General features: G+C 34.0%; 46 protein-coding genes. 27 read left to right on the top strand and 19 right to left on the bottom strand.

The annotated features are described in order from the left end of the window. Positions 1 to 311: 311 nt before the first annotated feature. Complete coding sequence (locus KC460_03500; protein ID MCA9770410.1) at positions 312 to 2060, top strand: hypothetical protein; 1749 nt, start codon at positions 312 to 314, stop codon at positions 2058 to 2060. A gap of 95 nt (positions 2061 to 2155) precedes the next feature. On the opposite strand, the gene KC460_03495 is transcribed toward KC460_03500, so the two are convergent. After that, a complete protein-coding gene (locus KC460_03495; protein ID MCA9770409.1) occupies positions 2156 to 2650 on the bottom strand; it encodes a prepilin-type N-terminal cleavage/methylation domain-containing protein in 495 nt (164 codons plus the stop codon). Continuing rightward, a complete protein-coding gene (gspE, locus tag KC460_03490; GenBank protein ID MCA9770408.1) occupies positions 2643 to 4373 on the bottom strand; it encodes a type II secretion system ATPase GspE in 1731 nt (576 codons plus the stop codon). The genes KC460_03495 and gspE overlap by 8 nt, the downstream gene beginning before the upstream one ends. A 146-nt stretch (positions 4374 to 4519) precedes the next feature. Here gspE and bamD point away from each other — a divergent pair, with 146 nt between their 5' ends. Genes bamD through KC460_03475 form a run of 3 tightly spaced genes read left to right on the top strand, consistent with a single transcriptional unit; the run spans position 4520 to position 6436 of the window. After that, positions 4520 to 5296 (top strand): outer membrane protein assembly factor BamD, encoded by a 777-nt coding sequence (bamD, locus tag KC460_03485; GenBank protein ID MCA9770407.1) that lies wholly within the window; start codon positions 4520 to 4522, stop codon positions 5294 to 5296. Between the two features lie 3 nt (positions 5297 to 5299). Continuing rightward, a complete protein-coding gene (locus KC460_03480) occupies positions 5300 to 5701 on the top strand; it encodes a YraN family protein (GenBank protein MCA9770406.1) in 402 nt (133 codons plus the stop codon). 54 nt (positions 5702 to 5755) lie between these two features. Then, entirely contained in the window at positions 5756 to 6436 is a 681-nt protein-coding gene (locus tag KC460_03475) for a phosphatidate cytidylyltransferase (protein MCA9770405.1), read from the top strand. A 69-nt stretch (positions 6437 to 6505) separates the two neighbouring features. Here the strand turns inward: KC460_03475 and KC460_03470 are convergent, their stop codons facing one another. The 3 genes from KC460_03470 to KC460_03460 are packed head-to-tail and all read right to left on the bottom strand — an operon-like array spanning position 6506 to position 8445. Continuing rightward, a complete protein-coding gene (locus KC460_03470; GenBank protein MCA9770404.1) occupies positions 6506 to 6844 on the bottom strand; it encodes a hypothetical protein in 339 nt (112 codons plus the stop codon). Further along, on the bottom strand, positions 6841 to 7143 hold the full coding sequence (locus KC460_03465; protein ID MCA9770403.1) for a hypothetical protein: 303 nt from the start codon (positions 7141 to 7143) through the stop codon (positions 6841 to 6843). Before KC460_03465 ends, KC460_03470 begins: the two co-directional genes overlap by 4 nt. A gap of 57 nt (positions 7144 to 7200) precedes the next feature. Further along, a complete protein-coding gene (locus tag KC460_03460; GenBank protein MCA9770402.1) occupies positions 7201 to 8445 on the bottom strand; it encodes a histidine--tRNA ligase in 1245 nt (414 codons plus the stop codon). 199 nt (positions 8446 to 8644) lie between these two features. Here KC460_03460 and KC460_03455 point away from each other — a divergent pair, with 199 nt between their 5' ends. The 4 genes from KC460_03455 (at position 8645) to KC460_03440 (ending at position 14200) form a co-directional block, all read left to right on the top strand. Further along, complete coding sequence (locus tag KC460_03455; protein MCA9770401.1) at positions 8645 to 10222, top strand: hypothetical protein; 1578 nt, start codon at positions 8645 to 8647, stop codon at positions 10220 to 10222. A gap of 84 nt (positions 10223 to 10306) precedes the next feature. Then, a complete protein-coding gene (locus KC460_03450; protein ID MCA9770400.1) occupies positions 10307 to 11695 on the top strand; it encodes a hypothetical protein in 1389 nt (462 codons plus the stop codon). Between the two features lie 195 nt (positions 11696 to 11890). Continuing rightward, the gene (locus KC460_03445) at positions 11891 to 13342 is read left to right on the top strand and encodes a hypothetical protein (GenBank protein ID MCA9770399.1); all 1452 of its coding nucleotides are present in this window, start codon (positions 11891 to 11893) and stop codon (positions 13340 to 13342) included. A 288-nt stretch (positions 13343 to 13630) separates the two neighbouring features. Next, complete coding sequence (locus KC460_03440) at positions 13631 to 14200, top strand: hypothetical protein (protein ID MCA9770398.1); 570 nt, start codon at positions 13631 to 13633, stop codon at positions 14198 to 14200. 95 nt (positions 14201 to 14295) lie between these two features. Here KC460_03440 and secA read toward each other — a convergent pair whose 3' ends face one another. The 4 genes from secA to KC460_03420 all read right to left on the bottom strand — a co-directional run bounded on the left by secA (position 14296) and on the right by KC460_03420 (position 20520). Then, a complete protein-coding gene (gene secA, locus KC460_03435; protein MCA9770397.1) occupies positions 14296 to 16833 on the bottom strand; it encodes a preprotein translocase subunit SecA in 2538 nt (845 codons plus the stop codon). A gap of 187 nt (positions 16834 to 17020) precedes the next feature. Further along, positions 17021 to 18397 (bottom strand): hypothetical protein, encoded by a 1377-nt coding sequence (locus KC460_03430; protein MCA9770396.1) that lies wholly within the window; start codon positions 18395 to 18397, stop codon positions 17021 to 17023. Between the two features lie 156 nt (positions 18398 to 18553). Beyond that, the gene (gene pgeF, locus KC460_03425; GenBank protein MCA9770395.1) at positions 18554 to 19282 is read right to left on the bottom strand and encodes a peptidoglycan editing factor PgeF; all 729 of its coding nucleotides are present in this window, start codon (positions 19280 to 19282) and stop codon (positions 18554 to 18556) included. A gap of 134 nt (positions 19283 to 19416) precedes the next feature. Next, positions 19417 to 20520: a hypothetical protein gene (locus KC460_03420; protein ID MCA9770394.1), complete on the bottom strand. Its 1104-nt coding sequence runs from the start codon at positions 20518 to 20520 to the stop codon at positions 19417 to 19419. A 377-nt stretch (positions 20521 to 20897) separates the two neighbouring features. Between KC460_03420 and KC460_03415 the strand changes: the two genes are divergently transcribed. Then, on the top strand, positions 20898 to 21317 hold the full coding sequence (locus tag KC460_03415; protein MCA9770393.1) for a hypothetical protein: 420 nt from the start codon (positions 20898 to 20900) through the stop codon (positions 21315 to 21317). A gap of 73 nt (positions 21318 to 21390) precedes the next feature. Here KC460_03415 and ftsZ read toward each other — a convergent pair whose 3' ends face one another. Continuing rightward, positions 21391 to 22797, bottom strand: a complete 1407-nt coding sequence (gene ftsZ / locus KC460_03410; protein MCA9770392.1) for a cell division protein FtsZ — start codon at positions 22795 to 22797, stop codon at positions 21391 to 21393. A 215-nt stretch (positions 22798 to 23012) separates the two neighbouring features. On the opposite strand from ftsZ, the gene KC460_03405 reads away from it, so the two are divergent. Continuing rightward, the gene (locus KC460_03405) at positions 23013 to 23627 is read left to right on the top strand and encodes a hypothetical protein (GenBank protein ID MCA9770391.1); all 615 of its coding nucleotides are present in this window, start codon (positions 23013 to 23015) and stop codon (positions 23625 to 23627) included. Here the strand turns inward: KC460_03405 and ftsA are convergent. The 4 genes from ftsA to KC460_03385 form a co-directional block, all read right to left on the bottom strand. Continuing rightward, a complete protein-coding gene (ftsA, locus tag KC460_03400) occupies positions 23624 to 24880 on the bottom strand; it encodes a cell division protein FtsA (protein ID MCA9770390.1) in 1257 nt (418 codons plus the stop codon). The two genes, KC460_03405 and ftsA, sit on opposite strands and share 4 nt — an antisense overlap. Beyond that, complete coding sequence (locus tag KC460_03395; protein ID MCA9770389.1) at positions 24861 to 25634, bottom strand: hypothetical protein; 774 nt, start codon at positions 25632 to 25634, stop codon at positions 24861 to 24863. Before KC460_03395 ends, ftsA begins: the two co-directional genes overlap by 20 nt. Before the next feature lie 176 nt (positions 25635 to 25810). Continuing rightward, positions 25811 to 26320 (bottom strand): hypothetical protein, encoded by a 510-nt coding sequence (locus KC460_03390; GenBank protein MCA9770388.1) that lies wholly within the window; start codon positions 26318 to 26320, stop codon positions 25811 to 25813. Between the two features lie 95 nt (positions 26321 to 26415). Then, positions 26416 to 27141 carry an RNA methyltransferase gene (locus tag KC460_03385; protein ID MCA9770387.1) on the bottom strand — a complete coding sequence of 242 codons (726 nt, stop codon included), beginning with the start codon at positions 27139 to 27141 and terminating at the stop codon, positions 26416 to 26418. Positions 27142 to 27338: 197 nt separating this feature from the next. Here KC460_03385 and KC460_03380 point away from each other — a divergent pair, with 197 nt between their 5' ends. Continuing rightward, positions 27339 to 27929: a hypothetical protein gene (locus KC460_03380; GenBank protein MCA9770386.1), complete on the top strand. Its 591-nt coding sequence runs from the start codon at positions 27339 to 27341 to the stop codon at positions 27927 to 27929. A gap of 286 nt (positions 27930 to 28215) precedes the next feature. Next, positions 28216 to 28926 (top strand): deoxynucleoside kinase, encoded by a 711-nt coding sequence (locus KC460_03375; protein MCA9770385.1) that lies wholly within the window; start codon positions 28216 to 28218, stop codon positions 28924 to 28926. Here the strand turns inward: KC460_03375 and KC460_03370 are convergent. Continuing rightward, a complete protein-coding gene (locus tag KC460_03370; protein MCA9770384.1) occupies positions 28923 to 29324 on the bottom strand; it encodes an Hsp20/alpha crystallin family protein in 402 nt (133 codons plus the stop codon). The two genes, KC460_03375 and KC460_03370, sit on opposite strands and share 4 nt — an antisense overlap. A gap of 352 nt (positions 29325 to 29676) precedes the next feature. Between KC460_03370 and KC460_03365 the strand changes: the two genes are divergently transcribed. The 5 genes from KC460_03365 to KC460_03345 all read left to right on the top strand — a co-directional run bounded on the left by KC460_03365 (position 29677) and on the right by KC460_03345 (position 32726). After that, positions 29677 to 29832, top strand: coding sequence for a hypothetical protein (locus KC460_03365; GenBank protein MCA9770383.1), 156 nt, complete (start codon positions 29677 to 29679; stop codon positions 29830 to 29832). Between the two features lie 32 nt (positions 29833 to 29864). Further along, positions 29865 to 30647, top strand: a complete 783-nt coding sequence (locus KC460_03360) for a hypothetical protein (protein MCA9770382.1) — start codon at positions 29865 to 29867, stop codon at positions 30645 to 30647. A 17-nt stretch (positions 30648 to 30664) separates the two neighbouring features. After that, entirely contained in the window at positions 30665 to 31021 is a 357-nt protein-coding gene (locus KC460_03355; GenBank protein MCA9770381.1) for a hypothetical protein, read from the top strand. 84 nt (positions 31022 to 31105) lie between these two features. Further along, a complete protein-coding gene (locus KC460_03350) occupies positions 31106 to 31756 on the top strand; it encodes a hypothetical protein (protein MCA9770380.1) in 651 nt (216 codons plus the stop codon). Between the two features lie 547 nt (positions 31757 to 32303). Further along, positions 32304 to 32726 carry a hypothetical protein gene (locus tag KC460_03345; GenBank protein MCA9770379.1) on the top strand — a complete coding sequence of 141 codons (423 nt, stop codon included), beginning with the start codon at positions 32304 to 32306 and terminating at the stop codon, positions 32724 to 32726. A 126-nt stretch (positions 32727 to 32852) separates the two neighbouring features. Here the strand turns inward: KC460_03345 and amrB are convergent, their stop codons facing one another. Beyond that, complete coding sequence (gene amrB / locus KC460_03340) at positions 32853 to 34331, bottom strand: AmmeMemoRadiSam system protein B (protein ID MCA9770378.1); 1479 nt, start codon at positions 34329 to 34331, stop codon at positions 32853 to 32855. A gap of 204 nt (positions 34332 to 34535) precedes the next feature. Between amrB and KC460_03335 the strand changes: the two genes are divergently transcribed. The 6 genes from KC460_03335 to KC460_03310 all read left to right on the top strand — a co-directional run bounded on the left by KC460_03335 (position 34536) and on the right by KC460_03310 (position 41861). Then, entirely contained in the window at positions 34536 to 35381 is an 846-nt protein-coding gene (locus KC460_03335) for a glycosyltransferase (protein MCA9770377.1), read from the top strand. Positions 35382 to 35473: 92 nt separating this feature from the next. After that, positions 35474 to 37030, top strand: coding sequence for a glycosyltransferase family 2 protein (locus tag KC460_03330; protein ID MCA9770376.1), 1557 nt, complete (start codon positions 35474 to 35476; stop codon positions 37028 to 37030). 177 nt (positions 37031 to 37207) lie between these two features. Then, positions 37208 to 38029: a glycosyltransferase family 2 protein gene (locus KC460_03325; GenBank protein MCA9770375.1), complete on the top strand. Its 822-nt coding sequence runs from the start codon at positions 37208 to 37210 to the stop codon at positions 38027 to 38029. Further along, positions 38029 to 38826, top strand: coding sequence for a glycosyltransferase family 2 protein (locus tag KC460_03320; GenBank protein MCA9770374.1), 798 nt, complete (start codon positions 38029 to 38031; stop codon positions 38824 to 38826). The genes KC460_03325 and KC460_03320 overlap by 1 nt, the downstream gene beginning before the upstream one ends. A 48-nt stretch (positions 38827 to 38874) precedes the next feature. Next, positions 38875 to 40305: a hypothetical protein gene (locus tag KC460_03315; protein MCA9770373.1), complete on the top strand. Its 1431-nt coding sequence runs from the start codon at positions 38875 to 38877 to the stop codon at positions 40303 to 40305. Between the two features lie 38 nt (positions 40306 to 40343). Further along, complete coding sequence (locus KC460_03310) at positions 40344 to 41861, top strand: methyltransferase domain-containing protein (GenBank protein MCA9770372.1); 1518 nt, start codon at positions 40344 to 40346, stop codon at positions 41859 to 41861. On the opposite strand, the gene KC460_03305 is transcribed toward KC460_03310, so the two are convergent. Then, positions 41858 to 42538 (bottom strand): class I SAM-dependent methyltransferase, encoded by a 681-nt coding sequence (locus KC460_03305; protein ID MCA9770371.1) that lies wholly within the window; start codon positions 42536 to 42538, stop codon positions 41858 to 41860. The two genes, KC460_03310 and KC460_03305, sit on opposite strands and share 4 nt — an antisense overlap. A 260-nt stretch (positions 42539 to 42798) precedes the next feature. Between KC460_03305 and KC460_03300 the strand changes: the two genes are divergently transcribed. The 4 genes from KC460_03300 to KC460_03285 are packed head-to-tail and all read left to right on the top strand — an operon-like array spanning position 42799 to position 47330. After that, positions 42799 to 43764 (top strand): hypothetical protein, encoded by a 966-nt coding sequence (locus KC460_03300; protein MCA9770370.1) that lies wholly within the window; start codon positions 42799 to 42801, stop codon positions 43762 to 43764. Positions 43765 to 43800: 36 nt separating this feature from the next. Then, positions 43801 to 45699: a sulfotransferase domain-containing protein gene (locus tag KC460_03295; protein ID MCA9770369.1), complete on the top strand. Its 1899-nt coding sequence runs from the start codon at positions 43801 to 43803 to the stop codon at positions 45697 to 45699. Then, positions 45692 to 46603, top strand: a complete 912-nt coding sequence (locus tag KC460_03290; protein MCA9770368.1) for a hypothetical protein — start codon at positions 45692 to 45694, stop codon at positions 46601 to 46603. The genes KC460_03295 and KC460_03290 overlap by 8 nt, the downstream gene beginning before the upstream one ends. A 40-nt stretch (positions 46604 to 46643) precedes the next feature. Next, the gene (locus tag KC460_03285) at positions 46644 to 47330 is read left to right on the top strand and encodes a class I SAM-dependent methyltransferase (GenBank protein ID MCA9770367.1); all 687 of its coding nucleotides are present in this window, start codon (positions 46644 to 46646) and stop codon (positions 47328 to 47330) included. Here the strand turns inward: KC460_03285 and KC460_03280 are convergent, their stop codons facing one another. Then, entirely contained in the window at positions 47331 to 48038 is a 708-nt protein-coding gene (locus tag KC460_03280) for a hypothetical protein (protein ID MCA9770366.1), read from the bottom strand. It abuts the gene before it with no gap. Positions 48039 to 48063: 25 nt separating this feature from the next. Next, complete coding sequence (locus tag KC460_03275) at positions 48064 to 48807, bottom strand: hypothetical protein (protein MCA9770365.1); 744 nt, start codon at positions 48805 to 48807, stop codon at positions 48064 to 48066. Positions 48808 to 48987: the final 180 nt, after the last annotated feature.

The following is a 48987-nucleotide window of genomic DNA, read 5'->3' as shown; positions in this document are numbered from 1 at the left end:
ACATTTGGACATCTGAATAGCTGGCGAGGTATTTTTATTCGATGGAATAAGAAAGTTGAAAACTATATAGCAGCAATACAAATTGCCGCTATATTCTATACTTTGAGGCATTTATGAATTTTGGGATAGATTCTAACTTTTATTATCTTAAACGTATCCAGAAAAATTACTAAAATAGTGGAACAGATAACACGCAAAAAAGATGACTCTGCTTAAATAACTCTTGTAAAAAAAAGAAAAAAACCTATACTAAACTCTAAAAATAGAATAATGAAAATTTTATTAATTATTTTTGTAGTGGTTTTTTACTTATGCAAAATATGTCATCGCTGTTTAAAAAATTGCTATTTGCACTATTAGCACTTTCTATTTCTCACAGCCTTGTAGCCATGAAAGATGGACCTACGGCTGTAGAAAAAGCTTTTCGAGAAGAATTTCCTGTAGCACCATCAAAGCCTTTTACTCAAGTCGCTAAAGCCGTATTGGGATCAGGTCTTGTAGCAGTCGGCGGATATCTTCTTAAAAATAACTTAGCAGGCATACAAGCTATTCCAACAGAATTGAGTGTGCAAGCTATAAAGCACAGTGCTCGTGCGCTTAAAGATCAATTTTTACATCTTGATCCTACAGCACAAGGTTTGATATGTGGTGCAACAGCGATGACGCTTTGTGGTCTTGGTTTATTAGCATGGGTCAGGCCGAACCACTTTTGCAAGATCGAAGAAGAAAAAGAATTTAATAGTTTAGTAACAAGTAGTGTGGGTTCTAGTGCTAAACCACTTATACACAGTACTGTTATAGATATAGATAGCTACTTAGCAATAATTGATGATTTTGATTCCTATTTCCATAAAAAAAGTATAAAAAATAATGAGAAATTTCAGGCATTAAAAAGCAAAATTTTAGGCATTAGAAAAAAAATTACAGAGTCTGTAGCGGATATTAATGATAAAAAAAATAAATCTTTTCTATCTTTGTTTTTTTCAAAAATAATAAAAAAGAATAATAAAACTCGTACCCTTTTAAGTGGGAATAAAATTGATAAAAGGATGATTGAAAAAGTTGCTATCTATAACTTCTATGAAGACCAATACAAAGATAATCCTTTATATAATCCTTTCTTTTATATAAAAAATTTGAAAAAGATTCTTTCTAATAACAATAACAATGAACAAACAGATAAAAAAACAGAGGACATGGATATTATAATAGACCATAAGATGAATGGTACTTTTGGTGCTTGTTTTGTATTAAGCGATGATGCAAATGAGAATATTAATGGTTTTTTGAGTAAGATGGAAAATCAGGATTACTTAAACTTGATCGATTTTCATAACGCATTTATAGAAAACATAGGGAACTATGGCTCTTATATTAAAAATAAGTATAATCTTGGATTGGTTACTGTGGATAATTGTACGCTCACTGATAATTGTGAAATAACAATTCCTTTTGTAGGGATAGATTTAGAAGAAGAACCCATATACCAAAATTATATATGGGAAAAATTCACGAACGATAAGTTAAAGAATTACCAAATACTTGCATTTCGTTCAATGCAAATATTGAACGTTCCCCTTAATAATATAAATATCTATTTTACCTATAGAAACACAATAAAAAATATTATTAATACTATGACTATTAGTAATATTGTGAACAACAAAGAAAATCAATTATTATATTCCTTACGGCTTCTTATTAATAAAAAACATGACTTTGAGAATACGAAACTTAAAAAGCCATGTGTTGTTATAAACAATAATGATACATCGTATATAATTTCTAGGATAAGCGAAAAAAAATATACAGTTAGATACCTTTCTGAACTAGAATGGAAGGAAGGCAAGGAAGAGGAGGAGTTTGAATTCCTCCTTGCTGATGATGAAAAAACACTTGCAAAAAGCGTTATGGATAGTATTTTAATTTTAAAAAAAATATCTATATCAGCTGCAGGAAAAGATGATCTCTCAGATTTTTCAGATGATTCGGATTTTTCAGATGATTCAGATTTTTCAGATGATGATGAAGAGAATGATTCAAATACTAAAGATGACTAATAGACTGATGAACATACAAAAGAACAGATAGAATATACAACAGGATTTATGAGTCTTATACAAAAATATAATATTATTTTATTTTCCTTTATAAGCTATACAACCAGTCTCCACGTCTTATTGTATATATATAATCGAATAAATGAAACATGTGCAATGCCATTTGTAAGGGCATGTAAACTGTTATTATACGCATCCCTTATATATATAGAACCAGAAGATATAATACCATCAGGATAGAACTCAACAGTATCATTTTTAAATGTGACTGGCTTACTCAAAATTTTTTTAGGCGCTGTAGGTGGTCCTTTTACACCTGATAAATATCCAAAACTAACTGATTGAGGCAGTTGATACGTTGTGTTATCGTACGTATATGTATTATGAGAAATATCAATATATAACTTTTGTTCTTGCCTGGTTGCCATTGCCTTATGTTGTAGATAGTAACACAGACTATACAAATGATAAAGTTCTGCCCGAGTTATACTACGATGTAAAAAGCCAAAATTTGTAATACTAAGTGTAGTTATTAAAACAAAAAGAACTAATACGATTAATAGTTCAATTAAAGTATAACCCTTATTCAATAACCTCGTGTTCAATAGTTGCAACTGAAAGGACTTCTTCAATAGTCGTTTCCCCCGCTTTAATATGACGTAATCCATCTTCAATTAAAAGCGTCATGCCATTGGCAATTGCCTGTTTACGTAGTTGCGAGGTATCAGCACGTGCCATAGTCAAACGAGCTATATCAGGAGTCATTGCCATTAACTCAAAAATTGCAATACGCCCTTTATACCCCGTACCACCGCATTCTTCACATCCATGTGCTTCATAAAATGAAATCATATCCGCTTCTTGTTGTGAAAGTCCCATGTTACGCAATAAATCTGCTGATGGCTTGTGTGCCTTTTTGCATATATTGCATAATCTACGCACAAGCCGTTGCGCCATTGCAAGCACAATTGATGATGCAATTAAAAAAGGCTCAACGCCCATATCAAGCAAGCGGGTAATAGTTGCTGGTGCACTGTTGGTATGTAGCGTACTGAGCACCAGGTGACCTGTAAGCGCTGCTTGAATCGCAATTTGTGCTGTCTCTTGGTCTCGCGTTTCACCAATCATTACAATATCTGGATCTTGCCGCAGAATTGAACGCAACGCGGCGGCAAATGTTAATCCAACTTTTTCTTGCACATGTACTTGCCCAATACCGGGTGTTTGATACTCAACCGGATCTTCTACAGTAATAATATTAACATCAGGTTTGTTCAATTCGCCAAGTACACAATATAACGTACTTGTTTTACCAGAACCAGTAGGCCCGGTAACATAAATAATACCATTTGGTTTACCAATCGAATCAGCAATAAGTTGAAGATCGCGATCGGAAAAACCAAGATCCTTTAATTTTCCAAAGGTACGTGATTTATCCAAAATACGCATCACAATACGTTCACCAAATGCAACAGGTAATACTGAAACACGAATATCGTATGGTTTACCGGCAACCTTAATATCAATTCTACCATCTTGTGGAATACGTTTTTCTGCAATATTAAGATTTGCCATAATTTTTATACGAGAAGCAAGCGCACCCTGAATTCGTTTAGGCGGCGTCATAATATCGTACATTACTCCATCAATGCGGTAACGCACACGTACTTCTTTTTCAAACGGTTCAATATGAATATCAGAAGCACCACGCTTAGTCGCCTGCAATAGAATGTTGTTAACTAATTTAATAATCGGTGCCTGGTCGGCTATTGCAGAAATATCTTTTTCATCAATTGAGCGCAAATCCACTTCACCAAGCTCTTCTTCTTCTTTGCCAAGCTCCTCAATTGCTTTTTTTGCACCCTCAAGCGGATAAAAACGATTGAGTGCATCAATAATGATATGTTTTGTAGAAACAACATAACGAGCACCGCCACCAAGTAGCATATTCAATTCGTCTAATGGCTGAAAATTAACTGGATTATCAGTTACAATAGTCAACTGGCCATCAATAAGTAACGGCATAACCACATTATCTCGCAAAAAAGTAAGTGGTACTTTGGCAAGTATATCAAGATCTGTCATTGCTTCAGAAATCAATTCAATATAATCAGTATGAGCATATTGGGCAAATGCATGTGCAAGTTGCACCTGAGTAATCATATTTTTTTCTAAAAGATATGTATGCAACGCTTGGCCTGTTTGTGCAACGGCTTCCATGCTCTCTTCGAGTTGCTCTTTAGTAATTACACCAGCAACAACAAGTAAATCACCTATATTTTGGGGCTCAGGACGCGGATTATTTTGCGCCATAACAATACCTTTCCTATATTATAGGTTTCACCATAACACACTCTCAGGTAATACGGTAGTATTTTGGTTGTATTTTTTGTTATTTGGGGTAGTCTTTTTATAAAGGTATTTTCTACAGATTTTGTAACAAAAAGTATAAAGTTTATATGAAAAAAGCACTTCTCGCTATTATACTTCTTATTTTTCTTCCATCATGCTTTGGCAAACTTATTAAAAAACGCAAAACAATCAGTGCCATGGATTATAATGAGCTCAAAAAACGCAAAATACAACTAACAAAAAATAAAGATACTGAAGGAACAATCAAGTATCTGCAAAAAATGATTCCGCTATGCCAAGACTTAAAAGAGCTGCGCGATATTATGCTTGAGCTTGCTGACTTATTATTTGATACAGGAAAATTGCAAGAGGCAGAAAAACTGTATCGCGAGTTTAGCAAACTATATCCAAGTGATGTAAATACTGAATATACATTATATAAAGCAATTCTATGTTGTTTTTATAAAACACTAGATACATCACGAGATCAAACCAAAACGCAAGAAACTCTTGAACTTGTTGACCAATTTCTTGAAAGGGAGAGGGTATTCACACACTATACAGCTGAAGTAAAAAAAATTGGCTCTACCTGTAATCAAAAGCTTGCTGAAGCGCAGCTAAGCGTTATTGATTTTTATATAAAGCGCGGTAATTATCAAAGTGCACATCACCGTATTGCCAATGTAAAAAAAGAATTTTTGTCAGCAGTTCCAGAAATAGAAGTGCAGTTGCTTCATTTTGAATATAAATTAGCTCATGCACAACATAATGCTGAGCAACTCAAGAAAATACAAACAGAGTTAACAGAAAAATTCCCCGAGCATCCATTCACGCTCGCTGCAAGTGACACGATAAAAAAAACATCGTTGTTTAAAAGATTTTAGAAAATGACTGATACATCAACCACTGTACACTTTTTTAAACGAGTAACAAAAGATATAAAGCAGTTTGGTCAGCAAGCGGAACAAGCTGTTGCTCATGCATTGTGCAAAAATGGCTTTACTATTCTTGCGCAAAATTATTCAGTACGCGGCGGAGAAATTGATATAATTGCCGCAGATAAGGACACAGTTGTATTCATTGAAGTAAAAGCGCGTCGCACTAATTATTTTGATATTGGGCATGTCATTACACGGCAAAAACAGCGTAAAATTATACAGACAGCACAATTATTTTTAGCAAAACATCCCCAATTATATAACAAAGTCTGCCGCTTTGATGTTGCACTAATTGAACAAACTGAACCACATACACACGTTACCTATATTGCGGATGCCTTTAATCTATAATAAATTCATCTCAGTAATCGGTATTTCTGATATCTTAGAATACACAGGAGTATAATGAAGGCAGAATTTATACAAACATTCATAAAGCGAGCTATTACTGCAAGTCTATTACTTTCTTTTTTTCTTACTGTCTTCTTTTTCCTTCCGACCTACGTACTTTCAGTGATTTTTGTTGCATGTGCAACATATATTATTGTAGTTGAATGGCGCAATTTTTTTGATCACCAATCATGGATTTTTTGGGTATTGCTACCAGTATATCCACTTTTTTCTTTTTTGCTGTTGATACTACTCAATCAAGATGAACACGCTCGGTATTTATTATTACTGATGCTTGCGTTAGTCAATAGCTTTGACAGCGGTGCATATTTGATTGGTTCGCTTTTTGGTACATACAAAATCGCACCACGTATTAGCCCAGGTAAAACATGGGAAGGCACTATTGGCGGCTTTATTATCTGCCTTTTTACATTATTTTTTATTGTTTATTTTGTTTCTACACAAAATAGTGGCTTTCTCACTATTGCTATACGTATAGGAATAATCGGTATTAGTGTTGGTCTACTATGCTTCTTTGGCGATTTGTTTGAATCATTTCTAAAAAGACGTGCTGGCATCAAGGACTCTGGCACTATATTTCCTGGCCACGGCGGTCTGTTAGACAGGTTTGATAGTATTCTGTTTGTAATCGTATTTTTCTATTTTTTTAGAAACTGGCTCATTTCTATCTTTTAGGAAGGCTTTTAATATTATTTGTGCAAAACGTATAATAAAACTGCATATTTTTTCTAAGCAATTGATTAACTACTTACCTTTTGCCAACGCTGCTGCATAATTAAAATCAAAAAAGTATGTGTGCCATTGCTCATCAGTAGTATTATATTCATTATCACACAAAAAATGATCAATAAGTGCTTCTCTAACTCGTAAAAGTTCTCTTAACCGAGGCCCCTTGTTTTTTGGATCTGCAATAGTAAAATCAAGCAACTCAAGTGCTCGATAAAATGCATCGTTACTCATTTCAAGATCACCTTTATTTTTTAATCGTATACATCTTGAAATATCAGTGCCAACATTTGCTAATTGCTCAAGAAAGGAAAATTTAAACCAGCGACCGCTAGCAAGATTCTTATGTATAATCATTCTGTTACCAAACTGTAAACAATATTTTTTATTTGTTTTTGAATATTATGATTTTCAATTCCGCGCGTTATATTGCCTTGCTTAGGTCGAATGTTAATCATAGAATCAAACTCTATAAAATTTTCATCTTCAATCTTTTTATCAGGATAAAAATTAATCCCCCATAAGTGTTCTTGATTTGAACCACTCTCAAGTAGCATCTGTTCTTCGTCCGAATGCATCTCTGCATCAACAATTATAACCCCTTTTTCGATATCTACCACTGCTTTAACAATATGATTAAACATATTTTTTGACATTTCTTTCAGTTCATTTCGTGAAATTTTTTCTGATATCTGTACTAATTTCATATATTGTTATCCCTTTAAGAATTCTGCAACATTAACGCATGAAATACGTTTTTGATCGCCCGTTATCATATTTTTGACAGTAACTTCTTTTGCCTGTTGCTCATCTGCACCAATAATCAGCGCATATGCCGCACCCATTTTATTTGCTTTTTTCATCATATTTTTTATTGAACCACCATCAAGTATAACCTCGATACACAATCCTTGCGCTCGTAATTGGTCTGCCAACAATAAACCAATCATATGTTGCTCATCATCAAGCGGCATAATTACATATAATGATGGTAATTGTGGCATTGGTAATGTAGATTGAAAAGGTTCAAGCAGTAGTATTAATCGTTCAATACCAATTGCTGCACCAAGTGATGGATAATCCTGTTTTGCACCAATCTGGCCAACTAGTTGATCATATCGTCCACCGCCACAAAAAGCATTTTGTGCACCTAAATTGCTACTGTTAAATTCAAAAACTGTTTTATTGTAATAATCAAGACCGCGTACTAATGTTGGTTGATGAGAATACGAAACAGACAGTAATTCCAAATTATATTGTATATGTCGCCACTCATTTGAACAACTGCTACATAAATGGTCAGTTATATATGGTGTTTGTTGGTATAGAATTTGGCATTGCGTATTTTTACAATCAAATACACGCATTATATTGGTATCTTTACGGTACATACATGTTTTACACAAACTCGTTTGCCCATCAAGAAAATCCTTTAACACGAGTTTATATGCTGTACGATCGTCAAAACATCCCAAAAAATTTACCAGTAATGCATAATTATTAAGCATTAATTTTTCATGAAAAAAGCGATCAAGCATAGTAATAAGTTGGACATCATGTATAACAGTTTCTGCACCAATACTTTCTATATTAATCTGATGAAATTGGCGATATCGTCCTTTTTGTGGCCGTTCATATCTAAAAATTGGCCCCCATGAAAATACGTTCCACGGTGTTTGTTGTATACCATTGTTCACAAATGCACGTACAGTTGCCGCTGTTGCTTCCGGCCTGAGGCATATTGTTTCATCATCTTTGGTTTCAATTAAAAACATTTGTTTACTTACTACATCCGTCTGCATACCAAGCGAACGGACAAAAAGCTGTGTATGCTCTAAAATTGGCGTCGCAATTTCAGTAAAATGGTAAGTCATTAAATGATTTTTTGCTTGATCAACAATAAAATTAAATAATCTCAGGTCTAAAAAATCTTGTGTGCCTTTAACTCGAGTAAACATGCAACATTTCCAATAACATAATATATATGGGGAACATATCAACAATAATAATTCTCATTGTTGCATAAAGATAAAAAAAATGATAGGCCTGAAATATGAAAATGATTGACGAGCGTAAAACAAAAATGTTACAAGAAAACAGTAGTTGAGTAGTGTTGGTTGTATCACCTCATAAGCCCTGAAAAAAGGGAGGAGCGTAATGAAGAAGCATCTCATATTATCCCTACTTTTGAGTATCACCTTACCGGCGATGGCAGTTCGAAGAATCAAAAAATGTGATTCTAGTTGTAAAGCAACTAGTAAAACGTTCTTTTCTATACGTCCACCACATCAAATTGGCTCACCAGAACGTCTTGTACATTTTCGTGACAAACTAGAACAACGCGAAGATGGTTGGGCTGGCACAATTCAAGCAACTGTATTTGGCGGTAAATCAACTCGCACACAACGCCTTGCACAATATTTTATGCCTGAGTGTAGAGATAAACTGATTGTCAGAGAGCAGTTACAAACATTTGATCAAGAAAAAAATGATCCTCAACTTGATATTCTTGCAAATCACCTAAATATTTACACTGCAAATGGAAACTTTGAATCAGAAATTCGCTTTGAGCCAGAGCATAGTTTTATTGGCGTTGGTTTTAATTGGAAACAACGTTTGTATGAGCGTGATAACGGTAAACACTTTTTTGGCTTCGCTTCGTTACCTATTGTACGCGTAAAAAACAAAATAAATTTATGTGAGCGTATTATAGAAGATGGTGGGGGAATTAATGAAACACTTTCTGCAGCATCAGAAACAATCAACAATTTCCCTGTTGTTGCAAATGTAAAACAGGCATTCCGTCAAAAAGCATGGAAGTGTGGCAAAATCGACGATTGCGGATGCGATAATACAGAAACACGTGTTGCTGACATAGAAGTTGGACTTGGCTACCAATTGATTAATGAAGAAATGTGCACACTCGAATCATTTGTCGGTGGCATCATTGCAACTGGCAACCGCCCAGAAGGCACATATGTATTTGAACCAATCGTTGGCCATAATAAACATCATGGTGTATTCTGGGGAAGCAGCATCGGCCTTGAATTATGGCATCATGACAATATGGACAGAAAATTGATGATGTATGTTGATTATAACGGCAGATATATGTTCGAACGTTCTGAGTGCCGCTTGGTTGATGTAAAATGCAAACCATGGTCTCGTTATATGCAACTCTATTGTAACCTTGAGCAAGCAACAGCCGCTTCTACTGCCAATGAAAATGAAGCATTGGTTTCTCACACACCTGGTGTAAATAAATTCTGTCTATGCCTAGATGTAAGTCCGCGTTTTATTCATACATTCAACACGGGTTTTTCATATTATGGCGAGCGCTTTGAAGCAGAGCTTGGATATAATTTTTTCTGCAGATCATCTGAGTGTATAGAACTTGGCTGTACATTCGCTGAAACTGCAGCATTTAAATCTGTAGCCACAGGAGGTGCTGGTCAAACAGACAACGTACAAACTATATGCCGTATTTTTAATAACGTAAACGTTGAACTAATTGAAAACTTTAACGACAATATCATTAAAACTGCTGATCTTGATTTAGAATCTGCGGCACATCCAGGAACAACATTACACACAATATACGGTTCATTTGGTTATCGTTGGGATGATAGAGAATATCCAATTTTTGCCGGCCTTGGTGGTTCATACCAATATTCTCAAGATAATACTGGCATGAGTAAGTGGATGCTTTGGGGTAAAGCTGGTATTTCATTCTAATGCCAATAAATATTGCAATAGTAAATGCAAAAATATCGAGCTTTTGCATAATCAAAAGCTCGTATTATTTAAAAGGGGTATGTTATGAAAAAATATATTGTACCATCACTAATTGTTAGTTTTTTATTATGTTGCATACAATTAACACTTTTTGCCATGTCACCGGCTGTAATTGCTTCAAAACAGCGTGAATTTAGAAAGCACATAGAATCATTGAAAAAGCTAAATGAAGAAGGAGAAGGTAAGAGTACAAAAGCAAATAAAATTAAAAATAGCGCGCAGCAATTAATTAATGAAATGCGGCCATACACAAATGTTAAGTGGATGGAAACGTTACTTGAAGCAGAAAAAAAACAAATAGAAACAATGTTCTATGAAGCCGCTAATAATACACTTAAAGATATAAGCGCACTTTTAGGAAATACTGAAGATAAAGCATCGCCATATTTTTGGGATTTTCATCCTAAAAAAGAAATTCAACTGAAATTTTTTAAAAAATTATCAGATTACTTTGATGATATGATAGTAGGCATTATTAATTTATATGGTATTGATCGTAAAAAAGAAACAGAATGGGCAACTAGAGATGGAAAGAGTGGCTCTGGCGGACTATTTTATTTATTAAATGAACACCATAAAGATTTTATAAATTTTGCAAATATCTTTGGAAAGACAGACAAAACATTTTATAAAAATAATGATACACAAATAAATGTTTTGAATTCTATAAAAGAAAATCTTGCTGATCTGATTTACACCGTTTATTACGGTATTAGAAATCAAGAAAAATTTAGTCTTTTTCAGAACAATATTCTTAAAAAACCCTTTACGAAGTCTAATATAGTAAAAAAATTGGATCAACTTAAAGATAATAATCTAGGTGGTATTTTTTATAATCTGCAGAAGGATTTAAACCATTACAAAAATCTTATGGCGTTTGCTGGCGAAGAAACCGGCGTATTCAATACTACTTTGGCAATTGAAAAAATTAATAACGACGTGAAAACACTAAATAATGCTTACGGACTAAATATCACCGAACCATTCAATGATGACAGATCAAATAGGAAGCATAAAAAAACCATATCTGGGAAACAAGAAGATATGCCATTTGATTTCAATGATATCATTACAGAAGTTTACAACAAATCACTTACTAAAGTAAGCGATACAATAAAAACAGTAGCAACTATTGGTGATATTGACCAGGGCAATAATCCTGAAGAATTTGGGAAAAATATTGTCAAAGCAGTTTTACAGCCAATAAAAGATATTATTATTAATCTGGTTAATTATCAAGATACATTAAAAAATAAATTTAATACATGGGTAAAAGATAATAGCAATGAAAATTCACTAAAAGAAGCCGTATATGAACATCCTCAAACTAAGGATAAAATCCAAAAAGCTCTTGTTAGTATCACTAAATACATAAATAAAATAGACGATCTTAAATTTGAGGAATTAAAATAAAATAAAGATTATATTGTTATCCCAAAGCCAGGGGCATACATGCCCCTGGCTTTTTTTATATACATATATTCCTATACAAAATAATAACCCAGATACAATCTTTTTATGCAAATTATTGTATTCTGTTATAACAATTAATTATCTTGATAAAAACTTTTTGTACCATCAATATTTTCATTAAAAAGGGCATATCTCATGATATATGTAAAAAAATATGTTGCACTATGGATTGTTGCGGGTTTTTTATCATGTTGTGCACAATTAACACTTTTTGCCATGTCACCAGCCGTAATTGCCGCAAAACAGCGTGAATTTAGAAAGCACATAGCTACATTTAAAAAACTTAATGCCAGTGGCAAGGGTATGGATCCACAAGCAGCTGAAGCGAGCGAGAAGGCCAAGAAGGTAATCAATGAAGTACGGCCATACACAGATGTTAAATGGATGGAAATATTACTTGAAACAGAAATAAAAGAAAAAGAAGAAAAATTTCACGAGGATGCTGATTCAGCACTGTGGCATATAGGTGGAATACTAGGACAATTAGAAAATAAACATAATCCATATTTTACTGTCGGAAAACGTGAAACACTTGGCACAAAATTTTTTAAAGAACTCCATACCAAAATTACTAATGATGCAAGGGAATTGCTAACAAAAAAATATGGTATTTCTGAGGTAAAAAAAGAGAATTATTTGACTGGCACAGGTAAGTCGTACCCCGGGGGATTATTTTATCTACTAGATGAACAACATAATAAATTTATAGATTTTGCAAATATTTTTGGACATACAAACAAAAGTTTTTATAAACAAACTGATACACAAATAAGTGTTTTTGATTCCATTAAAAGGGATTTAAGCTATATTATATTTAATATATATTATAGCCCCACAGAAAATAATACGAATCACTTTACAATAGATAAAAACAGTGGTCTATTGTTAACACCAAAACAAGTAAAAGATGTTATAAGTGACTATAATAACCTTCAAAAGTCTGGATTCGGAGGCATTTTTTATCATCTGTATAAAGATTTAGCACATTATAAAAACCTTATGGAATTTGTTGGCCAAAAAAACAAATTATTAAACATTTCTACGGCAATTGAACAAATTAATAATGATGTAAAAACACTAAATAATAATAATGCATTAAATATCTCTATGCCATTCGATGATGACAAATTGAATAGAAAGTATACAACAACTGAGGGAAAACAGATACCATATACTTTCAATGATATCATTACAGAAGTTTACAACAAATCACTTACTAAAGTAGGCGATACAATAAAAGCAGCAGCAACTACTGGTGAAATTGACCGAGGCAATAATCCTGAAAAATTTGGAGAAAATATTGTCAAAGCAGTTTTACAGCCGATAAAAGATATAATAGTTACCTTACTTAAAAATAATGACGAATCCTACTTTAGCAAAGAAACTGGTGGTAATCAAACAAAGAGATTTACCGATAGTTGGATAAAAAAAGATGAAAAAGACAGAACTGACGAAGAATTAAAAAAGATTCTGTATTCATCACGTAGTCAGACTGCTCTCGAAACTGCTTTAGCAAATTTTACCAAGACTATAGATAAAATAGATATGCTCAAATTTACAGAAAAAGATTTTGAAGATAAAAAATAAAACACAAATAGTTGGTTAATCAACTGTTTATATAGATAATCTTTAAATCACATTAATGGGCCTGCTGAATAGCAGGCCCAAAATATATCAGTAGCGCCCATCCAACCCACAAGAATTCTTCTCTCCTTTAAAGTAGCTTAAAAAAGAACAAATCAAGTAAAAAAACTTTGAAATTATATATTTTTATTTTTTATAAATTATTGCAATTTGAGTATCATGTTATATATAATAATAGTAAATAATTCCTAAATTTTAGGATACATTGAAAAATAAAAAAGGGAGCAATAAATGAACAAAAAGCAGTGTATAATCACAATAATGCTAGCAAGTGTAGGCTTAGCGGCACACGCATGTCCAATAAAAGTAAAAAATGACACAAATGTGCCAGTGTATGTGGTAGGCACAGTGCTTGCCGATAAACTTACCGATGTAGCAACTGGCCAGCAAATAAAAAAAATGGCAGAAGAAATGGGTATTAAAAAAAGAGATTATGAAAAAATTCGAGTTGGTGAAACTGATATGATAGGTAATGGAAAAAGTAAAACCTACTTTTTTTATGTACGTGCTGGCAGTAGTAAACAATATATCAGGTTGCATCAATTACAATTTTCTTCATGCATACCACTAAAACAGAAAAAACGCTTTTGGAAAAAAAATGCTGTCAAGATATCGCAACTGAAAGAAGGCCGATTAACTAAGCAACAAGAAAAATATTTCAGATTAACCGATCTTCGTAAACTATTTGGCTATAAATTCACAAAAGCATATTTAGAACTGCAAGAGCAGCTATCCCGTTTTTGGAATGAGCAAATTTCTGAAACAGATAAAACAGAGCCAACAATTGAAGAACTTAATTAATCTTTTTTAGATTAATGACCATCCCCTGACTCTTTGTTAATTTGATAAATGCTCTAAAGCTACTTGGCTCAGATCTTGCAATTATTTATTTTGTTCTACCCGCAACATTTTTTATATTTTTTTCCAGAACCGCATGGGCATGGATCATTACGTCCAGTTTTTGGTTCTTCGCGTTTTTCTTGTGTAGTAGATCCAGAATCACTATTAGTACCATTACTAACAATTAAATTAATCTGCTCCAACTCTTGCTCACGCTTTTGTTCTAATTCATATTGATTAAAACGTTCGATATTGAGATGAAAAATATGATGAATAATATCACGACGTGTATAAAGCATCATATCCTGAAACATAGCAAACGCTTCTCTCTTATACTCAATAAGGGGATTTTTTTGCCCCCAACCACGTAAGCCAATGCCCTCTTTTAAATGATCAAGGTTAAGCATATGCTGCTTCCACGCTTGATCTATTGTTTCAAGCATCAACCATTTTTCTGCATTTTGTATTATCTCGCCTTCTTGTTGAGTACGATATAATGTATATTTTTCTAATAAAAAGTCGGTTACATCTTTTGTTAACTGTTCTATATTTTTATACGAAAAACCAACGCGCTCAAATAACGAACGCTCAAGCCCGGTAATCATATGTAATTCATCATATAATGCATTCATATTATCTTCAGTAACCAAACGTTTTGGACATGTACGCGCAATAATATCTTGTATACCACGTGTAATAAGTTCAGAAACTAATTCGTAAATAAGTTCAGAACCTTCTAAGATCTCACGGCGATATTTATATACAACCGTACGCTGTTGATTGAGCACATCATCATATTCAAGCAAATGTTTACGAATTTCAAAATTATTTTTTTCAACTTTTTCTTGCGCATGTTCAATTGTTTTGGAAACAAAACCAGATTCAATAGTTTCATCTTCTTGCATGCCAAAACGTTCCATATTTTTTTTAAGTGTATCACCTGCAAAAATACGAATTAAATCATCTTCAAGCGAAATATAAAAGCGTGACTCACCGGGATCACCTTGACGACCAGAACGTCCCCGCAACTGATTATCAATTCTCCTACTCTCATGCCGCTCAGTACCCAAAATATATAATCCACCAGCATCTATTGATTCTGGTGCTAATTTAATATCAGTACCACGGCCTGCCATGTTAGTCGCAATGGTGATATGCCCCGACTTTCCTGCATGCTCAACAATATCCGCTTCTCTTTCATGATTTTTTGCGTTCAAAACCTCATGTTTCAAACCACTTGCTGTTAATACATGACTCAACAATTCTGAAGTTTCAACTGCAACTGTACCTACTAAGACTGGTTGACCTTTTTTGTGGCGTTCGGCCACATCCTGTGCAATGGCTTTGTATTTTGCATTTTTAGTTAAAAAAATTAAATCAGGACGGTCATGACGAACTAATGGTCTATTGGTTGGAACAGAAATAACATCAAGTTTATAAATTTTATGAAATTCTTCTGCTTCTGTAGCAGCAGTTCCTGTCATACCTGCTAATTTTGTGTATAGTCTAAAATAGTTCTGTAAAGTAATAGAGGCAAGTGTTTGTGTTTCTTTTTCTATCTGTACGCCTTCTTTTGCTTCAAGCGCTTGGTGCAAACCATCGCTATAACGACGACCTGCTAATACACGACCAGTAAATTCATCAACAATCAATACACGCCCATCAACCACCATATAATCAACATCACGCCTGAAAAGTACATGTGCTTTGAGCGCTTGTACTACGTGATGTAAAATACTCAGATGCTCAATTGCATATAAATTTTTGAGTCGAAATGAACGTTCCACTTTATCGTTGCCAGAATCAGTCAATTGCACCGAACGTGCTTTTTCATCAACCTCGTAATCTACGTCTTTTTGTAAATTACACACTGCTTTATTTGCTGCTAAATATAATTGTGATTCATGCCCAATACCGCCAGAAATAATAAGCGGGGTACGTGCTTCATCAATTAAAATGGAATCAACCTCATCAACAATCGCATAGTTCAAATCACATTGCACATAATCTTCTAAGCGAAACTTCATGTTATCGCGTAAATAATCAAACCCAAGCTCATTGTTAGTTGCGTATACAATATCTGCGTTATATGTTTTTTTTCGTTCAGCATCACCCATTTTATTTTGTAGACAGCCAACTTCTAGCCCTAAAAAATTATACACTGGTGCCATCCAACTCGCATCACGACGTGCTAAATAATCATTAACAGTAACTAAATGTGCACCCTTACCACTCAATGCATTTAAGTAAAGTGGCAATGTTGCTGTTAATGTTTTTCCCTCACCTGTTTTCATTTCTGCAATTTTACCTTGATGCAGCACAATACCACCAATTAATTGTACATCATAATGGCGCTGGCCAAGTTGCCGTTTTGCAACCTCACGTACTACTGCATACGCTTCGGGCAAAATATCATCTAGTTTCTTACCCTGCTGTATGTGCTCTCTAAACTTATTTGTTTTTGCCGAAAGTGCACTATCTTCTAAAGGGCTTAATGTTACTTCTAGCTCATTAATTTTTTGTACCAGTGGCCGCAATTGCCGCAACTGCCGAGCATTGTTAGTTCCTAAAATTTTTGCCAGTAATCCTGCAATCATAGTTACAACCTTTTGTAAAATCTTTGGTAGTAATGAGGATAGCTTTTAATAACCCACCTTGTACACTACTTTACGTGATTATGCAAAAATAATCAAAGCATGTGCATATAAATATAAAAAAAAGCCGGCAGATTAAACATGCCGGCCACACAATGCATGCAAATACAATATATATTATGCATCTTTATTTTTTTGTAACTGTCAGCTTTTCAAAAGGCTTAAGGCCATATGCAATTTTAGCTATTTCAAATAGAGCATTCTTGATATGATCGAATTGATTTATGCCTTTATGGGCATCATAAAGTGCCATTTTAATACTGTCATTAGCTTTTTTTAAATCATTATTTTCCATATTATATATAAATGCATTCCACTGTGCTCGCGAAACGTCATTTAAATCGGCAATTTTTTTTAATAATGCTTCTATCTTTTCACCAATTTTTTTACCATCAACACATCCAGCTTTACCTTTTGCTTCACCCTCTTTCTCACCCATTGCGATGGCATCATTTAAATAGCTCTCAAAAGTTTTATTTGTAGCATAAGTAAGTTTTTTATCTGTAACTGTTTTTTGTATACTACTAAGAGTACTTCTAATATTCGGATCATAATCATCTTTATCAATGCCAATACCAGTTACAAACGAAATCAATGTATTATATTGATTTAAATCTTTATGCAATTGGCCAAAGATAGTGGTATCAACTTTATCATAAAAATAAGAATACTGTTCATAACTATCTTTTGGTAATAAGATTGTTTTGCTCGTTTTACCAAATTCATCTTTAGTGTTTTTTGGATATATCATATGTAATACGTTATGAGTTTCTGAATAAAATGCATCACGCGCAGTGATAAAATTCAGATACGTACCACCTGTTATACTATCTCCATAAATTTGTTGTCCATTAACATCTCCATATACATTCATAAAATCAAAAACATCATTAACAAACCTATCCATCCAATACAGTGCACCGCCTTTTTTGCTAATAGTTAATTCTGAAAATGTATCTACATCTCGATTAGTTATTTTTCCCTTATCTTTCTTTCCACCAAGTATTAGACTATTATTTTCTGATAATCTCGTTTTCTTCTCATCAAAGCTATAAATACGAGCGAGTATATCAAACATATCACGTTGCATCTCATCCTTTAAATGCATGTAATAACTCATATCTATACCACGCAATACATCAGTTTTTGTAGGAATTCCTCTAGTTTTATCCTTAAAGCCAAAAAAATTAGCCAGATGATTGAACTGTGCTGTAGCCTCTTGTTCATATAATTCTTCAGCTATCGTTGATGCTGCTCTGAGACTACTTTCAAATACTGCTATACTTGTATATGGTTTAATCTGATTTAAAATAGCTTGTGCGCTTGTTTTTAGCTTTTTAGCTTCAGATGTTAGGCCCTCACCCTCATTGATTTTTTCTTTATATTTACTCAGCACATTATTAAATTCTTTTACTTTTTTTTGCACCTGGATTGGTGACATAGCAAATACTGACTGTGCAAAAAATGTTGCAAATAAAACTATAAAAAAAAATTTCCCATTCATACTTTTATCCTTTTTTTATATATTTCACTTTTTTTTTAATTCTCTATGCTATTGCACATCAACTAATACTTAAAAGAAAAACAACTTCATACCAACATAGATTTACAAAATTGATGATACTATTACAATAAATCAAAAAAAATTATTGAATTAAATTTACTTGAGACTGACAATCGTCATTTGTCTACCGGCCTTGTTAGCATCACGACGATAAGAAAAAAAATTATTATCACAAGAAGTACATATATTGTACTCAAAGCAAAATGCTTCTTTAGGTACGCCTAAATCTTCCAATTGCAACCTATTAAAACTAGGTAAATCAAATGTATAATTATCATCTTTTTGCTGCAAAACATGATGAGCAAATTCAAAATGTTCTAACTGCTGTATAAAATCTTTTTGCACTTTATAGCAACATTTTTTTATTGATGGACCAAAAAAAATTCGCAACTGCTCAACCTCAGTATTAAACCGCTGTTGCATGTGTTGTATTGTTTTGACTCCAATTTCTGCAATAGAACTTCGCCAACCAGCATGCGCGATAGCTGCAACCGTATTAAGGCGATCATAGAAAATAATAGGTAAACAATCAGCAGTCATAATACCAATACCTGCAAGCGACACATTAGTAATCATATAATCGCCATCAAGAGTAAATGGCACAATTTCTTTAAAATCAGATTCTTTAATTATATAACCCTTTGCACCGTGAACTTGATTTAAAAACATGAGATTGTTTATCCTCATTATCTTTGTAAGCCCACTAAATGGTGGTACAGAAAGCAATTGCTGCTCTTTTGGAAGATTTTGATACCACATAGGGTAGAGCCGATCTTTAGCATTGCCAAAATAAATACGAAAAAAAGAACTATTGTGTAATAACATACGTCATTTATACTATATTTTTACAAACTGCTCATCTTTACACCGCTCAATAATAACATGCATCAATTCTTAATAACCAGCACCCGAGAACTGATTTCTCTTGCTGCTCTTCTACCATCCTTATAATACAATAATTAATTACTTATCTGTACCTCAAACGAAACACAATCTCTAGAAGGTTTTTTATTGTGGTATTGCGTGTGCTTGCATGCATATATACGATTGTACTCTTTCATCTCACGAACTTTTTGTTCCTGTGCACGTGCCTGACGCTCAAGCGCTCTCGCTTTGCGCTCTTCAGCTTCAATACGCTCACGCTCGCGTTTATCTTTTTCATATGCATGCACATCATGATGATAATGGGAATCTGTCAGCACAATCTCTTTTATAGTAATTAAATGTGTATATAGTTGGCGAGCCGCACTTACGCGATCATAATAATTGTGTACCAAATTATGTATCGCACTATCAAGTTGAGCACAGTCATCTTTAATATGACGACTATATTGCAAATACGGATAGGTACTATGAGAAAAATTAGTCAAAATTGCTGCACGAATTTCATATGCACGACCGTAATAATCAAGCGCTTGATTTTCTATCGCACGCAACTCTCGGTCATATTTACCATATAAATCTGACTCTAATTCAAATAATATAAAATAACTTTTGTGATATGCTAAAAATTCTTCCAAAAAAGAAAGGCGTGGCAGTAGATGATTAATGCGTCCAGCAATGCCATCCATCTCTCGCTTAACATAATAAATCTGACTGTCATGCAATGCCTGCTGTTGTAGTTTGTATGCTCGTTCAGTAACTGTTTTAAGATTTGAACGTAATGTACTTAGAGCTTGATTAAGATCACTAATATAATTACCAATATACTGCTCTTCTATTTTTGCTGTCCCAATCTCATACAAAAGATTTTCGTTTGCCGATCTAACAGATCTTCCCGCGTTATACCATGATTCTAAAATAGCCATAAGTGACTGATAGCGATTATGTGCGCTATCATATGCACGATGTGCTTCATCTAAAATTTGTTGATCAGTTTTAGAAAACAACCAACTACCAAATTTATACAATCCATAACAACCGGCGGCTACCGCGCCACCAATGAGACTAACCTTAGCGGTATCAGCGATAACATCGTCATCGTAATAAGAAGCACGCGATAAACCTGGTGCGGCTATTATAAGACCAAACAAACCTATTAGTACGACTTTTCTGATATTCATATATATACCCCACCTGAGCCACATTTTGTAGCGCCCGGATTTTTTTAGAAAAATGTATCACACCTACAACTAACTCATTGATATTATACAGCTGTGATAATAAAAACTCAAAAGGGTGCCAAGCCAACAGTGGAGCCTATCGCACTGGTCAGTCATGGCACAGTATGTATACAACTACAAACAAGTACAGAGGCAAAGATAATATCTCATACAGATTTCTATATTAAAAATGTTTCAATAAGAAATTTAGAGGATAAAAACCCTTGCAAAAAAATAGATATCTAGTACGTTGACTAATAGTATATATAAACTATCAAAATAACTATTTGTGGACTTAATTATCGTATCAACAACCACAAAGCAAGTAGGAGGCAGAGATGGTAAAAACACATCACAAATATATTTTTTTATCGCTGCTTATTCTTTCTTTTGCTGTGCACAAAACATATACTACGGATCTACACATTGCCAATCCAAAACCAAAAGTAGTAACTGTTTCAGTCAAGCCGCTTGATGAACTTAAACTTTATAATAATACTGCATTTAGTATAACGATTGTTGTGCATGACGCTAACAACGAAAACATTACTTATCAAGTAAGTCTCGCACCAAATGAAACTTTTTATAAAAATGCTCGTTGCCACACAACGGGTAATAAAAAAAAGCTAGCAAAGTTACTCATTTTTGATGTCGGTAAGCAAAATACACGGATGATATTGTATCCAATGCGCACCACATTTAATGATGAATCATGGCATTCTGTTACGGTTAAAGTCAGCGAAATTTTCAACAAATAACTATTGTTAACAATTCTATACACAAGACAAGCGGGCATATAAGTCCCGCTTGTTCTTAGAAGTAATGAAGCATCTATGATATTTTTTTCTCTTTTTGCTCTTTTTCTCTTAAAAATGTTGGTATATCAAGGTCTTGCTTATAAGTCGATACAGCAATCTTCGCGTCAAAATCTACTTCTTTAGCTTCATCTTTGGCAAGTAATGCCCTAATTTGTGCATCTTCTTCTTCTTCTGAAAGATCGATCAAGTCTTTTTCTTCAATTTTTGGTGTTGCTACGTCGGTTTTTTTTTCTGCTTGAATCGTCGTTTGAGCAACTTCAATCACAGGAACTTCAGACACATTATTTTTATGTTCTACTGTTGGTACAGCTGCATAAACTGTTTCAACATGCCTATCTTCTATTTTTTTGACATATGTTGGCTGTACACAAACTTGTACCTGTTCTGATAATGTTCTTGTTCGCTCTAAATCAGTTGTACATTTAGAAATAACGGGTACTTCATCAGGAACTAGACATTCAAAACCTGTAGCAATAATAGTTACCGAAACATCATCCTGCATAGTATCATCAATGACTGAACCAATAATAATTTGTGCATCCTCATCAACTTGATCATATACAACGCTAGCAGCAGCACTAACTTCTTGCAATCCCAAACTTGGTCCACCAGTAATATTGAGCAACACACCATGTGCACCTGCGATACTCATATTTTCTAACAATGGAGATGAAATTGCTTTTAATGCTGCTTCTTGTGCTCGATTTTCTCCAGTAGCGCTGGCAGTACCCATTACTGCAAGACCTTGAGATTTCATAATATTACGTACATCTGCAAAATCAACATTGATATAACCAGATTTGGTAATAATATCAGAAATTCCTTTTACTGATTGTGCAAATAAATCATTAATTAAAGCGAATGCATCGGGCATAGACATTTTGCGATCTGCAATATCAAGAAGCTTTTGATTTGGAATAATGATAAGCGTATCTACTGTTTTTTTTAATCTTGAAATTGCATCATCAGCAATATGTTGGCGTTTTTTACCCTCGAAAATAAATGGTTTTGTCACAATTGCAATTGAAAGAATACCCTTTTCTTTAAGTGCATGCGCAATAACAGGCAGCGCACCAGAACCAGTACCTCCACCCATACCGGCAGTCAAGAATACAATATCAGCACCCTTAATTTCTTCCATTACCTTATCAATATCTTCTTCTGCTGCCCGTTTGCCAAGCTCAGGATCGGCACCAGTGCCAAGACCACGCGTTGACTTAATACCCAGCTGAATTTTTTTCTCTGCAAAAGAAGCTTCTAATGCTTGTGCATCGGTATTAGCAACAATACACCCAATTGATTGATGACAAATATCAATAATATTATTAACTGTATTACCCCCAGCACCACCAACACCAATTACTTTTATTGACGCCATCGGCACTGAACTTTTTGTTTCTTCTTGTTCAAGTTCAATCATTACCCACTCCTTGTTTTTTCATATATGCGTATTATAGACGTATTACCCCTCATATTTTTTTACACTAAAAAGAACATCCTTAGTTGCTTCAGAGCAAGTCTACCTAAATCGTACAGCCGATAACAATTGTTTGAAGAAAATCAAGAAAATGCTTATACTACTGTAAAGACTTAATAAAAAAAGATACAGTACATAAATCAATAAGGAATTTGATCTTGAAAAAACTATTTCTCTCTCTTGTTATTTATACCGTTTTAGTTAGTAATAGTACGCTATGCGAAAAAAACAATAATAATTTTGAAAACACAGAACAGAACGAAGAAGAGTTAACCATTTTTGAAATAATAGAAGATACAATAGCTCAATTAGTTCGTGCCTATGAAGGAAATGAGCTTAATGACTATGAAACACATAAAAAATCACTAGAAAAATTATTTGATAAACTTAAAAAAAATAACGACAAAGTTATTCTAGAAAAAAATTTTAGGAATATATTAAGAGCTGTATCAAGAGTAGCTGATGATGAATTAAATCAAGATTTCATTTCTTCTTTCAAGCATTTTCAAGTTATAGAAAAAGATAGCACAGCTATACTTTTAAATAAAAATGTTCTCAATAAATGGCTCAGAAATGGAGTTCGTGTTTGTGCAATAACAAAAGATTGCGAAGAAATGAACGTCAATGGAGTAAAATGCAGACGAGCGCTCAGAGCTATGGATAATTTGCTGACACAATATGAAAAATATGGAAATGATGCTTATGCATTTTTCAAAGAAGAAAAAGATGGCCTTTTCTTTCACATAAAAAATGAGAATGATAATAATAATTAAAAAAAGTCAGAAACCCACGATTTCATTTGCATAAAAATTCTTTGTACAAGTGGACCATCAATGTTATTAATACGATTGTCTGCGTATTTTTTAAGTACATGTATCAATAAACCATATCCTGTTGCATAAATAGGGCTTTCAAGTGATTGAGGCAAATCATATTCAATACGTGGTATACCAATACGTACGGGAACATCAAAAATTTCTTGCGCAAGTTCCTTCATACCATTTAGTAACGAACCACCGCCAGTCAGCACGAGCCCGGCTGTCATAAATTTTTGTAATTTTTTTTGTATAATTTCTCGGCGTACAATAGCAAGCAACTCATTTGCACGTGGATATAACACACGAGCAATATCATATTGATTAATATGTTGTGTATCAGCAACATCAATTGATTCAACTATAATTTCTTCATTATTTTTATTTACTCGTGCCAAGGCAGTATCAAAAGGCGATATAACACACCCATATTCTTTTTTAATACGTTCTGCCTCAGCACGAGAAATTCTCATGCCAATTGCTAAATCGTTAGTAAAATGTTGACCAGCTACCGGTAATACCATAGTATGCCGAATATTTCCACGCTGATACAGTGCTAAATCTGCCGTGCCACCACCAATATCAATCATAGCAACACCTAGCTCTTTTTCATCATTACTCAGTACCGCATCAGCAGAAGCCAACTGTTCTAAAACAATATCTTTAACTGAAATGCCTGCAGCTTCGCAACATGTAATAAGATTTTGCACACATGAAACACTTCCCATAATAATATGAGCTTGCACTTGTAGTCTCACACCATGCAAATTACATGGATTATAGACAGGATCTTGATCATCAATTATAAAATATTGTGGCAGGACATGTAAAATTTTTTGCCCTTCAGAAACGGGAATTGCTTTTGCTGTTTCTATTACCTGCTTTATATCATATGGCCGCACTTGACCATATTTAAGCGGAATCATACCCTGAGAATTCATAGAGCTAATGTGAGCGCCAGAAATACCAATATATGCAGATTCAACTTGTATACCAGCCATTAATTCTGCTTCTTGTACAGCAGTTTTTATTGAACGAATAGTATCAGCAACATCAACAACAACTCCTTTACGTAAACCATATGATGGTGCTTTACCAATGCCAAGTATCTCAACACGCTTTCCATCTAGTTGTTGCGCTATCAATACTGAAATTTTTGTAGTTCCAATATCTATCGAAGTAATGATGCGATCAGCTAGTACACGTGCCATTTTTTACTCCCCTTCCGCCATCGCTAAGGCTATGGCAAGACTTCAATTCATTTTTTCGAGAGACAATGATGTGATTCTTAAAGCGTACATCTGCTATCCAGCTATACTGGGCATACAAAAATGCACCTTGATCTATTAATTTACTTTTTATGCACGCTATTTTTTTTTCTAGTTGCTCGATGATATTTTGTTGAGCAGAACTTAAAAGCACAAAACGCTTTTCTTTTTTATCTTGCAACCATACATGAAATTCATCGGCCCATGTTATATTATATTTTTTAAGCAAAGGTACTGGTATATTCTTGAGCCAACTAAAAAAAAGAGTTGATGCGCGTGAACCAGAAGTACGTTGCAGAGTTGGCAGTGCTTGTACCAAATCATCATCAAAAAAATAACTTCTGACGCGTACCCCATCGGCATCAACAATCCATTTATCATTTATTCGCACCTTAGGTGTAATACTTTCTACTTTTATTGTCACAACACCAGTAGTGTCTTGACACATAGTTAAACTTTTTATAACCGGGAATTGTTTTTGTATCTTAGCAGAAAATGATGAAAAATTATTATAATCTTGATTGTGAGAATAACGAATAATACTTTTTTGTGCTAAATCAGAAAGACGCTCATCAAAATACCAACGAGCATTTAACACAGAAAAAACTGCTCTGCATACTTTATGCATGCCAAAAATAGCTAGAAGAGTAAAAAAAGAAAAGAAGACAACCTTTTTGCTAAGCTTAAAGCGCTTCATATTTCCCCCTAAAAAAACAGTACCCATTATTTTATTTCTACCTCTTTTAAAGGAGAATAGTCAATAATTTTAATAGATCGCTTATTATTTAAGATGAAAAAAGCTTACCATTTCTGGTGAGCTTTTTTCATCTTAAATAATAAGACACTGCTTAAAGTAGGTATAATTTCGATTTTTTATGTATCTTTTTTACTGTCGTCTTTGTCTTGAATACTCTTTATTTTTTCAAAATCCCAGGCTGGATCTAAACCTTCAAGTTTTTTTGATAGATTAGCACTAATATTTAACTTACAAACAAAAGATAGACTGTTAATTTTATCTTGTTTTAATGTATCAGCTTTTGCAACAAACTTATCTGCCATTTCTTTAACACTAATAACGTTAGGTGCATAACTCAAATTACCTGTAGTTCCAACACTATCATGCTTTTGTAGCTCTTGCTCTTTAGACTCTTTCACCACAAGTAACCAATCTTTAAATAATTCAATTTCATTGGGTGAATCAAGATGTTCATTATACTCGAAGAAGTCTTTATGTGATTCCCAAAAAACATCAACTATGTTGCTTCGATCAGGAATCTTAGAACTCTTAGTCAAAAGAATATTTGAAGATTTTTTGCCGTTCATGCTAAAAATAGTTGCTGGTACAAGCAAGAAACTCATACAAAAAAATAAAATACTCATCATAATTTTTTCCTTAATAAAAACAAAAGTTTACATTATTTTTCTAACAGGAAAGAATTGTAATGACCTTGACAAAAAAAGCAATAAAAAAGTAATTTTTACGAATTAGAGATAAAAAAAAGTAAGATACCCGCAGCAACTGATGCATTATAAGAAATATCAGGAGTTCGCTGAGGTAGGGTTATTTGCATGCCATATTTGAATATAGTGTGTGTAATACCAAAACCTTCGCCACCAATTACTAGGCATAACGGCTTTTTATATTCTTGCTTGGTCGCATCAACTCCATTAAGCGTTGCCAAATAGATGTTGTAACCAGCATCGTTAAGAAGTTGGGCTGCAGCTTGTGCTGATGGTGCAACAAATAAGTCTAAGTGCTCAGATAATCCAGCTGAAGATTTTATCGCAGCAGCATTAAGCGGCGCACTACCACGCTTAGTAATAATAACACCATCAATACCTGTACAATATGCAGAACGTAAAATAGCACCTAAATTGCGCGGATCTTGAATTCCATCAAGCATAAGTAGTAATGGCTGTTTTTTTGGATCGAAAAATTTTTTGCGAATAACAAGAGAACCAACCCATGCAATAATTCGCTGATGATCTTTTGTTTCGGCCATTTTATCTAACACCTGAGGCAAAACATATTGAATAGACACTCCACGAGCAGGCAAATATTTTTCTACCTCACACCAGATTTTTGGCACAGGTTTAGTTGTATAAATGCTAATAATTTTTCTTTTTTTTGCCTTAAGTGCTTCAATAAGAGGATGAGCTCCATAAATAAGTTGCCCTACAGGCTGATTCTTCTGTTGTTTCATGCTTCTTATTATGCCATATAAACAAAGTTTTTACAAAAAATAGCATCCTTAAAAACCTTAATGGTCTTGCCAAGAGGGTAGGGGCTGTTGCGTAGTAACAAGAGCTTACGGTATATTATATTGTATAAATTATTGTTGTATAAAAATAATGCGCCCGCATATGCGAACGCATAAACCTTTTAATCTTAGGAGCACATATGAATAGATATAAAAAGCTTATAGCTCTCTTACTGTGCTACACCAGCGTAGTACCATTTACATATACATATAACGATTTTTTTGATGAAATAGATAACATGTTTGATCATCAGCAACGCAAAATGAAAAAGCATATGAAAAAAATGGATGAAACGTTCAAAAAATCTTTAAAAGAGAAGCCAAACAAAAACGTGAACATCTTTATGCAAGAGAAAGACAGTAATGTTGTAGTAACCCTCAATAATATTGAAGTAAAAGATCAAACATTTGATGCAGAATTTAATAATCGTGCACAAACTCTCATTATTACCACACCAGCAGGGACAATGAAAATTGCTGCTCGTGATAACTTCTTATCAGTACAGTTTAGTTATGAGCAGCATAAAGAAACAAAAAAAGATACCGAGCATGGTGTTTACATGTCATCTGGTGCATCACAAATTGGTAAAACATTAAGCGGGCACACGCGATTGGCTGATGCACGTATTAATTATAATGCAGAAACTAAAACACTGACTGTTATTATTCCATTAGAAAAAGCAGAAAAAGAAAAAAATCCTATAACAAAAATACCAGTACATGTTAAATAAAGTACAGTACAAATACACAAATTGTAGTGTATCAATAACAATAGCATGGTAATTATAGCGTACCAAAGTCGGAGCATATGCTCCGACTTTTTTTTTAAAAAATAAAAATCTTATAGCACTTGATATGGTACACACTATTGATAGTTTTAATTCACGAGAAGTAACTGTACGATTAAATCCAAGTATTAAGCATACTACACTACTTTATTAATCAGATAACATTGAGTATACTACCATTTATTATAGAAGTTATAAATTCTTATCGTAATGTTGGGGTGTTAGAGATATGTATATTATTGAAGGTAATATTGGTGCAGGGAAATCTACTTTTTTAAAGTTAGCAGAAAAATATTTACCGCATGTTTCTATTGCACTTGAACCATTACATAACTGGCAAAAACAAGTGTATGGTCAGTCATTACTTTCTAACTTTTATCAAGACCCAAAACGATGGGCATATACGCTTGAGACTCTTGCAATGATGTGCCGTGTACGCGAGCATATGAACGAACAGCATGTAATACAGTTACAATATAATCGTATTCGTTTAATTGAACGTTCAATTTATTCTGGACATTATTGTTTTACAAAAAATAGCTATGAAAGCGGCTTTCTAAGTACACTTGAATGGAATATCTATAAACAATGGTTTTCATTTTTAATACCCGGTAAATGTCAGCCACCACGCGGTTTTATTTATCTCAATGTCGACCCAGAAATTGCTTATCAACGAATAAAAAAACGCAATCGCTTGAGTGAAAAAAAATTAACGTTAGCCTATTTGCGTAATATCGACCAACGCCACAAAGATTTTTTGATTAACAAAGTTGATATTTTACCAGAACTTGAAAATATCCCCATGCTTGTTCTAAATTGCAATAATGAGTTTGAAAAAAATGAAAAACAATTACAAAACCATCTAGATGCATTGCAAAAATTTATCAAGGATACACAGTTGACAATCCCAACAAAAAAATTCCCAGTTAAAGTAGTTTAACCTTTTTTGATTGAAATCTTATTACCCTCTTTGCCTTTATGTTTTGGCATAAGCACTTTGAGCACACCGTCTTTCATTTGTGCGTGTGCTTGAGAGCCATCAACTGTACATGGTAATGGAATTATACGCTCAAAGCTACCGCGGCGAATTTCCTTACGATAGAATTCCTGATCTTTTGTTTCTTCTTCGTGCTTACGAGTACCAGAAATATATAAATGATGCTCTTTAACTTTAATATCAACATGATCGGGATCAATGCCAGCCGTATGCATTATCACTATTACATTATCATCATCTTCAGACACATCAGCAGCTAAGTCCCAGCCATTACGACCATTGCTAAAATTTTCAAAGATATCCTCTAATTCTTCAAATGGACGCCATCTGATTATTGGCATAATTACTCCTGGTATAAAATGTTATACTGTTCAAATTAGGTTCTGTTGAGTTTTCAAAATATCATAAATCTTTTGTATGATAGCACCGAAAAAAATTAGCTTAGCAACAAAAATCAATCGGTACTATCATGAAAAAAGAGTATATCAGTGAATTCGCATTGTCTTTTTACCGCCATACCGGAAATCTTTTTTCTTAAAGAGAAAATTTTATAGTTTTTCTATATACATATACCTAGCACAAACCACGAATTGAACACAAGAAAACCTTCAACATTGATATACATTTATACAAATATGTGTTACACCTATCATTGATAATGAGTAGTATACCTGAGATTAAAGCGAGGTATACATGAAAGAAAAAAAGAAGCGTTTAATTATTGACATTGATAATACTACACATACAACAATAAAGGCTCATGTTGCCAACATGCATACAACTATGCGTCGTTGGATTCTAAAAGTATTAATCGAAGCCCTAAAAAGGGAATCTCTAGGTAAGTATTAACAAAGTAGAGTTTGTTTAAAATTAGGATATATATGAAAAAGATACTAATAGTATTATTGTTAGCTCCACCATCGATCATGATTACGCAATATATGCATAGCATGCAAATAGAAAAGAAACATCTGAGTGTTCCAGGTAGACTTGGAAATATTTCTGTTTTTAAGACTGATAATGGATTTGAGATTGAAGAATCAAATTCTACACGAGTAGCAGTTCCATCATATCGCACTAGTAAAGACATTCGAAATATGAAGACGCATCAATTGGCTTCATTTATTCGCAATGGATACATTGCAGTAAATCAATCAACTGATGGTGAATATTCTCTTGATATGCACGAGCGACTTAAAGCTGGCGGTCCTATATTGGCTTATTGGTTTTACGGTATAACAAAAGCTACATGTTGGGGCGCCGTAATTGGTGCCAGCCTTTATGGTGCTAAGACGATAATAAGTGATGCGGGACAAGCTCTTGGTGATTCTGCAGGAGTTATGGAGCATGTTATTGGAGATAAAGCTGAAAAGGCGGCAGCATATGCTTTGATGAAAGAGGTTGGGCAAAACTACATGACTTCGGGTGCTGGTATACCACGCGTTATTTCTGGAAATCTTCCAGGGATAGCTATTTATGTAGCCGATAAAGTATCCCAATCAGAAGATGCGTCACATACTGTAGGAATGGCAACAGTAGGAGTTACCTTAGCTGCAGAGCCAGCAAGACAGGCAGTGGTCGGCACCTATGGTATCGTAGCAGGAACAATAGAACTTATTTCATTGGGTGCAGGTGCCATTGGCGCATGGATTCCGTGGTTATAATAAAATAAAAGTAAATTATGAAACTTAATGAATCCAACAACAAATATCATTCTATTATATTTTCGTGGATTGTTCCCTTAATAGCGGTAATTGTAGCGGGTTCATTAAGCGGAATAGGAATAAGCTTTAGAAGCATTCCGAGCTTTTTGATGCACATAACTTTCTACATTCTTCTATTTTTTTTTATCAAGTGGTTTATAAAAGTAGGAACAAAATCTACTACGGAACAAATTAGGAAAATAGATGAGGATATTACAGAAAGTGATGATGAGATTACAATGCTTTATTTTGAAGGGGTATCTAAAAGAGCACAAGAACAACGTGCAAGGTGGAAAAAAAATATAAAAAAATGGTTGGGACTAGGCAAAGAGTGACATTTTGTAACTATTTTTACATTTATAAAAAATTGAGATATAACCTAGTTGGCTAATTTTAAAAGTATTAACAATGAGGAAATCATGAAAAAGATACTAGTGTTGTTATTGTTGGTTCCACCATTTACACACAGCATGCAAATCGAAAAGAAACATTTGAGTGTGCCTGGTAGACTCGGTAACATTTCTGTTTTTAAGACTGATAATGGATTTGAAGTTGAAGAAGCAAATTCTACACGAGTAGCAGTCCCATCATATCGCATTAGTAAAGACATTCGCAATATGAAGACGCATCAATTGGCTTCATTTATTCGCAATGGATACATTGCAGTAAACCAATCAACTGATGGTGAGTATTCTCTTGATATGCGTAGACGTCTTAATGCTGGTGGTCCTATATTGGCTACAGCTCTTTACGGTATAACTAAAGGTGCATGTTATGCCGTGGGATTGGTGGCAGGTGGTGCTGCTGTGGCAGCAACCGCTGGAACAGCTATAGGTCCTGTGGCGGGAGGAATTTTTGCATGGCTTGGGGGCACTAGTGTAGTTACAGGAGCAGTGGCTCCTGGCGCAGTTGTGGCTGCTGGTGTTATAAGTGGTTCAGCAACTGCAACTACCGCAGCAACTACGATTACAGCAGCAGGAGGAGCATTGGGGTTTACGGGCGTAGCTGCTTGTATTGAGGCAGCTGCAATCGCAGCATATACTGCAGGAATGCTTGCTCCAACTCCTTGACATCAAGAGATAAATTAATGCTATCTGCTCACAAAAATTATATTACTTTATGCAAAAAACTGTGGTTAAACTTTGCAAGTGTGGTTACTGTTGTTTCTTTTATCAATACTTGTAAATCATGCTTGGGATATACAGAGTTTATGTATACTCCCAAAGTAGCCCTTCAGTTCATGGTAAGTTATATGGTTATGATACCTATAGTGGCATATATTCAATATAGGAAGGATCGGAAAAAGACTATAGGTAGAAAATAATGCTCCCAAAACCCTATATCAAGTGCTTAAAAGATTCATTTTTTAACTTTACATGCATGGTAACGGGGGGAGCACTTACCACGCTTATAAAAATATGGTTAGGACATACTGATTTTCTTTTAACTCCTAATCATGCCCTATTTTTTATCGTATGTTTTTTGGCGGGAGTTCCATTGGGTGCCTATGTTATGTACAAATATAAAAAACATGAGAAAGAAACATTTGATAGAGATAATAGGTCTTAGGATGGTCACATGATGGATATAAGTTATTGTTAAAGGATCAAAATAAAAATGCAACGCTGGATAAAAGTAATTATTTCACTCCTATTGATGATTACATGCATTACTCTTTTGGCATTGCGTACTTTTGATAATCCTTCTTTAATTGTATGCCTAACTAGTATAACATTTACTCATTTTATGAATGCCATTTTACCATCACAGAAAGTATATAGAGAGATTATAAGTTGTATTGTTCTTATTTGTGTTTTAGGAATCTTATATAGTTTGGATCAAACAATATTAAAAGATCTTTTTATAAATGTTGTTCTATTTATTTTTATCTATTATGGCTTTTTAAAGCTTATATTGATACCTCAAATGAATGATACAAACTCTCTTACCTACGGAGATGACGAACAGTTACTTAAAGCTCATTATGAACAAAAAAAAGAAGAATTTTATAGATGGCTATATAACAAGCTGCGCCGGTAATATTGGGTACCTACCGACGCAGTGTCTAACCATTCTCATGATAGGTGGAATGCTCATGAATATGTGGAAATTTTAAAGAGAGGGAATAGTTTTAAGAAGCAGCTCTAGTTCAAAACTACTATGGCATTACTCTATATCGAGTGTTGAAAAAACGCTGAATGATGTTTCTTTTATTTTCCACCCATTTTTCTCTAAGCCTGCTTTTTGGCTTAAGTGATTTAATGTTTGCTCTAGATTCCATCCAAATTCGGTTGCAACTTCTGGTAAAAAAACAGCAGAGTGCATACCTTGTTTTAAAATAATACCGTGTTTGCCAATAACAATATTTTTGTAATCATCAACTTTTTTTGGTTGAGATAAAATAGAAAGCTTAAGGTTTAGAGTTGATGCCTCTTGTTTTGTGACTGGTTGGAATCTGCTATCGCGTAGTGCTGTATCTTGCATAACGGTGGCAATGGTTTTATATAGCGGTTGTGTTGTTACAATTCTACCAATACAACCACGCAGATTTCCATTTTTCTTTTTTAATGTTGTAAATGCGCCAAGTGGTTGTGTTACGCCAAATGAAAGAAGCGGAAAATAAAGTGACTCATCATACTTTGTATCAAACATATATTTGAGTATGTCACGTGCTTGTTGCAGTAGATGTGTTTGTTCTTGTTGAGTAAGTTGATGCTCAATTGGTTTTTCGGAAAGTTTTTCTGTAGTAAAAATCATTCCAATATAACTAACGCTATCTTCAGTATCTGACTTTGAAGAAGTATCATAACCGATTAATTGCGGCTCAACGGTACCAAATGTACCTGAATGTATTAAATGGAGTAATATTTTAATCGGACATGAGCCACAAATAGTTGCACCAGTTTTCCTGATAAACGATTCAAATGCTGTGCAATCTGCCTTTTCAATTAATTGAATTGCTTGTGAATTTAAGTGCCGTATGCGCAGCTGTTGATGATCTGTAAAGGGCATAAAATTAAATCGTTTGCCATAATGAACAAAGTCAGAGCTGATTACTACAATTGTGTTTTTATTAATAATAGTTTTTAACTGTTGAGCAATATGTTGAGCATTTTTACAATCAATTGTGCCAATAATAAGAGGAATTATCTGTGCTGTATTGCAATATTTGATAATAAATGGAAGCTGCATTTCGAGCGAATGTTCTTTAGAAAAAACAGTTTCATCAAAATTAAATAGTTCATGTTGAGAAAGTTTTTGTATTAACTGTGTATCGACAGTAAGCGATCCGTTTGGAAGAATATATTGATTAAATGTGGGTAATGCAACGCCACGAGTTTTACCAGAATGATCTGGTGCTAAAATAATAACGCGCTGTATAGTTGGGTCAATAAGCCTGTATGTGCCAGCAGTAACTGATCCTGAATAGCGTATTCCTGCATGTGGTGCAATGAGTGCACGTATAGTTTGTGATTTAACTGAAGCAGCGTATGAGCTTTGTGCAACAGTATCTGCTTGTTGTAATGCTTGTTGCAATATATTTTTATTTTTTGGATACCAACTTCCTGCCAAAAATGCATGTTGCTGTTTTGCCAAAACTGGTATGCAAAATAATACAGTTATAACTATCGAATATATATTCATTTAGATCTCCTTTTTTTTAGCCAAGACAAGTATGCTAATATGTACTGAACTCTAGTAATAATATGTTGCCATATACAAGATTTTATTTATATGGCTTTTAAGCAACTCGTGTATTTACTGTGTTATTGGTAATCTCTTGTTTTGACAAATATTTGTGTAGTAGTATTGCACTGTTTTAACCAAATAAGAACAAGGGAGGGGTTCATGAAATTATTTTTCTTAAAATCGCTGTTTATTTCTTTTTTTATTATTACTTTTTTTTCTTATGCGTATGACAGAAAAGTTGAGTTACCAATTGTGATTGTGACTGCGTCATATAACAATAAGCAGTGGTATGAATGGCAATTGGGCTCTGTGTTTGCGCAAAAATATGATAATTTTCGTTTAATTTACATTGATGATTGTTCACAAGATGGCACAGGTGATTTGGTAGAACAATGGATTAAAGATAATAGAGTAGAAGATCGGGTAACGCTTATAAGAAATAAAACACGTCGTGAGCATTTGGCAAATCAATATGATGCTATTCATAATTATACGGATTCGGATGACATTATAGTAATTTGCGATGGAGATGATTGGTTCTATTTTGATGGTGTATTGCAACGAGTAAATGAGGCATATCAAAATGGCGCATGGATAACATATGGTCAGTTTTGGTATTGGAAAAAAGATCGCAAAGGGTTCTGCCGTGAGGTTCCTAAAGATGTTTTAATGGATGGAACCATTCGGCAATTTCGGCCTTGGAGAACATCGCATTTACGTACGTTTTATTCAGGGTTATTCAAAAAGATAAAAGTTGATGATTTATTGTATGAAAATAAATTTTTTCCTATGTCAGCTGATGTTGCTGCTATGTTGCCAATGTTAGAAATGGCTGCTGAACGTGCGGTATTTATTCCGGATGTGTTGTATATATATAATGATGGTAATAGTTTAAATTTTTATCACGATCATAGGCTTGAACAATTAAAATTGGAAAATGAGATCAGAAGTAGGATGCCGTATAAACGAGTAGATGCCGATAAGCCGTACCATTGTTTGTCCTAATACTTTGCTAAATTTAGGGCAGGGTGCAAGGGTAGGGTCGGCTGTATCTACTATAGTTTTGGCTGTGACCTATATAGTAAGGGGGGATTAAGATGAGCATTAAAAAGCTTGCTATGCTTACAATCTCGGTATGTACTTGTTTATTTATGCCATTAGTGTGTCTTGATCAAAAAAAAGAGTTGCCGCTTGTTGTTTTGATACCATCATTTAATAATAAAGCCTGGTATAAAAGAAATTTAGATACCGTTTTTTATCAAAATTACGAAAATTATCGGGTAATTTATATTGATGATTATTCAACAGATGGCACAGCAGATTTAGTAGAAAAATACGTAAAAGAATGTGGGCAACAACATCGATTTACATTGATTAAAAATAAAACGCGTGTACGTGCAATGGCCAACTTATATCGTGGATTTCAATTGTGTGGCGATGATGAAATTATTTTAACATATGATGGAGATGACTGGTTTGCACACGAGCATGTTTTTGAGTTGATTAATGATGTTTATCAACAAAGAAATGAAAAAGGCGTTGATGTATGGCTAACGTATGGTTTCTTTAAAAATTGGCCATCAGGAAAACTTGGCTATTTAAAACCAGTTACAGATCAAATGGTAGAAAATCAGTTGTATCGAAAAAAATGGTGGGCACCTGGGCAGTTGCGGACATTTTATGGCTGGCTGGCTAAACAAATTAAACTCAAAGATCTTATCTTTACTGGGCCATATTTCCAAGGGCAATTTTTCCCAGCCAATTATGATCTAGCGATTTATTATCCAATGATGGAAATGGCTGGTTATCATTTTAAACGAATTGATGAACCGATTTATGTTAGAAATGTGCAAACAGAGCTGAATGATTTTAAGGTAAACAAAGAAGTGCAGGTATTGGGTAGCCATATTATTAGAACACAAAAAGAACTATATCCAAAAGTGCACAATAATCTGTCGGGGTATTTTGATACGTTTAAAAAGAGTCAAGCGGATATTGTTATTTTTTCTGCTGATAAACCAAAACAGCTAGAACAGCTTTTGGTTTCAATAGAACAATTTGTCTACAGCCAGGGCAATGTGGTTGTTGTGTACTATGCACAGGACGAATATCAACAAGCAAAATACCAGCAGTTAGAATTAGTTTTTGATAATGTTGAATTTGTTCAGTATGCAGGTGATAGTAATATGTCGTTGTCGAGTTTACTTGGATTGGTGTTAACACGCTTGGAAAATAAACATTTATTATTTATGTTTGATGGTATGGTGTTTAATCAATTTATTGATTTGCAGTGGTGTATAGAAAAACTTGAACGTACCTTTGCATACTGCTTTATGTTGGGCCTTGATAAAAATAGAGATGTTAGCAACTTTACTGGTCATATTCAACGTATGCCACCATTTTTTCAGCTCGAAGATAATTTATTTGGATGGATGATTGGTTTTGGTCAAAATGATTGGCGTGTGTATCATACGATTTCTGGTGCTTTATATCGTACAAATGATGTATTGCGCATTATTCAAAAATCCGTCTTTAATACGCCACAACAATTTGCAGCGTATTGGCAGCAATATACAATCGATTTAGAACATGTGGCATTGTGTTTCGATAAGCCAAAGATTGGTATGGCTCATTGGAGTATGCCTGTTTATTGAGATTGTTTTGAGAATGCAATAAAAATTTTAGATTTTAAAATAAAACAGAAGCGATCAGTTGACTTCTATAAGTTATGGGCTATGGTAAGCAACCGTATGGATTGTTGAAAGTGTAATGGATAGCCCACGTATCCGATCCTTTGTGAAAAAAAATGAGTAATAATAAGGTGGAATGTCGTGTATAGACGATATGTTTTGATTTTACTGTGTATTACAGTCTTTGGCTTTAGTACTGGGTGGTGGGGCTATAGTTGTTTTAACTATATACCAGAGAAAAAGATGGTAGTTATTATTCCTTCATATAATAACCACAAATGGTGTGAGCGGAATTTAGAATCGGTATTTGAGCAAAAATATAGTAATTATCGGGTTTTATATATCGACGATTGCTCGACAGATAATACCTATTATTTGGCCAAACAAACAATCGATAAATATAGGCAGTGGAATCGAGTTACTTTGCTTCGAAATAAAGAGCGTTGTGGTGCTATGGCAAATTGGTATCATGCAGTTAATTCATGTGATGATAATGAGATTATTATTAATCTTGATGGTGATGATTGGTTAGAAAATAACTATGTATTGCAGCGGGTAAATGAAGAATACCACAATGGAGCGTGGTTAACGTATGGACAATTTAAATATTATCCTACAGGAACGGTTGGTTATGGTAGTCCGATACCACAAGACATTATTGATAATAATGAATTTCGTTGGTATCCGGTGGTTCCAACTCACTTACGTACATTTTATGCATGGCTGTTTAAAAAGATAAAAAAAGAAGATTGTATGCATGAGGGATATTTTTTTCCTACAACATGTGATCAGGCAATGATGTTTCCTATGCTTGAAATGGCGGGTAATCATGCGCATTTTATTCCTGATGTGTTATATGTGTATAATCAAGCAAATCCATTAAACGACGGAAAATTGCGAGAGCAGATGGTTGTTGCATTTGAGTATATTATTCGATCAAAAGATTCGTATGAGAGAGTATAATGAAGAAAAAAATATTATTATTGTTTATTTTTTGTGTGAATATAACTTTTGCATTAGATAACAAGTTGGTCGTCATTATTCCTTCCTATAACAATACTCGTTGGTATCAACGCAATTTGGCGTCAGTTTTCTTGCAAAAATATGATAATTATCGTGTGATCTATATCGACGATGCTTCAGAAGATGATACCTATAACCTTGTTAAAAACTATATTAATACTCATAGTATGCAGGGCCGTGTGACGCTAATAAAGAATGAAACAAATTGTGGTGCAATGGCAAATTGGTATCATGCAGTACGCATGTGTGCAGATGATGAAATTATCGTAAGCCTTGATGGTGATGATTGGTTTTTTAATGAACATGTATTGGAACGAATTGCGCGTGAATATGAAAATACAGACACGTGGATGACGTATGGTTCGTTTATTTCATATCCGGAAGGTGAAGTTGGTTTTGCTCAACAGATTCCAGAGTGGGTTATTGATCAGCAAGCATATCGCCGATTTAAATTTGTTTCTACGCATTTACGAACATTTTATGCATGGCTGTTTAAAAAGATTGATATCAGTGATTTTTATTATAAAAATAAAGAGTTCTTGCCGATGGTATGCGATCAGGCATTGATGTTTCCTATGCTAGAAATGGCGGCTAATCATGCGCACTTTATTTCTGACATACTGTATGTGTATAATCGCAGTAATCCTCTCAGCGATGAGAAAGTTGATTTACTACTTTCATATAATTGTAAGACAGTAATCAGAAAAAGAACGGTATATAAAAAGTATGAACAGTAATAATGATGTGGTGAGCATTATACTTGTTTTTTTAACAAGGGTTGAGGTGTGAATCTCTTTCTATACACGCGTTTTTTTTTGCATTTTGTTTTTTTCGCACAGTTATTTGTTCCGTATATTTTTTCAGAACAACGCATTAAGGTTAGTTCTAAACCAAAAGCTGATTTAGTTATTTTTTCTTATAATCGTCCTATGCAGCTCTATGCATTGTTGGAATCGGTAGAACGCTATATGGTTGGTATTGGCGATACTGTTGTTATCTATCGTGCGAGTGATGAGCGATACGCAATGGCATATGAAAAAGTGTATGAACGGTTCTCATATGTTATGCCATGTGCCCAAGGTGTTAATCCAAATGGCGATTTTAAGCTATTGATGCAGCAAGCAGTTTTTGATTCTTCAAAGGATTATGTATTGTTTGCAGTAGATGACATTATTGTAAAAGATTATGTTGATTTGTCTGAGTGTATAGAAACTCTGGAGCATGAAAATGCGTATGGTTTTTATCTTCGTTTAGGAAAAAATACCAATTTTTGCTATCCGCTCAATAAGTCACAAGGGGTACCACCTCTACGATTAATAACAGATGATATTTTTTCATGGCAATTTGTGCATGGTATTGGAGATTGGGGGTATCCACATACTGTTGATATGACGCTATTTAAAAAAGAGGTTATTATGAATGATTTGAAAAGACTTTCTTATACAGCTCCTAATACATTTGAAGCTGCGTGGGCAGGCCAAGCTCGGAGTATAAAAAATAAATTTGGTTTGTGCTATAAACAATCAAAGATGGTTAATTTACCACTTAATGTGGTGCAAAAAATTTACAAAAATCGTACGACAAATAGTTATTACCCAGAACAACTGCTTGATATATTTAATGCCGGGCATAAAATTGACATTAATCCTTTGTATAAAATAAAAAATAGATCAGCTCATATGGATTATGATCTAACATTTTTAGAGCGGCGTGATGAGGGACCATATAATATTGGTCTGTTAATTGTAGCTACTGGTACATACATACAATGTGTTGATCTATTAATTGCTTCAGCAGAAAAATATTTTTGTAAAAAACATAATGTAACCTACTTTGTGTTTACCGATAGTAATGAGCCATTGCCAGAAAATGTGGTACGAATTTACCAAGAAAAATTAGCTTGTCCTTATGATACGAATATGTATGAAAAGCAGGCGAAACTATTTATTGGTATGGATTTTTTGTTTACTTGTGATGCAGACATGTTGTTTGTCGATACGGTGGGAGATGAAATTTTGTTTCAACATGTTGCTACCAGAAATCCTGCTTTTCTATATAAATGTGGTACATGTGAAGTACAAAAAAAATCATGTGTATGTATAGCAAAAAATAAAGGTAAACACTATTGTGCAGGTAGCTTTAATGGTGGGCGTACTGGTGAATTTTTAAAATTTGCACATTTTGTAACGCGTGATGTACAAAAAGAGTTGCAATAATTGTACTTGATGAAGTCATACTGAATTAAGGAGTTAAAGTGAAAAGTAATATTATTCTTGTACTTGTATTATCAACAGTTGCAAATGCTGTTGATTTAAAGCATCATGAGCAATGGTGGCAAAACAACATAGATACGCAAATAAAAACACTTGAAAAGTGGCTGGGTGATATTAATGCACAATCTCGCGTAAGCATGCGTAAGCATATTCAAGAAAAAGGGTATAAAACAATTCTAGATATACCAGCAGGATTATGTACCGAATATTTTGGGTATAAGAAGAATAATATTGCTATTGAATATTTGGGTATTGATATTACGCCAAAACTTGTTGATCGTGGTAAAGAGCTTGGTGTTCCGATACAGCAAGGGAGCATTGAAGCAATACCATTGCCGGATAATAGAGTTGATGTTGCCTATGCGAGGCATATTGTTGAGCATCTTGATTATTATGAAAAAGCAGTTGATGAATTAATTCGTGTAGCGCACAAAGAAGTAATTGTGATTTTCTTTATCAAGCCATCACATAAAGCAGATAATATACGGTCAAGCAAACGCAATGGTGATGTGCTATATCACAATATTTATAACAAAAAAACCATTGAACAATTTGTATGTTTTCATCCAAAAGTTAGAAATATTGAGTGGGAAGATATTAATATTGATGAAATTGTATTGCACATTTATTTAAAACAAGAACAAGCCGTCGATTTTGATATTTCAATGGGTAAAGACGTCTATACTTCTGGCTATGCACAATGCATGAGAAACTATGCACGTTATGGTGTATGTAGTGATGTAAAAAACTCTCGTGTTTTATTTGATCAGTTTAAAATACTGTATGAAAAAAATAATTTTGCAAGACTATCTCCAACACGTGAAGAAAGAATTCCAAAAATTATTCATCAAATTTGGCTTGGTTCTCCGTTGCCAGAAGAATATAAGGCATGGCAAAAGACGTGGAAAGTATTACATCCTGATTGGGAATATATTTTGTGGACGGATGCAAATGTTGGGGACTTAAAATTGTATAATAAAATGTTTTTTGATAATGCAGAAAATTACGGAGAAAAATCAAATATTCTACGCTATGAGTTACTGTATCAATTTGGTGGTGTGTATGTAGATATGGACTTTGAATGCATACGATCTCTGGATTATTTACATCACACATATGATTTTTATACGGGAATAGCACCGCTAGATTGCTCTGTGTTATGTTTGAATAATGCAATCATAGGATCTGTACCCGGACACCCTATTTTAGAATATTGTATAGAAACAGTTACTCGTGATAAAGCGCAACAAAACAGATTGCGTAAAGAAGGGGGCGCATGTAATGCGGCGACTGGGCCGATTCACTTTACTAGAGCATTTGCTGCTATGGCGCCATTTTGCAACGATAGGGTTATAGCTTTTCCTGCAAGTATATTATACCCAATTGGTTTGAAGCAGAAATTTTTGTCGCATAACCAGATAAAACAGGTAATTGCAAAAAAACCAGAGAGCTTTGCAATACACTATTGGGCTGGCAGAAATAAAACTCGTACGCACTAATGACGCACAACTCGTTTTTCTATTGCGTAGCTTGCCCATTCTTCGTTGGTTAGCATAGTAATATTCAAAAAATGATCATGTACAAATTCATTAACGGCAGGGATAACACCAATTGGATAAGGTTCACCTCGATAAGTGTAATCGTGTCCACATAGAAATCCGTGATCTTTTACTTTACTAAACCACGCATGAAGGTCTTTTTTTACTGCGTCATACGTATGATTTGCATCGATATAAATCCAATCAAAAAAGCTATCTTCGAATAGTTTGCTTGCTTCTGGAGAGAATGCTTTTATAACGACTACTCGTGGGTCATCCGCAAATTTTTTTTTAACTTTTATATACTTGCTGTCTTGTTCGTGTTGTGTTTGATTACCGTGTATATCCGGATAGTCTTCTTGGTTTTGTTCTTCCCAACAATCAATTAGATATAATTTTTTTGGATTACAAATACGCAGAATTTTTTCAGATAGTCTGCCTTCTTGTACACCAACTTCTGCAACAATTCCATTTTTTGGTAACTGGTGTAATAAGTCTTCACGTGAACGTAAATATGGTGTTGGACTTTCAATTTTTGTTTGTAAGTCTGGTTCAACAGAATCACCTAATCTATCAGTGGCATTGATAAAAAAAAGTGGGGTAAAACTAAGAATTAGTATTTTTTGTATACTGTTCATTTTTCTCCTTTTCAATACTATTATTTGCCATGATTGAACCATAGCAGTGATGCTTTGTCTTGACAAGAGCTTTTTTTATTAAACTTGTGGTATGCCTGTGATTCTTCACAATAAGGACTTTGTACTTTATCTATATAAAACGAACGTTGTGAAAAACAATGTAAAGGTATCTAATAACTGGTGTATACGAAGGTTGACTCTCTTTTTTATTTATATAGCTTTTAAAACGAAGTTGATTTTTTATCAAAAAGGATAGACAAGTGAAAAAGAGAGAATTGTGTATGTGGCGATTATCTACGTTATTTTTTTTATGTGCTGTAACTGTAGGCGATGCGAGGGAATTTGTAATACCGGAATTGAGAAACTATGATTCAGAGGATCAATTAGACCATTCAAAGCGTGTACATAGTTATCCGTATATTACGTCTGATGGTTTTCGTGCAGCATGTGATTTTTGGATTGATGAGGCTCGAGTTCCATTTGATCCATGTCATGTTAAAACCGGCGATATTATTTATCTTAATCCGTATTATCTTGATTTCTTTTTTGATTATGTACATCCGGAAATTAAGGTTCCTTATGTTTTGCTAACTACTAATAGTACGGTTTCTTGTCCAGGTAAATATGCGTGCTATTTAGATGAAAGAACATTGGCATGTTGGTTTACAAAAAATCCCGATTATCGTCATCCAAAGCTAAAACCAATACCACTTGGGTTTGCTAATGCTTACTTTTCATTTGGTGATGTGCGTGTGATTAAGCGTGTGCGTACATTTCCATCTCAGTATCGAGATGTACTATTACTTATGAATTTTAAGGTTGCTGATGATAGAATCTGGCGTAAGCCAGTCTACGATTTGTTTAAAAATGAGCCATTTTGCTATAATGCACCGCAAAAATCATTTTATGAATATTTATATGATATGTCTCGCTCAAAGTTTTTATTGAGTCCTGCTGGTGCTGGAGTTGATTGTTATCGAACCTGGGAAGCATTACTTTTTGGCTGTATTCCGATTGTCAAACGATCCACAATTGATTCCCTTTTTAAAGATTTACCTGTAGTAATTATCGATGATTGGCGGCAAGTAACACGTGATTTCTTGGAAAAAAAATATAAACAAATGAGTAAAATAAAATATCGTCGAGAAAAACTATTTATGCCGTATTGGTTAAACAAGATCAAGAAAGCGCAAAAAAAAGTGAGAATTCGATATGGATCTAAATAACTTGTTCAACTAAATGTTGCAAGAAAAGTGGTTGGTATGAAGCGCTTTCAAAGAGTAAGTTTGTTAGTTATTTTTTTTACCACCTTTAATTTGCTTTTTTGTGTACCGGCTGGAGTGATGTATACATTAAGTAATGGGCGCTTTGGAGATAATATTTTAGCCTATGCACATGCAGCATATATTGCGCATACACATGATCTTCCACTATATTACACCTCCTTTGCTTATTCTAATCAATTGGCTTTGCATATAAACAAACAGGCTGCACCGCGACATATTTCAAGCAAAGATGCCATTTTTATAACAGATGGTTGTTTGAGCAAAGTAAAAAAAAATATATTGTATGTTGTTCGCTATTATTCTGAATACCTAGGGCTCTATGATTCTGTTGTGACAGATCCTGTTTTTGAGCAAAAGGTGAAAGAGGACATAAAGCCTATCAAACTAATTCCCTCTCTTAATCTACCAATAGATTGTATTACTGTTGCTGTGCATGTTAGAAAAAGTGGGTGTAAGTGGGATGGTTATTGTAAACCAAACCCAAATCAATTTTACACACAAGAAGATCTTAATAATGCTGTCGGAAAAGAATTGCCGCCAAAGAAGTACGCCGATCAGTTTTGGCCGCTTAAATTTCCACCAGATCAATATTATATCGATCAGTTAAAGGCATTATCAGAACTACTTGATGACCCCCCGCTCTATGTGTATTTATTTACAGACTATCCTGATCCTCAATCGCTTGTAGAAAAATATATGTATTATTTGAATAAACCGAATGTTGAGTTTTCTTGCAGAAAAAAGGGTAATAGTCATGATCGAAATGTGCTAGAAGATTTTTTTGCTATGGCACAGCAATTTGATTGTTTTATACGATCTGGTTCAAATTTTGGCTGGGCAGCGCAATTTATTGGTAATCATAAAATAGTATTCACTGCGGATCATGCACGGTGGGTTGGCGATATTTTGACGGTTGATAAAGCAAGTATTGTTATACGTGACGGCAATCAGTTTAAGCGCATGTCTGTTGAAGATGTTACAAAACAAGATCTTTTGATGCATGCAAGTAAAGATATTCTTGATAAAGCAGCGCTTTCTCATTTTACCCCGATACCAATTAAAGAAATGAATCTCGAGCAGTTTTATAATGATATGCAGCCTCGAACCTATTTACTCTCATTTCCAATTTCTGGTAATACGTGGTTGCGATACTGCATAGAATTTTTAACAAAAAGACCAACTCTACAAAAATACCATTCAATAGATTACGTAGCTAAAATCGAGAAAAACGTTAATTGTCCTTTGGGATATACGTTTGATCTGGGTACTGATATGTCATTACCGTGTATATGGAAAGTACACGATCTTGGTTATTTGCAATCTTTTGGTGATTGCGACCCAAAAAGTGAGACTTTGATATTTTTGTTACGCAACCCTAAAGAAGTGTTGCTGCGTAATTACTGCGGTGATGCAAAGCAGTTTAACACATTTTTTGAACAACATCATGGGAAAGACTTGCTCTCTCAAAAAGATTTGAAATCAGCAAAGTTTGCATCCTATTTCCAGGGGCTGCGTATTTATGATGGATGGAATTCAGAAAAAAGGTTACTTATTCATTATGAGGACCTTATAATGCGTCCGCGAGCAGTATTTTATCGCTTACTTTCCTTTTTGGGTTGCGATGACAGGTATATTGATAGTTTTTTTCAAGATTATGATAATCATAAAAAAAGAGTTCTTTCTATTTATAATAAGCAGCTTCCAGGGTCTGTAAGCGGTGGAAATGATATTTTATGCTACTCAAAACAAATAGATCCAATTGAGCGAAAACGAATGGATAAAACAATAGAGAAAGCATATCCTCGTTTATGGCATGTATACCTAAAGGTTAGATATAGTGAAGAAGTATTATATGAGCAAAATTTGTATGACTAGGTGTTATGTTATCTATATCATTGTATTGTTATATAGCTATACCGTACAGGCAGAGATGTTTGTGCTACCAGGAAAAAAAGAAGTTCGTGTAACAAGAGCTTCTAGTTATCCATATATTTCTGGTGATACATTTCGTGCATTTTGCAATTTTATTATTGATGAAACACATGTACCATTTGATCCTTCATGTGTACAGCCAGGCAGTACTATATTTTTAAAAAGTGATTATATCGATCATTTTTTTACCACAATACATCCACAGATTACTGCGCAGTATATTTTAGTAACACATAATAGTGACGCTGGCATTACTACATCACATGTGAAGTATCTTGATGATCACAAATTGATTGCATGGTTTGGACAAAATGCATTGATAATACATCCTAAACTGTTTCCTATACCAATTGGGCTTGCAAATAGGTATTGGCCGCATGGAAATATTTCTATACTAAAGCAGATTACAAGTGAAACATACGAAAAAAGGTATCTTGCTTATTTAAACTGTACGATCAATACAAATATTTCCGAGAGAAAAAAAGTATATCAGTTATTTGCACAGCAATCGTTTTGTTTTGTTGCAAGCGGGTGTACATATGAAGATTATCTAAGGAGTGTTGCTTGCTCGTGTTTTACATTTAGCCCTCCAGGAAATGGGCTTGATTGCCATCGTACGTGGGAGGCATTGTATGTGGGATCTATTCCAATTGTTAAACGATCGTTAATGGATGCGGTGTTTGATGATTTACCTGTTATTATTATTGATGATTGGGCACAAGTAACAAAAGAATTTCTTGAGTCTGAATATCAAAAAATGCAATTAAAGTCGTGCAATATGGAAAAACTGTATGCCGATTATTGGTTTGATCTTATCAAAAATTTACAGTATGAGGGTAGAAGATAAAATCTTGTTGGTATACTATTTTTAGCTAAAAAGGATACATGTGGTTTGTAGATATAAAATTAAAGATATAATAATTTTTTCTGTGTTTATTACTGGTTTTTGTGCTCAGGCCAGAGACAATCACGAATGCATATTTACTCATATTTATCAGAAGGCGATTTGGGGGAAAAATACCGATGGTAAAGGCTCTTCTGGTGGTGGATCCTTAGAGCGTGCAACAGTACAATATAGGGATTTTTTACAGCATTTTTTAAAAGAAAAGAAGATTAAAACAGTTGTGGATGCTGGTTGTGGAGATTGGCAATTTTCTCGGCTAGTTGATTGGTCTGGCATTGAGTATATTGGTTATGATATTGTTGGATCAGTAATAGAAAATAACATAAAAAAATATGGATCCAGTGCTCTTATTTTTATTCATGGAAATTTTTTGAGCATTGATCTGCCTTCTGCAGATTTGTTGCTGTGCAAGCATGTATTGCAGCATCTGACCAATGCAGATATCATTTCTTTTTTGCCGCAGTTGAAAAAATATAAATATTGCTTGATCACAAATCAAGTTAATCCACGGACACTTTCTGGTTCAAACAAAGATATTAGAGCTGGTGGTGGAAGAAAATTGGATTTGACAAAATCACCATTTTATCTTGATGGTCAAAAGGCACTAAATTACGATATAAAGGGTCTTGGAACACATCAAATATTGTTAGTTGATAATACCAAAGCGTAGTTAGTAATTATTATAATTTATTTCAGGAAATTCTGATTCGAAATTACTTGCTACCAATGTTGGCGGTCCAGTGTTTGCAGCCCATGGCGCTGGGGGAAAGTATACTTTAAAGAAGCTGAAATATGTACTAAAATCGTATATACCAGGCGTTCTTTTGTTTCGATCTATTTTTCTTATTACATTACCAAAAATGCCATGTTCAGGAAAATAATCGCAATCATGTAAAATGATATAGCGAGCGTTGTCTTTTAAGCGCATAACTGTTTCATATCTACCCATCCATGGTGATTGGTCTACAAAGACAACATCAAAATTGAGTGTTTTAAATATTTCATTTGTCTCTAAAAAGGTGATCCAGTGACTTGCATCGTAATCATTTTTTTTTCCAGATACAAAATAGAATTTGTGCCATCCAGAATTGTCTTCATTATACCCATTGCCTAAATATTTTGTGGTAAATTTGCTGAGCCATTCATAATTATCATCAACAGAGATGAGAATTCTTCCGTTTTTTTTGCATAACTCGTGGAGCATATCTGTGCTACCATAACCGCATCCAAACTCAATTATAGGCCCAGTTGTTTGAGTCACAATTTCATACAAAATGGGCTGATGAGTACTATACGGGTCTTCCTTGTACCGAAATTCTATTGCTGCATGTGCAAAGTATGAAATTCCCACAATACATAACAAGATATGTTTTTTCACTCCGACTCCTTGTTTTTTTGTGTAATTATAGTGAACTATATAATGCTAACTTTTTTGAGTGAATGTGCAAGTTGATGATTTTGTATTTTTTATTTTTATATACTAAATACGGAACATTTCTTTCATGCCGATCTTTTTGCCAAATAAATGAAAAGTGTGATGGATCAAATAAACAACTTTCATTTATAAAACCCGGTTGGCAAGGGCCATTTCTCGGGTCTTGGCCACCAAGGTATTGCCCAAGTGCAGCCGCATCAAAGATTCCCTCGAATTCATCATAATGTTGATAATAGTGTTTAGGGTTTTTTGTGCAATGATTTTTTTTGCTTTTAAGTTGTCGATCTTTTGCGTACTGTTTGCAAGTGATTGGTAGTTGTTTTATGTGCTCTGGAAATTCATTTTTAAAGAGCGAAATAATGCGCATGTCATTGTATGCACTTTCTGTTTTTTGTAGCATAAAAGAAATCAAATCATATAATACACCTACACCTGAAATATACATAAATCCCGGTATGCAGCGTGCATCGTTATCGAAAGTAGCGCCAATTTTTTCAGTGTAATGTGTTGTAAAAACGGGAAGTATTTTTTGCAAATTGGCATAAAGCATATTGTCAGATTCTAAGTGAAATACGTGTTTTTTTTGATATTGTTCCATAAATTCGTGTAAATAATAGAATCGTTCAGTTGCATGAAGCCAAAAACCTTCGCGAAAGCTTCTGTTAAGTGTTGAGTGTCTGAGAAAATAAAGATGCTCTTGTGTTTTTTGCAATGATTCACAGGTAACAATGCTAATAGTATATCTACTAAAATTATATGGGGTTTTTTTGATAGCTTCTTGATTTGCAATTAAAATAATATCAGCATTTTTGTTAAGAATCTATCCCAAAATTCATAAATGCCTCAAAGTATAGAATATAGCGGCAATTTGGATTGCTGCTATATAGTTTTC

It is taken from the genome of Candidatus Dependentiae bacterium, from assembly GCA_020431705.1.
Classification (GTDB): domain Bacteria; phylum Babelota; class Babeliae; order Babelales; family Vermiphilaceae; genus JAGQHQ01.
Note: the sequence above shows the minus strand (reverse complement) of the source record. Positions and strands in the feature narration are given on the sequence as shown.

Coding starts and splice junctions, on each gene's coding strand:
- KC460_03290 (MCA9770368.1), top strand. CDS start 45,692: ATGACTAGGTGTTATGTTATCTATATCATTGTATTGTTATATAGCTAT.
- KC460_03450 (MCA9770400.1), top strand. CDS start 10,307: ATGAAAAAATATATTGTACCATCACTAATTGTTAGTTTTTTATTATGT.
- KC460_03355 (MCA9770381.1), top strand. CDS start 30,665: ATGAAACTTAATGAATCCAACAACAAATATCATTCTATTATATTTTCG.
- KC460_03445 (MCA9770399.1), top strand. CDS start 11,891: ATGATATATGTAAAAAAATATGTTGCACTATGGATTGTTGCGGGTTTT.
- KC460_03475 (MCA9770405.1), top strand. CDS start 5,756: ATGAAGGCAGAATTTATACAAACATTCATAAAGCGAGCTATTACTGCA.
- KC460_03455 (MCA9770401.1), top strand. CDS start 8,645: ATGAAGAAGCATCTCATATTATCCCTACTTTTGAGTATCACCTTACCG.
- amrB (MCA9770378.1), bottom strand. CDS start 34,331: ATGAATATATATTCGATAGTTATAACTGTATTATTTTGCATACCAGTT.
- KC460_03420 (MCA9770394.1), bottom strand. CDS start 20,520: ATGAATATCAGAAAAGTCGTACTAATAGGTTTGTTTGGTCTTATAATA.
- KC460_03360 (MCA9770382.1), top strand. CDS start 29,865: ATGAAAAAGATACTAATAGTATTATTGTTAGCTCCACCATCGATCATG.
- KC460_03470 (MCA9770404.1), bottom strand. CDS start 6,844: ATGATTATACATAAGAATCTTGCTAGCGGTCGCTGGTTTAAATTTTCC.
- KC460_03345 (MCA9770379.1), top strand. CDS start 32,304: ATGCAACGCTGGATAAAAGTAATTATTTCACTCCTATTGATGATTACA.
- KC460_03380 (MCA9770386.1), top strand. CDS start 27,339: ATGAATAGATATAAAAAGCTTATAGCTCTCTTACTGTGCTACACCAGC.
- KC460_03480 (MCA9770406.1), top strand. CDS start 5,300: ATGACTGATACATCAACCACTGTACACTTTTTTAAACGAGTAACAAAA.
- KC460_03320 (MCA9770374.1), top strand. CDS start 38,029: ATGAAGAAAAAAATATTATTATTGTTTATTTTTTGTGTGAATATAACT.
- KC460_03295 (MCA9770369.1), top strand. CDS start 43,801: ATGAAGCGCTTTCAAAGAGTAAGTTTGTTAGTTATTTTTTTTACCACC.
- KC460_03390 (MCA9770388.1), bottom strand. CDS start 26,320: ATGATGAGTATTTTATTTTTTTGTATGAGTTTCTTGCTTGTACCAGCA.
- KC460_03415 (MCA9770393.1), top strand. CDS start 20,898: ATGGTAAAAACACATCACAAATATATTTTTTTATCGCTGCTTATTCTT.
- KC460_03370 (MCA9770384.1), bottom strand. CDS start 29,324: ATGCCAATAATCAGATGGCGTCCATTTGAAGAATTAGAGGATATCTTT.
- KC460_03375 (MCA9770385.1), top strand. CDS start 28,216: ATGTATATTATTGAAGGTAATATTGGTGCAGGGAAATCTACTTTTTTA.
- KC460_03335 (MCA9770377.1), top strand. CDS start 34,536: ATGAAATTATTTTTCTTAAAATCGCTGTTTATTTCTTTTTTTATTATT.
- KC460_03500 (MCA9770410.1), top strand. CDS start 312: ATGCAAAATATGTCATCGCTGTTTAAAAAATTGCTATTTGCACTATTA.
- KC460_03440 (MCA9770398.1), top strand. CDS start 13,631: ATGAACAAAAAGCAGTGTATAATCACAATAATGCTAGCAAGTGTAGGC.
- KC460_03395 (MCA9770389.1), bottom strand. CDS start 25,634: ATGAAGCGCTTTAAGCTTAGCAAAAAGGTTGTCTTCTTTTCTTTTTTT.
- bamD (MCA9770407.1), top strand. CDS start 4,520: ATGAAAAAAGCACTTCTCGCTATTATACTTCTTATTTTTCTTCCATCA.
- KC460_03430 (MCA9770396.1), bottom strand. CDS start 18,397: ATGAATGGGAAATTTTTTTTTATAGTTTTATTTGCAACATTTTTTGCA.
- KC460_03460 (MCA9770402.1), bottom strand. CDS start 8,445: ATGTTTACTCGAGTTAAAGGCACACAAGATTTTTTAGACCTGAGATTA.
- KC460_03350 (MCA9770380.1), top strand. CDS start 31,106: ATGAAAAAGATACTAGTGTTGTTATTGTTGGTTCCACCATTTACACAC.
- ftsA (MCA9770390.1), bottom strand. CDS start 24,880: ATGGCACGTGTACTAGCTGATCGCATCATTACTTCGATAGATATTGGA.
- pgeF (MCA9770395.1), bottom strand. CDS start 19,282: ATGTTATTACACAATAGTTCTTTTTTTCGTATTTATTTTGGCAATGCT.
- KC460_03305 (MCA9770371.1), bottom strand. CDS start 42,538: ATGAACAGTATACAAAAAATACTAATTCTTAGTTTTACCCCACTTTTT.
- KC460_03365 (MCA9770383.1), top strand. CDS start 29,677: ATGAAAGAAAAAAAGAAGCGTTTAATTATTGACATTGATAATACTACA.
- ftsZ (MCA9770392.1), bottom strand. CDS start 22,797: ATGATTGAACTTGAACAAGAAGAAACAAAAAGTTCAGTGCCGATGGCG.
- KC460_03465 (MCA9770403.1), bottom strand. CDS start 7,143: ATGTCAAAAAATATGTTTAATCATATTGTTAAAGCAGTGGTAGATATC.
- KC460_03385 (MCA9770387.1), bottom strand. CDS start 27,141: ATGAAACAACAGAAGAATCAGCCTGTAGGGCAACTTATTTATGGAGCT.
- KC460_03330 (MCA9770376.1), top strand. CDS start 35,474: ATGAGCATTAAAAAGCTTGCTATGCTTACAATCTCGGTATGTACTTGT.
- gspE (MCA9770408.1), bottom strand. CDS start 4,373: ATGGCGCAAAATAATCCGCGTCCTGAGCCCCAAAATATAGGTGATTTA.